The sequence below is a fragment of the Xanthomonas sp. LMC-A-07 genome (assembly GCF_030208825.1).
Taxonomy (GTDB): Bacteria; Pseudomonadota; Gammaproteobacteria; order Xanthomonadales; family Xanthomonadaceae; genus Xanthomonas; species Xanthomonas campestris.
Window position 1 is genome coordinate 57,021 of sequence record NZ_JARVTF010000014.1, and the last position, 56,828, is coordinate 113,848.

Below are 56,828 nucleotides of genomic sequence, written 5' to 3' on the forward strand. Positions count from 1 at the left end.
CCAACCGCGAGGAGCGCACCGCCGCCACCGTGGCCGCGCAGTTGCGCAAGCTAGGCCTGAAGCCGCGCACCGGCATCGCCCATCACGGCGTGGTGGCCATCATCAAGGGCGGCAAACCCGGCCCGAAGATCGCCCTGCGCGCGGACATGGACGCGCTGCCGGTCACCGAACAGACCGGCCTGCCGTTCGCCTCCAAGGCCACCTCCCAATACCGCGGCGAGACCGTGGGGGTGATGCATGCCTGCGGCCACGATGCCCACACCGCCATCCTGCTCGGCGTGGCCGAGGCCCTGGTGGGCATGCGCGAACAGTTGCCGGGCGAGGTGATGCTGATCTTCCAGCCCTCCGAGGAAGGCGCGCCGGGCAATGAAGAAGGCGGCGCCTCGTTGATGCTGAAAGAAGGCCTGTTTGCCGACTTCAAGCCGCAGGCGGTGTTTGGCCTGCACGTGTTCTCCAGCGTGCAGGCCGGCAAGATCGCGGTGCGCGGCGGCCCGCTGATGGCGGCCTCGGACCGGTTTGCGATCAAGATGATCGGCCGCCAGACCCACGGCTCGGCACCGTGGAACGGCATTGACCCGATCGTGGCCAGTGCCGACATGATCGGCACCGCGCAGACCGTGGTCAGCCGCCGCGCCAATTTGTCCAAGCAGCCGGCGGTGGTCAGCTTCGGCGCGATCAAGGGCGGTATCCGCTACAACATCATCCCCGACGACGTGGAGATGGTGGGCACCATCCGCACCTTCGACGAAGGCATGCGCCAGCAGATCTTTGCCGACCTCAAGACCGTGGCCGAACACACCGCCGCCGCGCATGGCGCCAAGGTCGAGGCGCACGTGCCCGACCAGGACGGCAACCCGGCCACCGTCAACGACCCGGCCCTGACGGCCAAGATGCTGCCCAGCCTGCAGGCCGTGGTGGGCGCAGACAACGTCTACGAACCGCCATTGCAGATGGGCGCGGAAGATTTCTCGTTCTACGCCCAGCAGGTACCGTCGATGTTCTTCTTCGTCGGTTCCACCGCCAAGGGCATCGACCCGGCCACCGCGCCCAGCAACCACTCGCCGCAGTTCCTGCTGGACGAATCGGCGCTGGATGTCGGCCTGCGTGCGCTGTTGCAGGTGTCGCTGGATTATCTGCAGCAGGGCTGAGGCTGGAGAATCGGGAATCGGCTGCGGTTGGGCGATTCCCGGTTTTCAGGGGACGTGCCGCTAGGCGACGGGCCGCGTGACGCGGCCCGATCGCCGCAGCGATCCAGGTGATTGCGCCCGCGTCGCCATACACCTCACGGCCAGCCCGGCCGCCCTAAAATGGCGGCATGAATACCCCAGAAGACTCCTCCCTCGGTCGTGAAGTCGCCTATCCCAGCGGCTACGACCCGTCACTGCTGTTTCCGATCCCGCGTGCGGCGGGGCGCGCGGCCATCGGCCTGCGCGGAGCGCTGCCGTTTGTCGGCCGCGACCGCTGGCATGCCTACGAATTGAGCTGGCTGGATGCGCACGGCAAACCGTGCGTGGCCACCGCCACCTTGCACGTGCCGTGCGAGTCGCCGGCGTTGATCGAATCCAAGTCGCTCAAGTTGTATCTGAACTCGCTCAACGCCACGCGCTTCAACAGCGCCGAAGCCGTACGTGCACGCATCGCCACCGATCTGTCCACACGTGCCGGTGCCGATGTATCGGTAGAATTCGGATTGCCGCCGATCGATGCGGTGGGCGAGGGCGAATCGATCGACGCACTGGATATCGCCATCGACGATTACGGCCCGCCCAAGGCCGACTATCTGGCCACCCATGCAGGCACGGTGGTGGAGGAAGTGCTGACCTCTGCATTGCTCAAGTCCAACTGCCCGGTCACCGGGCAACCGGATTGGGCCAGCGTCACGCTGCGCTACCGCGGCGCGCCGATCGACCGCGAAGGATTGCTGCGTTATCTGGTCAGCTTCCGCGACCACGCCGATTTCCACGAACAATGCGTGGAGCGCATTTTTCAGGACCTGCTGGTGCGTTGCGCGCCGGAGTGGTTGGTGGTGGAAGCACGCTATACCCGCCGTGGCGGGCTCGACATCAATCCGGTGCGCACCTCGCCGCAGGTGCCCACGCCGCTATCGATCTTTCGCGATCTGCGCCAGTAAGGCGCACATTGCAGGCACTCGCGCCGGCTTCACGGCGGCGCGATCAGCACTTAACGGCGCGCCGCGCACCCTGCGCATCATCGTGATGGACAGGGAGCGCGGCAATGAATGTCGACAAGAAAGCAGATTTTTCCAATGTCACGTCCACGGTCGACAGCACCGCGGAGGTCGTGCCATCGCCGGATTTTTCCAACGTCCGTTCCAGCGTGGAAAGCACCGCGCAAATCATCGGCGACGAGTCGGTGACGGTGCAGGCAGGCGACAGCCTGTCGGTGATTGCCAAGCGCCATTACGGCGACGGCAACTTGTGGCCACGCATCTTCGAAGCCAACCGCGACACGCTGAAAGATCCCGACACGATTTTTCCGGGCCAGGTGTTGCGCTTACCGCCGAAAGCGTAACCACCACGCTGCCCGCGCGTTGCCGCGGCCTGTTGCACACCCCCTTACTGTGATTCTTGGAGATCGATCCCATGCGTAGCAAATCCGCATCCAGCACCTTGGTCCTCGCACTTGCCGGCGTTCTGGCACTGTCCGGCTGTCGCAAGGAAGCCCACGACGATTCCAGCGTGTCGCAGGATCCAACCTCCGGCGCTGCAACCTCCGACATTCCAGGCCCCGCCAGCACGCCGCCGGCCGGTGACCAGGCCGCGCAGGGCACTGCCACTGGCGCCGCCAGCACCGATACGGCCGCAGCCAGTGGCGCGGCGGTCACGGTGTCCAGCGTGGCAGTGGGCAACAAGGCGGGCGCCGACAAGAGCGTGACGCCGGCCACCACACTGGGCAGCAAGGACACCATCATCGTTTCGCTGAAGACCGATGGCAGCGCCAGCAACGTGCCGGTTTCGGCCAAGCTGACCTTCCAGGACGGGCAGGTGGCGGGCGAGCAGAACGCGACACTGACCACCACCGGCGCGGAAACCACCAACCTGAGCTTCAGCAAGCCCGATGGCTGGCCGGCGGGTAGTTACACCGCGCAGGTCATGGTCGACGGCAAGCCGGCCGGCAGCCCGCAGACCTTCACCGTGAAGTAAGCCGCAGCGCGCTGCGCGGCCAGTACGCGCGCAGGTGTCAATCAAGCTCACCCATGCTGCGACTCTCTCCCGCAGCTTGGGACCTGAGGCGCGATCGCAAGGTCGCGCCTTTTTTTGTGGCTGTGTGCGTCTGCGCGGCAGCGTTCGCATTTCGTTACAGCTGCATCCATAGCGATTGGACGCGTGGCGGGATGAAGCATCCGCCTGTGGTCGCTTTACCCGGGCAAGGCCCAGACGCGACAATGCCGTGCTGATCCATCGCCGCGTCCACGCGCGTCGGCCGCTCGGCGTGCCACCAGCGACCCCCGTCGCGCACGCCCACGGCCACCGCCGTGCGGACCGGTGCTCCTCCCGACCACAAGAGCTATCGCACCTCATGTCGAAGACACCGAAGATCATCTACACGCTCACCGACGAAGCACCTTTCCTGGCCACGCAGTCGCTGCTGCCGATCATCGATGCCTACACCGATACCGCCGGGATCGTGGTCGAGACCCGCGACATTTCGCTGGCCGGACGCATCCTGGCCCTGTTCCCGGAGCAACTGACCGACGCGCAGAAAATTGCCGACGATCTGGCCGAACTGGGCGCGCTGGCCACCACGCCAGAAGCCAACATCATCAAGTTGCCCAACATCAGCGCCTCGGTGCCGCAGCTCAAGGCCGCGATCAAGGAACTGCAGAGCCAGGGCTACGCGTTGCCGGCGTATCCGGATGAACCCAAGGATGCCGCCGAGCAGGACATCAAGACGCGCTACGACAAGGTCAAGGGCAGTGCGGTGAATCCGGTGCTGCGCGAAGGCAATTCCGATCGCCGCGCACCGCTGTCGGTGAAGAACTATGCACGCAAGCATCCGCACCGCATGGGCAAGTGGAGCAGCGAGTCCAAGTCGCATGTGGCGCACATGGACAACGGCGACTTCTTCGGCAGCGAACAGTCCACCACGCTGGCGCAGGCCGGCACGCTGAAGATTGAATTCGTCGGTGCCGACGGCAGCAGCAAGGTGTTCAAGGACGCCGTTGCAGTGAAGGCCGGCGAGATCGTCGATGCCGCCGTGCTGAGCAAGCGCGCACTGGCCAGTTTCATTGATGCGCAGATCGCCGACGCGAAGGCCAAAGACGTGCTGTTCTCGGTGCATCTGAAAGCCACCATGATGAAAGTCTCCGACCCGGTGCTGTTCGGCGTGGTCGTGGGTGAGTTTTACAAGAGTGCGTTGAGCAAGCACGCCGACGTGCTGAAGTCGGTTGGCTTCGACCCCAACAACGGTATCGGTGATCTGTACGCACGCATTGGCACGCTGCCGGATGACGTGCAGGCGCAGATCAAGGCCGACGTGCAGGCCGAGTATGCGCAGCGCCCGGGGTTGGCAATGGTCAACTCGGACAAGGGCATCACCAATCTGCACGTGCCCAGCGACGTGATCGTCGACGCATCGATGCCGGCGATGATTCGCGATTCCGGCCAGATGTGGAATGCGCAAGGCAAGCTGCAGGACACCAAGGCCGTGATCCCGGATCGCTGCTACGCCGGCGTGTATCAGGCGGTGATCGACGACTGCAAGGCGCATGGTGCGTTCGATCCGTCCACGATGGGTTCGGTGCCCAACGTCGGCCTGATGGCGCAGAAGGCCGAAGAATACGGCTCGCACGACAAGACCTTCCAGATGTCCGCCGCCGGCACCGTCAAGGTCACCGATGGCAACGGCACCACCGTGTTCGAGCACGCTGTGGAAGCCGGTGATTTGTGGCGCATGTGCCAGGTCAAGGACGCGCCGATCCAGGATTGGGTGAAGCTGGCGGTCGAGCGCGCCCGCCTGAGCGACACCCCGGCCGTGTTCTGGCTGGACAAGGCACGCGCGCACGACGCGCAGGTCATCGCCAAGGTCGAAACCTACTTGAAGGATCACGACACCAACGGCCTGGACATCCGCATCCTGCCGCCGGTGGAGGCCACCACCTTCTCGCTGGAGCGCATCCGCAAGGGCCAGGACACCATCTCGGTCACCGGCAACGTGCTGCGCGACTACCTCACCGACCTGTTCCCGATCATGGAGCTGGGCACCAGCGCCAAGATGCTCTCGATCGTGCCGCTGATGGCCGGTGGCGGGCTGTTCGAGACCGGCGCCGGTGGTTCGGCGCCCAAGCACGTGCAGCAGTTCGTCGAAGAGAACTGCCTGCGCTGGGATTCGCTGGGTGAGTTCCTGGCCCTGGCCGCCTCGCTCGAGCACCTGGGCAACCGTTACGACAACCCGTCCGCCACTGTGCTGGCCAAGGCGCTGGACGTGGCCAACGGGCAGTTCCTGGACAACAACAAGTCGCCGGCGCGCAAGGTTGGCGAGCTCGACAACCGCGGCAGCCATTTCTATCTGGCGATGTACTGGGCACAGGCCCTGGCCGCACAGACCGAAGACACCGCGCTGCAGGCCAAGTTCGCACCGCTCGCCAAGGCCTTGACCGAGAACGAAGCCACCATCGTGGCCGAGCTCAACGGCGCACAGGGCAAGCCGGTGGAGATCGGTGGCTACTACCATCCGGATCTGGCCAAGGTCAGCGAGGCGATGCGTCCGAGCAAGACCTTCAACGACGTGTTGGCCACGCTCAAGGCCTGATCCCGCGCCCCGGCTATCGGTGCGTTCAATCAGTGCTAGCTCCAAGGCCCGCCTCGCCAAGAGGTGGGCCTTGTCGTTTCAGCGAAATGGCGACAACGCCGTCATCGCCCGCACCAGCCGGCGTGCACGCCGCGCCATGCGGTGTTCGGCACGCTGCTGGCGCGCAGCGTCCGGCGCGACCGAGGCAGGTTGCGCTGCCTGCGCGGCCGCATCCAGCGCCGTGTCCGGCTCTGCCAATTGCTGTGCAAGCGTCACGTCGGCAATGTGCCCGTGCTGGAACAGCAAGTCGGTAAAGATGCGCATGATCCTGCTCCCACTTGAGTGAAAGCCACAGTAGGTGCAGGCTGGGCGTGGAAGAAGCGAGGCTTTTGCAAGTCGGTGTTGAATTTCATTCAAGGGTGAGCCATGTCGCGTCCGCCGCTTCACGCATTGCAGGGGTTTGTCAGTGCCGTGCGTCTGGGTAATCTGTCGCGCGCGGCGGCGGCGATGCACCTCACCGTCAGCGCGCTCAGTCACCAGGTGCGTTCGCTCGAACAACGCTTGGGGTATCCATTGCTGCAACGGCACGCACGCGGTGTCAGTGCCACGCTGCAGGGGCAGCAGTTGCTCGATCGCATTGCACCGCATCTGGATGCCATCGCCGAAGCGTTCCAGCCGTTCGCTGCGCGCCGCGAAGACACGTTGACCCTGAGCATCACACCGTCGATGGCATCGGCCTGGCTGGTGCCGCGTCTGGGTGGATTTCTGGCGCTGCATCCCACCATCGAGATCAACCTGTTCTCGAGCGAGCGGCTGGTGGACTTCGAACGCCAGCAGCAGGTGGATGCCGGCATGCGCATCGGTGCCGGGCACTGGCCGGGCCTGATCGCCGAGCCCTTGTTCGACGAGTGGCTGGTGCCCATGGCGAGCCCCGCGCTGATCGCGCGCATGGGCGGGGTCGATGCGCAGCCACTGCATCAATGGCCCTTGCTGGGCGACCCGGATGGCGACTGGCTGCGTTGGTTTGCAACCTTCGGTGGCGAAGCACCGCGCCGCTATGCGGCGGTGCTGGACGAATCCGAAGCGCACCATCGTGCTGCGCTGGACGGCGTGGGGGTTGCACTGGGGCGGGTAACGCGCGCGCGGTTGTTGCTGGCGTCCGGCCAGCTGGTCGCCTTGTCTGCACAACGGCTCAAGACCAGCTGGTCGCATTACCTGGTGTATCCGGCGCGCTCGGCCTCGCATCGCGGTTTTCTCGCCTTCCGCGCTTGGCTGCAGGAGCAGGCGCGCGAGCATGCGGCGCACGCGCAGCAGGCGGCATCCGCAGTTCCCACGCCACGCCGTCGCAAGCGCTGAGGACAGCCATGAACCAACTATCGTTACCACCGCAATCCGAGCGCCGCGCGCTGGCGATCGGTCGTGCTGTCTATGAGGCTTTTCAGGACTACCACGCGCAGTTTTCGCAGATCACCGCGCGTGCCAGGCAGCGCTTCGAAACGCGCGACTGGAGCGGCGCACGCGAAGATGCGGTGGCGCGGATTGCGCTCTACGATCACTACATCAGCGAATGCATGTTGCGCCTGCGCGCGGTGTTGCTGGGGCAGGCGCACGATCGCGCGCTGTGGATGCGCGCCCGCACTCATTACGCGGAGCTGCTCACCGGCCTGATCGACCAGGAGCTGTACAAGACCTTCTACAACACGCTGACGCGGCGTTACTTCCGCACCCAGGGCGTGGATGCGCAGATCGAATTCATTGCGCTGGATATCGAGCCCACCGATGCCATCACCGTGCCGGTGGCGCGGCATACCTACGCGGTCTCGCCTGGCCGGTTGACCGAGATGCTGGTGCGCGTGCTCGGCGATTATCCATTTGAGGTGCCGTATGCGCACCGCACCCGCTGCGCGGCGGCAATCGCGGTGCGGCTGCTGGACGACCTTGCCCATTGGGGCGAGCACCCGGTGCGCAGCGTCGAATTGCTGGAAACGGTGTTCTATCGCGAACGTCGTGCGTATCTGGTCGGGCGGGTGTTCGGCGAACATCGCTTTTCGCCATGTGTGATTGCGCTGGTCAACGACGATGCCGGTCTACGCGCCGAAGCGGTGCTGACGCGCCGCAGCGACGTCGCGCAATTGTTCAGTAATTCCCGCAGCTATTTCCAGGCGGATCTGACCACCGTCGGTGATGCGGTCGTGTTTCTGCGCAGCCTGCTCACGCACAAGCCCATCGACGAGCTGTACACGATGCTGGGGCGTGCCAAGCAGGGCAAGACCGAGCGGTATCGCACGTTTTTCCGCCACTTCCAGGCCCATCCGGCCGAACAGCTGGTGCATGCCGACGGCACGCCGGGGATGGTCATGGTGGTGTTTACGCTGCCCAGCTATCCGTTGGTGTTCAAGTTGATCCGTGACCGCTTCGCATATCCCAAGACCATGAGCCGCGCGCAGGTCGAAGGCAAATACGAGCTGGTGTTTCAGCTCGACCGCATTGGTCGCCTGCTCGATGCGCAGCCATACCGGTTTCTGCGGTTTCCCAAGGCGCGTTTCTCGCCTGCACTGCTGCAGGATCTGCAGACCAGCTGTGCGATGAGCCTGAGCGAAGACGGCGACGATGTGCTGATCGCGCTGTGTTACGTGCAGCGCCGCCTGCGCCCGCTCAATCTGTATCTGCGCGAGCAGCAGCCCGCCGCCGCGCATGCCGCCGCGCTGGACTACGGGCAGGCGATCAAGGACATGGCGCGCAACAACATCTTCCCCGGCGACATGCTGCTTAAGAATTTCGGCATCACCCGGCACCAGCGCGCGGTGTTCTACGACTACGACGAGCTGTGCCTGATCACCGAATGCACTTTCCGCGATTGGCCCACGCCCACCAACTATGAAGAACAGATGGCAGCCGAGCCCTGGTTTCACGTCGGCCCGCGCGACGTGTTTCCCGAGCGCTTTGCGTTGTTCATGGGCCTGCCGTCCTCGCAGCTGGAAGCGGTCAAGCACATGCATCCCGAGCTGTTCGACCCGCAGTGGTGGCGCGGCCTGCAGGCACGCCTGCGCGAAGACGATTACCCGGACACGCCGCCGTATGCGGAGTCGCGCCGGCTGGCCTAGACCGTTTCGTTTACGGCCGCAGCCTGGTAAAACGTGCGATCACCAATGGAGTACGGCAATGCAGTGGAAGCAACGTGTAGGTCTGGGCATCCTTTTTTCGCTGGCGGCGATGGGCGTGGCGCACGCCAAGCCGGACGCTGCGCGTCTGCAGATCGAAGCAAGCATGAATGTCACCGGTGAGCTGACGCTGACGCCCGATGGCACCGTGACAGGGGTGGCGCTCGCCGACGAGGAGCGTTTGCCTGCCGCCGTCCGCGAGCGGATCAAACACTCGGTGGCAGCGTGGCGGTTCGATCCGGTCAAGGACGACGGCAATGGCTTGCCGGCGCGGCTGCCGATGAGTTTGCTGCTGGTCGCCAAGCCCGCCGATGACAATCAGTACCAGGTGTCGATTCGCAGTGCGCATTTTGGCGGGCAGGCCCAGCAGGGCGATAGCGCACAGGCCAAGGACATGCAGCCGCCGCCTTATCCGGTCAATGCCTTCCGGGGCGGCGCGACCGGCGTGGTCTATCTGATGCTCAAGATCGGACGCGATGGCAAGGTGGAGGATGTGGTTGCCGAACAGGTCAACCTCACCGCGCTGGTTCCCGAGTCCAAGCGTGCGCGCTGGCGCAAGGAATTTGCCGATGCCTCAATGGCCAAGGCGCGCAGTTGGACCTTCACTCCTCCAACGGCAGGGCCTGAGCGCAATGCGCCGTTCTGGGAGATGCGCGTGCCGGTGACGTTCGACATCGCAGCGTCCGAGAAGGACCTGGATGCCAAGCAGAAAAAATGGCAATCGTATCTGCCGGGCCCGCGTCAGACGGCATCGTGGCGAACGCAGAACGACACTGCCGCATCGATCGACAGCCCGGACGCATTGCCAGGCTCGGGACTGTTTTCCGTAAGCGGCGAAGGCGTGCGGCTGATGACGCCGCTGCAGGAAGGCTGAGGATCCACCCAGGACGCTATTGGTGGAGTCGGATCGCTGTGGCGTGTTGTTGCGCATCCGTCCTGCCAGGGAATCAACCATCCGATGGCCGCCGGCATGACGCGCAACCAGAGCGCAGTCGATCCGCACCGACCGCACAATCGCGATCGAGCGCGGAGAACCAAGTGCATGGCCCCACGTAAAACGCCGCCCAAAAAAAGCCCCGCAACGCGGGGCTTTTTCGTAACACACCAACCAACTGAACTCAGCGCTTCATCGAACTGAAGAACTCGTCGTTGGACTTGGTGGTCTTCATCTTGTCCAGCAGGAACTCCATCGCGGCGATTTCGTCCATCGGATGCAGCAGCTTGCGCAGGATCCAGATCTTCTGCAGCAGCTCCGGCTCGATCAACAGATCTTCGCGGCGCGTGCCCGAGCGGTTGATGTCGATCGCCGGATAGACGCGCTTTTCGGTGATACGGCGGTTCAAATGCACTTCGCTGTTGCCGGTGCCCTTGAACTCTTCGTAGATCACCTCGTCCATCTTGCTGCCGGTTTCCACCAGCGCCGTGGCAATGATGGTCAGCGAACCGCCTTCTTCCACGTTACGTGCCGCACCGAAGAAGCGCTTCGGGCGATGCAGGGCGTTGGCATCCACACCGCCGGTGAGCACCTTGCCGGAGCTCGGCACCACGTTGTTGTAGGCGCGTGCCAGGCGGGTGATGGAGTCCAGCAGGATCACCACGTCCTTCTTGTGCTCGACCAGGCGCTTGGCCCGTTCGATCACCATCTCGGCAACCTGCACGTGGCGCGCGGCCGGCTCGTCGAACGTGGAGGAGATGACCTCGCCGCGCACGGTGCGCTGCATTTCGGTCACCTCTTCCGGGCGCTCGTCGATGAGCAGCACGATCATGTGCACTTCGGGGTGGTTGGTGGTGATCGCCGTGGCCACCTGCTGCATCATCATCGTCTTACCGGCCTTGGGCGGGGAGACGATCAGCGCACGCTGACCTTTACCCTGCGGTGCCATCAGATCGAGGATGCGGCCGGTGATGTCCTCGGTGGACCCATCGCCGCGTTCCAGGCGGAAACGCCGACGCGGGAACAGCGGGGTCAGGTTCTCGAACAGTACCTTGTTCTTGCTCGCTTCCAGCGGCTCACCATTGATGGTGTCCACGATCGACAGCGCGAAATAGCGTTCGCCGTCCTTGGGGAAGCGGATGCGGCCGGACAGATGGTCGCCGGTGCGCAGGTTGAAGCGACGGATCTGGCTCGGCGAGATATACGTATCGTCCGGGCCGGCCAGGTAGCTGGCCTCGGCGGCACGCAGGAAGCCGAAACCGTCGGGCAGGATCTCCAGCACGCCGTCGGCGGCAACGCCTTCGCCATGACGGGTGAGCACCTTGAGCAGCGCAAAGATCACATCCTGCTTGCGTGCGCGGGCAACGCCTTCCTGGATGTTGAGCTGGTCGGCGATATCCAGCAGCTTCTGCGCCGGCATCCGCTTGAGGTCGCTCAGCGAGTACGCCGGGAAGCCTTCCGGCACGGCCGGATGCGGACGCGCGATGAACGGCTCGTTGCTGCCATCGGACGACGGCATGCCGCCTTCGCTCTCATTGCCGAAGCGGTCGCGGCCACGGTCGCGACGGTTGCGGAACCGGTCACGGCGGTTGCCCTGCTGGTTCTGGCCCTGGCCCTGATTCTGGCCCTGACCTTGACCCTGCTGGCCTTGGCCTTGGCCTTGGCCTTGGCTTTGGCCCTGGTTCTGACCCTGGCCTTGCTGCTGGCGCTGCTGACCCTGACCCTGGCTCTGCGCCTGGTTCTGGTTTTGCTGCTGCTGCGCCTGGTTGAAGCGCTGCTGCTGCGACTGGCCGCCCTCACGGGATTCGCCGTGCTGCTCGCCAGCATGTCCAGCCTGGGCTGCGCCACCATCGCCAGACGACTGCGCCGGCGCCGATTCGGCTGCGGGCGACGGGGTCTGCGTGGGGCGCGGAGCCTCGGGGGCGGGGCTGCTGGGCAAGGGAAGATTGGGTTGTTGCGACCCGGCGTCGTCATGGGCGACGGCGGTCTTGCTGACACGTGGCTTGCGCACACGCTTCTCGACGGGGGCGTCAACGCTCCCGGTATCGGAGGAAGGATTCTCGGACAAGTGCTTGATTCCTCGCTAAGAGTGCGAGCGCCCGGCTGGGGGGCGAACTGTGGTGATGGGAGTCTAGAAGAGGTTTCTAGAGGGGTACGGCGGCGCACGAACGTGCGCCGGATCAACTGACACTACCACCGCCGCGCAGAGCGGCGCAAGCGTCTGCCAAAGCAGGAGTTAACTGCCGGCAAAACGCAGGGCGCCCATGGCTGGACGCCCTGTCACTCAGGCGGCCGCGCCGCCCAGGGTCTTGTCGATCATCTGGGTCAGCTGGCCCTTGCCAACTGCCCCGATCTGGCTTGCCTGGACCTCACCGTCCTTGAACAGCAACAGCATCGGGATCGAGCGCACGTGGTACTTGATGGCCAGAGCGCGGTTCTGGTCCACGTTGACCTTGGCAACCTTGAGCTTGCCCTGGTATGTATCGGCCAGATCGTCCAGCACCGGGGCGATCATCTTGCACGGGCCGCACCATTCGGCCCAAAAATCCACCAGGACCGGTTCGCCGGATTGCAGTACAGCTGTATCGAAGTCGGCATCGCCGACATGTTGAACCTTGTCGCTCACGTTGGGTCTCCTGGAAACCAAAACGGCCTACCCGACCGGGCAGGCCGCCACATTGCGGTAAACTGGGGCATTGCGCGACTGAATCAAGTGTCAGTCCTGAAGCCGCGCTGTCCGCCACAAGAGCCGCAGTTTGCGACGCTGTCGGCATCGATGCAAGCCGCGCCCGGGCTGCCCAGGGCGCCTCACGAAGACGGAATAATGAGCGACAAACCGCTGACCGATTTGACTTTTTCCTCGTTCGACCTGCATCCGGCGCTGGTCGCCGGGCTGGAGAGCGCCGGGTTTACGCGCTGCACGCCGATCCAGGCGCTGACCCTGCCGGTCGCCCTGCCCGGCGGCGACGTCGCCGGCCAGGCCCAGACCGGCACCGGCAAAACGCTGGCGTTCCTGGTTGCGGTGATGAACCGCCTGCTGATCCGCCCCGCGCTGGCCGACCGCAAGCCGGAAGACCCGCGCGCCCTGATCCTGGCGCCCACCCGCGAGCTGGCCATCCAGATCCACAAGGACGCCGTGAAGTTCGGCGCCGACCTGGGGCTGCGCTTTGCGCTGGTCTACGGTGGCGTGGACTACGACAAGCAGCGCGAGCTGCTGCAGCAGGGCGTGGACGTGATCATCGCCACCCCGGGCCGGCTGATCGACTACGTCAAGCAGCACAAGGTGGTCTCGCTGCATGCCTGCGAGATCTGCGTGCTGGACGAAGCCGACCGCATGTTCGACCTGGGCTTCATCAAGGACATCCGCTTCCTGCTGCGGCGCATGCCCGAACGCGGCACCCGCCAGACGCTGTTGTTCTCGGCCACGCTCAGCCACCGCGTGCTGGAGCTGGCCTATGAGCACATGAACGAGCCGGAAAAGCTCGTCGTGGAGACCGAGACCATCACCGCCGCGCGGGTGCGTCAGCGCATCTATTTCCCCTCCGACGAAGAGAAGCAGACGCTGCTGCTGGGCCTGCTGTCGCGCAGCGAAGGCGCGCGCACCATGGTGTTCGTCAACACCAAGGCGTTCGTGGAGCGGGTGGCGCGCACCCTGGAGCGGCACGGCTACCGCGTGGGCGTGTTGTCCGGCGACGTGCCGCAGAAGAAGCGCGAGTCGTTGCTCAACCGCTTCCAGAAGGGCCAGCTGGAAATCCTGGTGGCCACCGACGTGGCCGCGCGCGGCCTGCACATCGATGGCGTCAAGTACGTCTACAACTACGACCTGCCGTTCGACGCCGAAGACTACGTGCATCGCATCGGGCGCACCGCGCGCCTGGGCGAGGAGGGCGATGCGATCAGCTTCGCCTGCGAGCGTTATGCGATGAGCCTGCCGGACATCGAGGCCTACATCGAGCAGAAGATCCCGGTCGAACCGGTGACCTCCGAGTTGCTGACCCCGTTGCCGCGCGCTGCGCGTGCGCCGGTGGAAGGCGAAGACGTTGGTGATGCCGAGGGCGAAAGCGTCGGCGCGATCTTCCGCGAGGCGCGTGAGCAGCGTGCGGCCGACGAAGCGCGTCGTGGCGGTGGCCGTAGCGGCCCCGGTGGCGCTTCGCGTAGCGGCAGTGGCGGCGGTCGTCGCGACGGCGCCGGTGCAGATGGCAAGCCGCGTCCGCCGCGTCGCAAGCCGCGCGTGGAAGGCGAGGCCGATCCGGCCGCAGCGCCCAGCGAGACGCCGGTGGTTGTCGCTGCTGCCGCAGAAACCCCTGCCGTCACCGCGGCCGAAGGCGAGCGCGCACCGCGCAAGCGCCGTCGGCGTCGCAACGGACGCCCGGTCGAAGGTGCCGAGCCGGTGGTGGCATCCACGCCCGTGCCGGCCCCCGCCGCGCCGCGCAAACCCACCCAGGTGGTGGCCAAGCCGGTACGTGCCGCAGCCAAGCCGTCGGGCAGCCCGTCGTTGCTGAGCCGCATCGGACGCAGGCTGCGTTCGTTGGTCTCCGGCAGCTGAGGTATTGCGGCATAGATCGCATCGCCGTGCACCGGCGATGCGACGCAAGCGCTGACGCTCCGGCATAATCGATAGATGACCGTTCTGCGTTTCGACAACGTCAGCAAGCACTACGCCGGTGGCCACCAGGCGCTGACCGATGTCAGCTTCGAAGTGGCCGATGGCGAGATGCTGTTCGTGACCGGCCACTCCGGCGCCGGCAAAAGCACCTTGCTCAAATTGATCCACCTCAGCGAGCGGCCCAGCCAGGGCGCGGTGCTGCTGGGAGAACGCAACCTGCTCAAGGTGCGTGGCCGGCACATTCCACTGCATCGCCGCCAGGTGGGCGCGGTGTATCAGGATCACCGCCTGCTCAACGATCGCAGCATTGCCGAAAACGTTGCCTTGCCACTGATCCTGCGCGGCACCCGCCGTGCGGAAATCGGCAAGCGCGTGCGCTCGGCGCTGGAGCGGATCGGCCTGGCCCATCGCGAGAAGGCGCTGCCTTCGCAATTGTCGGCCGGCGAACAGCAGCGCGTGGGCATTGCCCGTGCCATCGTCGGCGAACCGCGCCTGTTGGTGGCCGACGAACCCACCGGCAACCTGGATCCGGCACTGGCCGCGGAAATCATGCAGCTGTTTGCCGAGCTGCCGGCGCGCGGTACCAGCGTGCTGGTGGTCAGCCACGACCTGGCGCTGCTCAAGCAGATGCGCAAGCGCGTGCTGATCCTGGACCACGGCCGCCTGGTCGATGACATCTCGCCGCAGGACCTGGCCGAATGAGCAAGCTCGCCAATACCGAATCGGTGGCCCCCTCGCGGTTCGGCGTGTGGATCGACCACCATCTGCACAGCATAGCCTTCAGCCTGGGCCGCGCCATGCGCAAGCCCTGGGCCACCTTGCTCACCATCGTGGTGATGGCGCTGGCCCTGGCATTGCCGCTGGGGCTGTCGATCGCGCTGGATAACGTCAAGCTGCTGGCTGGCAGCGTGCAGCAGTCGCGCGAAATCAATCTGTTCCTCAAGGTGGACGTGGCCGCCGATGCGGCCGAGCGCCTGGCCGGCGAGCTGCGCGCACGTGCGGACATTGCCCAGGTGGCGGTGCGCACGCCGGCGCAGGGCCTGGCCGACCTGCGCGAGAACGCCAAGCTGGACGAAGCGATCAATGCACTCGGCGACAACCCGCTGCCTACGCTGCTGATCGTCACCCCGGCCGATGCCACTGACGATGCGCAGCTGGCCGCCGCCTTGCAGGCTTTGCCGCAGACCGACCAGGTGCAACACGACGCGCTATGGCGCAAGCGTTTGGATGGCTGGCTGCATTTCGGCGAGCGGCTGGTGCAGGTGCTCTCGGCCCTGCTCGGCATTGGCGCGGTGCTGGTGGTCGGCAATACCGTGCGGCTGGATATCCAATCGCGGCGCGAAGAGATCGGCGTGCTGCAGCTGCTGGGTGCCAGCGATGGCTTCATCCGCCGGCCGTTCCTGTATCTGGGTGCGTGGTACGGGCTGGGCGCCGGCGCGGTCGCGCTTGCTCTGATCGCCGCTTCCGGGTTTGCATTGCGTACGCCGCTGGCCACGCTGGCCGACAGCTACGGCAGTTCCTTTACCCTGCACGGACTGGATCTGCTGCATTCTGCGATGGTGTTGGTGGGTACCCTGGTGCTGGGTTGGCTGGGTGCCTGGCTGGTCACCGGCCACTTCCTCCGTCAGACCCGCCCCACCGAGACCTGAGACCTGCCATGCATCCACCAGATCTCAAACACCTGATCAGCGACGCACCGCGTGTGATGGTGGTCGATGGGTCCAAGCTGGTACGCAAGCTGATTGCCGACGTGCTCAAGCGCGACTTGCCCAATGTGCAGGTGATCGGCTGCGCCAGCATCGCCGAAGCACGCGATGCGCTGGAGGCCGGTGCGGTGGATCTGGTCACCACTTCGTTGTCGTTACCCGATGGCGACGGCCTGACGCTGGCGCGCAGCGTGCGCGAAGCGGCCGGCCAGGCGTATGTGCCGGTGATCGTGGTCTCCGGCGATGCGCAGCAGCATCTGGTGGAGCGCCGCTTCACCGAATACGTCACCGATTATTTCGACAAGGCGCTGGGCCACGAGGCGCTGGCGACCTTCATCCGCGGCTACGTGCAGCCCGAGCCGGTGGTGGGCGCCACCGTGCTGTACATCGAAGACAGCCGCGTGGTGGCCGAAGCGACCAAGCGTATGCTCGAGCGCCAGAGCCTGAAGGTGGTGCATGTGCTCACTGCCGAAGACGCGTTCGCGCTGCTCACCGCCGAATCGCTGGGCCGCACCGAGCGGCGCATCGACGTGGTGCTGACCGACGTCACCCTCAAGGGCGAGCTCAACGGGCGCGATGTGGTCGAGCGCATCCGCATCGATTTCGCCTACGGCAAGCGCCGCCTGCCGGTGCTGGTGATGACCGGCGACACCAACCCGCGCAACCAGTCGGAGCTGCTGCGGGCCGGCGCCAACGACCTGGTGCAAAAGCCCATCGAAGAACGCCTGCTGGTGACCAAGGTGCTGTTCCAGCTGCGGCTGGCGCGCCTGGAGGATCAGGCCGTCACGCTATGACCGAGGGCGAGGGGCGTATCCAGCTGGAACCGTCGTGGAAGGCGCGGGTGGGGGAGTGGTTGTTGCAGCCGCAGATGCAGGAGCTGTCCGCGTTCCTGCGCCAGCGCAAGGCCGCCAATGCGCGGGTGTTCCCGCCCGGCCCGCAGATCTTTGCCGCCTTCGATGCCACCCCGTTCGAGCAGGTCAAGGTGGTGGTGCTTGGCCAGGACCCGTACCACGGCGAAGGCCAGGCGCATGGGCTGTGCTTTTCGGTACTGCCCGGGGTGCCGGTGCCGCCGTCGCTGCTGAACATCTACAAGGAAATCCAGGACGACCTGGGCATTCCGCGCCCCGACCATGGCTACCTGATGCCGTGGGCACGCCAGGGCGTGCTGCTGCTCAATGCGGTATTGACGGTGGAGCAGGGCCGCGCCGGCGCGCACCAGAACAAGGGCTGGGAAGGCTTCACGGATCATGTGGTGGAAACCCTCAACCGCGAGCGCGAGGGCCTGGTGTTCCTGCTCTGGGGTAGCTACGCGCAGTCCAAGGGCAAGGTGATCGATCAGGCGCGCCACCGGGTGTTCAAGGCCCCGCATCCGTCGCCGTTGTCGGCGCACCGCGGCTTCCTGGGGTGCAAACATTTCTCCAAGACCAACGACCATTTGCAGCGGCGCGGGCTGAGCCCGATCGACTGGTCGTTGCCGCCGCGCGCGGCGCTGGATCTCAGCCTCGCCGGCGGCTGAACGGGCTGGGCCGTTGCGCCTGGCAAGTAAGCGCTTTGTCACGATCCGCGAGCGGTGACGGTGGTAGCGTAGGCACCTGAATCGAGGCGGCACGGATTGGAACAGCACCGGCGCCGGAAACCCGAACGTCCTATAGATGGAACGCTGGAACTTTTTCTGTACCCAGCAGTCCAATAGTTCGACTGCTAAGATGGTGCCCTATGAACCAGATCACCTCGACTGCCCTTGTGGCAAACAATCTCCCGATTCCCAGTGCGCTCGGTTCGCTGGACGCCTACATCGGTGCCGTGCACCAGATCCCGGTGCTGTCGGTCGATGAGGAACAGAATCTGGCCCGCCGCTTCCGCGACGAGCTGGATCTGGACGCAGCGCGCGAATTGGTCCACTCCCACCTGCGCTTCGTGGTGCATGTGGCCCGTGGTTACAACGGCTACGGCCTGCCGCTGGGCGACCTGATCCAGGAAGGCAATATCGGCCTGATGAAGGCGGTCAAGCGCTTCGACCCGGAAATGGGCGTGCGCCTGGTCAGCTTCGCGGTGCATTGGATCCGTGCCGAGATGCACGAGTTCATCCTGAAGAACTGGCGCATCGTCAAGGTCGCCACGACCAAGGCGCAGCGCAAGCTGTTCTTCAACCTGCGCAAGTCCAAGACGCGCCTGGGTTGGCTCAATGCGTCCGAGGTGACTGCGGTTGCCAAGGACTTGAACGTCTCCGAGCGTGAAGTGATGGAGATGGAGTCGCGCTTGTCCGGTCGCGATATCGGCTTCGATGCCTCGTCGGACGAAGACGATGACCACGGCCCGCCGTCGCCGGTAAGCTACCTCGTGGCCAACGAGGAAGACCCGTCGCAGGCCTATGAGCGGCACGACAGCGAAGACAATCAGCTGCAGTTGCTGCGCGAAGGCATGGCCGGTCTGGATACGCGCTCGCGCGACATCGTCAAGCGTCGCTGGCTGGATTCCGAATCCAAGGTGACATTGCAGGAGCTGGCCGACGAGTACGGCGTGTCCGCCGAGCGTATTCGCCAGATCGAAGCGAACGCGCTGAAGAAGATGAAGGCGCTGTTCGTCGCCTGATCCGGTGTGACATTGCCAGTGATACAAAACGGCCCGGTCTTCCGGGCCGTTTTTCGTTGCGGGCGTGGCACGGCAGGCGGTGCGTTTGTGTGTTGACGTCTCGTTGGCCCAGCAACGCCATGCACGCAGCACGGCCGCAACGACAGCCGTTACAATCGTCAGGGCACGGTTGGAACAACGCCGGTTGCGCGCAGCGCTACTCCGGCGGCCGTGCCACCGGCAGATGCCAGCCGTAGCGGATCGCCATGAAACGCAGGCCAAAGCACACGCCGGCACCGGCGGTCAGCGACCAGGATTGCGGCAGGCCGAGAACATGGCCGATCGCGACCAGGCCGCCGCCGGCCAGCGCCGCCACCGCATACAGTTCGGCCTGCAATACCACCGGGGTACGTGCGACCAGCAGGTCGCGGGCGATGCCGCCGCCGATGCCGCTGAGCATGCCGAGCAGCGTCGCACTGAGTGGGCTGAGCTGATAATCCAGCGCCTTGCTGGTGCCGTAGACCGCAAACAGCGCCAGCCCTGCCGCGTCGAATAGCTGCACCGGATTGCGCAGGCGCTCCACGGCGGTGTGCCAGTAGAAGCCGGCGATACCGGCCAGGCAAGCGGTGATCAGATAGTGCGGGTGCACCAGCGCTGCCGGCGGCGTGGCACCGATCAGCACATCGCGCACGATGCCGCCGGAAACCGCCGCTGCGCAGGACAGCACCAGCACGCCAAACAGGTCCAGGCGGTTGCGCACCGCCACGGTGGCGCCACTGAGCGCAAACACGAAGGTGCCGAGCAGATCCAGCAGGAACAAGACAGTAGCCACGGCACAACGGTCGACAGCGGGCGGCACAGCATCGCGCACCGCCCGCCGGCTGTCATCCGTCCTTGCTGGGCGGTGGCTGGTCGGTGCCGCCGAAGATGATGCGTGCGGCGCGCTGGTAGCTCCAATACGCCATGGCCCAGTTCACCAGCACCACGAAACGGTTGCGGAAGCCGATCAGGAAATAGACGTGCGCGGCCAGCCAGAACCACCAGGCCACGATGCCAGAAAGCTTGAGCTTGCCGACATGCACGATGGCCGCCATGCGCCCGATCGTGGCCAGGTTGCCGAAGTCCTGGTAACGGAAGGCCGGCGCAGCCTGGCCGCGCTGGCGTGCGCGGATCGCCTTGGCGATGTGCTTGCCCATCTGCTTGGCCGCCGGCGCCACGCCGGGCACGGGCCGCCCGTCCTGTTGTACCGAGGCCAGATCACCACCGACGAAGATCTCCGGGTGGCCGGGCACGCTGAGGTCCTGTTCCACCAGCACGCGGCCGGCGCGGTCCAGCGGCACGCCCAGGGTGCGCGCCAACGGCGAGGCGGCCACGCCAGCGGCCCAGACCACGGTGCGCGCCGGCACGAAGGTGTCGCCCAACTGATAGCCGAACGCATCGATGTTGGTCACCGGCGTGCCGGTGTGCACCTCCACGCCCAGGCGTTCGAGCTGCTTGCGCGCCTTGTCGGTGAGGTCGTCCGGGAAGGAAGGCAGCACACGCGGCCCGGCCTCGACCAGGCGCACGCGGGCCTGTTGCGGGTCGATATGGCGGAACTCGTTCTTCAGCGTGTGGCGGGCGATTTCGGCCAGCGTGCCGGCCAACTCGACCCCGGTCGGGCCGCCGCCAACCACCGCAAAACTCAACCAGGCCGCGCGCGCGGCCGGGTCGGATTCGGCTTCGGCGCGCTCGAAGGCGAGCAGCAATTTGCGGCGCAGCACCAGCGCGTCATATAGGGTCTTCAACCCGGGCGCGTGCTCGGCCCAGTGATCGTTGCCGAAATACGCGTGGGTGGCGCCGGTGGCCAGCAGCAGCATGTCGTAACTGACGGTGTTGCCGTCGGCGAGTACCACCGCGCGGCGGTCGGTGGCGATGTCGGCGACATCGCCGAGCAGCACTTCGACATTGCGCTGCTCACGCAGGATGTGGCGCAGCGGGGCGGCGATGTCAGGCGCCGAGAGGCCGGCGGTGGCCACCTGGTAGAGCAGCGGCTGGAACAGGTGGTGATTCTGGCGGTCGATCAGGGTGATGCGGATGTCCGGATCGGCGAGCGCGCGGGTTGCCCATAAACCGGCAAAACCGCCGCCGACCACGACCAGATGCAGCGGCGCTCGGGAGGGGGATGAGGTCATCGTCAGGTCCGATGGATCGCAACGTGGGCACGCAAGGATGCAACAGCGGCAATGAATGTGGCGCGTCGGGCAGGGCCCGCCTGCGGCATCATGTCGCATCTCGCTCACCTGGTCACCGTATGTCCACCTTGCCGCCGCCGTTGCCGCCGCTCGCACCACCTGCCGCCGTTGCGCCTGCGCGCGTTTCTCAGCGCAGCCCTGCGACCGTTGCGTTGCTGATCGTGCTGGGCGGTGTGATGACGTTCGGTGTGGTGGTGCTGGGCGTGATCGCCTGGATCGCGGTCGCCGGGTGGTCGATCTTTTCCGAGCAGGCCCAGGCCGCGCTGCAGGACGACGCGGTGGTGCAGCAGCACATCGGGAAAATCGACACGATGAAGGTCGATGTACTTGCGACTGGTGCGGCACCGGGCGGCGACGAATTCGTGTTCTCCGTCACTGGCGACCGCGGGCGTGGCAAGGTCAGTGCGACCTGGGTCAGCGACGGTGCCGAGCGCGAGATCCTGACCGAGGGCGTGCTGACCATGCACGACGGTAGCGAGTACACGCTGCCGGCGGAGCAGGCGTCCGACAGCGACAGCGACAGCGAGACCGAAATCGAATCCGCCGAGTCTTTCGAGGAACAGACATGATCGACAACCCCGATAAACGCATCGCACTGCTGATCGATGCCGATAACGCGCCGGCCGGCAAGATCGATGTAGTGCTGGCGGAAGTGGCGCGCTACGGCGTAGCAAATGTGCGCCGCGCATATGGCAACTGGAAAAGCCCGCACTTGAAGAGCTGGGAAGCGGCATTGCACGAATACGCGATCCGCCCGATCCAGCAATTTGCCTACAGCTCCGGCAAGAATGCCTCGGACATGGCGATGGTGATCGATGCCATGGATCTGCTGTACGCGCGCAACCTGGACGGGTTTGCGATTGTCTCCAGCGATGCGGATTTCACCCCGCTGGTGATGCGCCTGCTCACCGACGGCATGAAGGTGTATGGCTTTGGCGAGAAGAAAACGCCCGCGCCGTTCGTCAATGCGTGTTCCAAATTCACCTATGTCGAAGCACTCGGCGAGCAGGCTGCCGCGGCCAGCGACACCGCGGCAGGCCGCAAGGATGCCACCGCGCTGCGCGGCGATACACGGCTGGTGCAGATGCTGCGCAACGCGATCGACAGTGCCTGCGAAGACGACGGTTGGGCGCATCTGGGGGCCGTCGGCAAGCAGGTGGCCAATCAGGCCTCGTTCGATCCGCGCAACTACGGCTACCGCAAGCTCAGCGATCTGGTGCGCGTGATCGGTTTGTTCGAGATCAAGCAGGACGAACAGGCGTTGTGGGTGCGCGATGCGCCCAAGGGCAATCGCCCCAAACAACCCCCTGCTGCTGCGGCCCCCGCGCCGGCCGCGGCCAAACGCGGGACGCGTGGTGCACGCAGTACGCCGAAGCCGGCGGTGGAAAAATGAACGACGAACGCATGGCGACCGCACACACGCCAGCGGGCGATGGCATCACGTTGTGGGGGCGGCGCAACTCCAGCAACGTCCGCAAGGTGCTGTGGTGCCTTGAAGAGGCGGGTGTGGCGTATACCTCGATCGAGGTGGGCGGCGCATTCGGCGGAAACGACACACCTGCGTACCGCGCATTGAATCCGAACGGGCTGGTCCCAGCGCTGCAGGATGGCGCACTGGTGCTGTGGGAATCCAACGCGATCGTGCGCTATCTGGCGGCGCGTTATGCACCGGCGCTGTACCCGCACTCACCGGCCACCCGCGCGCTGGGCGACCGCTGGATGGACTGGACCACGTCGACCTTTGCCGGCGTGTTTCGTGATCTATTCTGGGGCGTGGTGCGTACCCCGCAGGCCGAACGGGATGCCACACGGATTGCCACAGCGCTTCAACGCTCCGGTGAGCTGCTCGCAGTTGCCGACGCTGCGCTGGCACAGCAGCCGTATCTGTCCGGCCACGATTTCGCGATGGGTGACATTCCGTTGGGCAGCTTTATCTACGCGTGGTTCGAGATGCCAATCGAACGGCCCGAGTTGCCGCATCTGCACGCCTGGTATCAAAGATTGCGTGCGCGGCCGGCTTACCAGCGTGGCGTGATGACGCCGCTGACTTGAGTTAGCAAGCGTACTGACCTTGAGCCCTTGAAGGTGCGAGGGGCCGAGCACCGTCGGATGCGTCGATACGAGCCGAATGCTGCGGCACATTGGGATATGCGTAGCGCCCGCGTTGGTAGGAGCGCGCTTCGCGCGATGGGGCATTACCGAGAAAGCTTCATCGCGCGCGAGCGCGCTCCTACCGGGCGGGTGTCTGCCTCGGGTTGGCGGCTCGACAATGGACGCAATAACGACCACGCGCCTGCAACGCACGGATGCTGCGACACATGGAGACGTGGAGTCGCGGCAGCTTTGGTAGGAGCGGGCTTGCGCGCGATGGGGCACTACCGGTAACGCTTCATCGCGCGCAAGCGCGCTCCTACCAAGCGCGTGTTCGTTTGCAGTCAGCCGCCTCGACACCTGCCTCAATACAGATCGATCGGGTCCACATCCAGCGACCAGCGTACTCGGCGCGCTTGCGGCAAGGCATGGATGGCGGGCATCTGCGCGTCCAGCACCCGATGCAGCGCTGAGCGTTGCGCTGCCGACAGCAGGAGTTGGGTGCGCTGGAAACCGGCGCGGCGTGGCATCGGCGCCGGCATCGGCCCGTAGCATTCCACCGGCGCGATGGCCGGCGAGGGGGCTGGTGTCTGCTCACCGACCAGCGCGCGCACCGCGATCAGGAACTGATTGGCCGCGGCCACATCCTTGGCTTCGGCACGGAACAAGGCCAGATGCGCGAAGGGCGGGAAGCCGGCCGCTTCGCGCTGCTGCAGTTCGGCATCGGCAAACGCGTGGTAGCCGCCGTTGACCAGGGTCTGCAGCAACGGATGCTCGGGGTGATGGGTCTGCAACCACACTTCGCCGGGGCGGTCGGCGCGGCCGGCGCGGCCGGCAACCTGGATCAGCTGCTGGGCCAGTTTTTCGGCGGCGCGGAAGTCGGCAGAGAACAGGCCTTCGTCGATGCCCACCACCACTACCATGGTCAGCCGGGGCAAGTCGTGGCCCTTGGCCAGGATCTGGGTGCCGACCAGGATGCCGGCGTCGGTGCCGAGGCGGGCGAGCTGGGTTTCCAGCGCGTCGCGGCGCTGGGTGGTGCTGCGGTCGATGCGCACCACTGGCGCGTCCGGGAAGGCCTCGACCAGGCGCTCCTCCAGCCGCTCAGTGCCGATGCCCTGCGGCTGCAACGCCAGGCTGGCGCAGGCCGGGCAGGCCAGCGGCGCCGGTTGGCGCGCACCGCAGTGGTGGCATTGCAGGCGGCGGCCGCCGGCGTGCACGGTCATCGGGGTCTGGTGCAGCGGCGTGCTGCAGCGCTGGCACGCGGCGGTCCAGCCACAGTCATGGCACAGCAGCACCGGCGCATAGCCGCGCCGGTTCTTGAACACCAGCACCTGTTCCCCGCGCGCCAGGGTGGCGCCGATGCCGGCCAGCACCTCCGGCGACAGGCCATCCTTGAGCGGGCGCTTGCGCACGTCGAGCACGCGCACGCGCGGCGGCCGCGCATCGCCGGCGCGGCGCGACAGCCGCAGATGCCGATAGCGGCCGCTGTAGGCGTTGTGCAGGCTTTCCAGCGACGGCGTTGCGCTGCCCAGGATCACCGGCACATCCAGCGCCTTGCCACGCACCAGGGCGAAGTCGCGTGCGTGGTAGCGGATGCCGTCCTGTTGCTTGTAGCTGCCGTCGTGTTCCTCGTCGATCACGATCAGGCCGGCGTTGGGCAGCGGCGTGAACACCGCCGAGCGCGTGCCGACGATCAGCTTGGCTTCGCCACGCCAGGCCGCGGCCCACACCCGCGCGCGCTCGCCATCGGAAAGCCCGGAATGCAGCGCATGCACCGGCACGCCCAGGCGCGCGCGGAAGCGGCCCAGCGTCTGCGGGGTCAGGCCGATTTCCGGCACCAACACCAGCGCCTGCTTGCCGGCGGCCAGGCAATCGGCGATCGCCTGCAGGTAGACCTCGGTCTTGCCGCTGCCGGTCACGCCGTCGAGCAGATAGGTGGCAAAGCCGCTGCCGGCGCGGATGGCGTCGGTGGCCGCCTGCTGTTCGTCGTTGAGCTGCGGCCCGGTCCCCGGGCGCGCCGGCAGCGTGTCGGCGGCCACCGCCACGCGCTCGGCGTAGCCACGCTTGGCCAGGTTGCGGGCAGCCTCGCGCCACTGCGGCAGCTGCTGCTCCAGCGGCTCTTCGGCGAGCGGGCCGGCCAGCAGCAGCGCGGCCAGCAGGGCCGGGCGGCTACCGGCGCGTAGGCTACCGGCACCAGTGCGGCCGGCCTCGGTGAGTTGCCAGGCCCAGGCATGGGTGTCGGCCAATGGTTCGCCCCGGCGCAGCGGGCCGGGCAGGGCGCTGGCCTGGGCCTCGCCCAGCGGTGCATGGGTGTAGCGGGCAAGCCAGTGCAACGAACGGGCCAGCTCATCGACCAGTAGCGGTGTGTCGTCGCACCAGTCCAGTGCCGCGCGCAGCCCCTCGGCCGACGGCTGCTGGCCGCGCTCGACGACTACCCCAATCAGCTCGCGCGGCCCAAACGGCACGCGCACCCGGCAGCCAACCCGGTCCGCACCGTCCACGTCGGTGTCTTGGGGGGGCAGGTAATCGAACAATTGCGGCAGCGGCACCGGCAGGGCGACGCGCAAGGTGGTGACTGGAGCGGACATCCGACCAGTCTAACGACCCTGTCCAGTGCCGGCAGCGGAGCACACCGCGCAGCCCGGAGCGGCCTGTTCAGTTGCGGCAGCTTTCTGTGACCGAAGTGATAAATCCGACGTAAACCCATGTGAGGGCTGGAGAAACCGGTTTATCCACACTGCCTGTGGATAAGCCTGTGAATTAGTCTCGTGCTCCACGCCGTGAAGGCGGATTCACTAGCCTTGGCAACCCGTTGGACATTTTTTCGCCATCTACCATAAATAGATAAGTATCAAAGACTTAGGCGTGAAACAAGAATGCAACACGGAAAAACCAACAGTTGACAGACGGCGGCGTATCGGCATGTCTGCCGCTGTGCACAACGTGCGTGGGCGGCGGCCACGGCAGGAGCAACGGTGTGTGGATCTGTCAAGCCATCGGCGGGGATGATTTGCGTCGGTATCATGCCGGCCGATGCTGGAGTTCTCATGACCGTAGTCCCCGACGCCCCCGTCACCCCCGCCGCGCTGTCAGCCTTTTTGCGCGGTGTCGAACGCCGGGGTCTGGTGCTGGCGCAGTTGCAATGCGGCGATGACGCCGCCGCCGAGCGGGCCCTGGCCGCCGCGCTGCGTGCCTTCAGTGGGCAAGCCGCCGGGCGGCCGATGGCAGGCTGGCCAATGCGCTTCTGGAGCCTGCTGGCGGCCGCGCCGCCGCTGCGGCGCGAGCCGATGCCCGGCACCTGGTTGCCACCTTTCACCGCCCTGGGCCGGATGCAGTCGGTTGACCGCCTGGCGCTGCTGCTGCGCATCGTCGGCGGGCTGCAGGAAGCCGACGCTAGCGAAGTGCAGGGCATGGAGACGGCCGCGTACCAGGCTGCGCTGGCGCGTGCCTGCCCCCGCGATGCGGCCGGCAACCCGGATGCGCAGGCCTGGCGGGCATTGGCCGAGGCCGCCCAGGCGGAATTGCGTGAATTGAGCCCCGGCCAATTGAGCCGGCTGACCCAGCTGCGGGAGTCGGCCCTGGCTGGCATGCCGTTGCAGCCGTTACAGGACGGCGCCTCCAGCCCGGCGGCATCGGCTCCCGCGCGCAGCGAACGGCCCGCCGATCGGCGCCCGCGCGCCGGTGCCGCACGCCGGCAATGGACGTGGCCACGCATCAACCGCCGCCATGCCGGTATCGCGCTGGCGCTTGTGGCGCTGGTGCTGTTGGTCGGGGCGCTCGGGTGGTGGTGGACGCATCGCCGCCCCGCCTTGCCGCCGGAGCCGGTGTCGCAGGCGCCCGCGGGCGTCCTGCACGTCACCGACGCGGCCCCGGTGCTGGTGGAGGAGTTACCGGCCGCCAACCTTCCCGATGCCGTCGCTGCGCCCGGCCTGGATGCGCGCGACCAAGCAATGCTTGCCGACCCGGATCTGGAGCTGGCGCGCTCGGCCGACCTGTACGCCTGGTACGCCGCCGGGCACCCGGTGCCACCGGACGAATCCGGCGCCCACGCCACTGCGGCCGAACGTCCGTCGAGCGAACTGGAGACGGTCGATGACCAAAACTAAGTGGTGCGGCCTGTGGCTGGCTGTCATGTCCGGTGCCGCAGGGGCGCAGTCGTTGCCTGCGGCACTGGACGAAACGCCGGCCGGGCCGGTGGCTGCCCCGGCAGCGCCCGCCGCGCCGGCCCGGAGCATCCCCAGCGCTGCGCAGCAGCGTGCTAGATGGGATGCGCTGACGCCCGCCCAGCGCACCGAGCTGCGCGCCCGCTACGCGGCCTGGAAGGCACTGACCGCCACTGACAAGGTGGTCTTGCGGCAAGCGCGTGAGCGCCTGCACGCCTTGCCCGACGATCAGCAGCGCGCGCTGCGCACGCAGTTTGGCGCCATGGACCGGCTGCATCGCGATGGCTGGCGCCTGGGCTCGCAGCTGGGCAACTTCTATCCGCAACTGCAGCCGCTGATCGGTTATGTGCCGGTCGCCCAGCGCGATGCACTGCTCGGCGTCCTGCGCAGCCTGGATGCCGGCCAGCTGGAGCAACTGGCGGTGCTGGCGCAGCGCACCCCGCCGCAGGAACGGGATGCCTTGCGCGATGCCTTGCTAGCCGAGTCGGCGGCAACGCGGTCGACCTGGCTGAAGCGTCAGTTGGCGCGCTGATTAGAGCGGGCCGCTCGTGGCGGCCGTAATCGCACTCGCGCGGGGAGCGCGTGGGCGCCAGGCAGCCCGCGTGCAGGGTCATCGTGTGTCGACCGCCGCCGCCGGTACGGCTCCGCTGCCAGTGGCCTCCGAGGCGCGCGGTCCAGGCGCCTTCCCGCGATTGATCAAACGCGCGTCTCACGCACTCCGCGCACGTTGCAGCGCCGCACCGTCACCCGCAACGCCAAGCCCTGACGACAGACGTCACAGCGCCGCTCAGCGACACGCTCGCCACGCATGGCCCGCACGGCAAGTGCAGGTAAGATAGCCGCCCCCACGCGACCCGGTGCCAGCGCCGCCAGGCACGGCCGTAGTCCGCGTGGCGATCGGTTCTGCAATGTCTGTCCCTCACTCCTCCCCGTCGGCAACGCCACGCTTTGCAGCGGAAGTGCGTACCACTGGCCTGCTCGCGCTGCCGTTGGTGCTCGGCCATGTCTCCACCGGCCTGATCGGTTTTGTCGACAACGTGATCGCCGGCCACCACGGCACCGCCACGCTGGCCGCGGTCACCATCGGTACCTCGTTGTTGTGGCTGCCGATGCTGGTGCCGATCGGCACATTGATTTCGCTCACCGCCTCGGTGTCGCAATTGCTCGGTGCCGGGCGCGAACGCGAGATCGGCCCGTTGTTCCGCCAGGCGCTGTGGCTGTCGCTGGGCCTGGGCGCACTGATGTTTGGCTTTCTCACCGCGGTGCCGCCGTTGCTGCCTACGTTCGGGATCGCGCGGGACATCGTGCCCGGCGCCACCGACTTCCTGCACGCGGTGCGCTGGGGTGGGCCGGCGCTGACGTTCTACTTCTGCATGCGCTACCTCAGCGAAGGCATGCACTGGACGCTGCCGACCATGCTGCTGGGCTTTGGCGGGCTGCTGGTGCTGGCGCCGCTGGGCTACGTGCTGACCTACGGCAAGTTCGGCTTCGCCGAGCATGGTGCGCAGGGGTTGGGCATGGCCTCGGCCATCACCATGTGGGTGCAGGCGATTGCCTTTGCGCTGTATCTGTGGCGCTCGCGGCGCTTTGCGCATCTGGAGTTGTTCACCCATCTTGAAGGCCCGCGCTGGCGGGCGATTGGCGAGCTGTTGCGCACCGGCTTGCCGATCGGTATCACCGTGTTGATGGAAGGTGGGCTGTTCATCGTCACCGCTTTGTTGATCGGGCGGCTGGGCTCCACCGAAGCGGCCGCGCACCAGATCGCGATCAACGTCTCGCAGCTGTGTTTCATGATCCCCATGGGCGTGGCCGAAGCCACCACCGTGCGCGTCGGCCACGCGGTGGGCCGTGGCGATCCGCTGGGCATGCGCCGCGCGGCCTGGGCCGGCTACGCCATCGTGCTGGGCACGCAGGCGGTGTCGGCCAGCATCCTGTTGCTCGGTCACGACGCCATCGTGGGCGTGTATACCAACGACGCCGCAGTAGCTGCGCTGGCATCGGTGCTGTTGTTGTTCGCGGCCACGTTCCAGTTTCCCGACGGCATACAGGTGTTGTCGGCCGGCGCATTGCGCGGGCTCAAGGACACGCGCGTGCCGATGTTCCTGGCGATGTTTTCGTACTGGGGCTTAGGCATGCCGCTCGGTGCCGGGCTCGGCCTGGGGCTGGGCTGGGGGCCGCAAGGGATGTGGATCGGGCTGATTCTGGGCCTGACCGCCGCCGCGATCCTGATGGGCTTGCGCTTCCGCCAGACCAGCCGCCGGCTGACTGCCGACGCGGCACCCTGACTTCCTGCGCATGCCCTGTACCGCGCGCAGCCGGTATGCTGGGCGCAACGATCGATCCATCGCGTCTTTCCGACGGAGTTTTCCATGAACCACCCCGTGCGTCGCAATCCCATCGCCACGTTTTTTGTCGGCCTGTGGGATGTGATGAATTTCACCCGACGCCTGATTTTCAACCTGGTGTTCTTCGGCTTCCTGTTCCTGTTGCTGCTGCTGTTTGTGGTGGCGATCGCCCGTGGCGATGGCACCAAACCGCTGGCTGCGCGCACCACCTTGGTGATCGCACCGGAAGGCACCTTGGTGGAGCAGTTCAGTGCGGATCCGGTGAGCCGTTCGCTGGCCAAGGCGGTCGGTGACAAGAGCGCCGAAGAAGTGCAGCTGCGTGACCTGGTGCGGGTGATCGAGGCCGCCGGCAAGGACAGCAAGATCGAGCGGGTGCTGTTGAACCTGGACAAGCTGCAGCCGTCCGGTTTCGCCTCCCAGCGCGAGGTGGCCAAGGCGTTGCAGGGGCTGCGCGCGTCCGGCAAGCAGATCGTCGCCTTCAGCGAAAGCATGAGCCAGGGCCAGTACCTGCTGGCCGCGCAGGCCAACGAGGTCTATCTCGACCCGATGGGCAGCGTGTTGCTCGAAGGTCTGGGGCGCTACCGGCAGTATTTCCGCGAGGGTCTGCAGGACAAGCTGGGCGTGGACGTGCACCTGTTCCGCGTGGGCGAATACAAGTCTGCCGCCGAGCCGTACATCCTGGATGCGGCCTCCGCCGACGCCAAGGAAGCGGACCTGTTCTGGATGAACGATGTGTGGCAGCGCTACCTGGCCGACGTGGCCACCGCACGCAAGCTGTCGCCGGCGCAGCTGGCGGCCGGCATCGATACGCTGCCGGAAGGCGTCACCGCCGCCGGTGGCGATCTGGCCAAGTTCGCGCTGCAGCAGAAGCTGGTGGACGGGCTGAAGACGCGCGAGCAGGTCGACAGCTTGCTGACCGAACGCGGCGTGGCCGACAACGATGCCGATGGCGGCTTCCGCAGCATCGATTTCGGCAGCTATCTCACCCAGTTGCAGGCCCAGCATTCGCCGATGGACAGCCGCCCGCAGGTGGCCGTGGTGGTAGCAGCGGGCGAGATCAGTGGCGGCGAGCAGCCGGCAGGCCGCATCGGTGGCGAATCCACTGCCGCGTTGCTGCGCCAGGCGCGTGACGACGAGGAAATCAAGGCGGTGGTGCTGCGCGTGGATTCGCCCGGTGGCGAGGTGTTTGCCTCCGAGCAGATCCGCCGCGAAGTGGTCGCGCTGAAGCAGGCCGGCAAGCCGGTGGTGGTGTCGATGGGCGACCTGGCCGCCTCCGGTGGGTATTGGATCAGCATGAATGCCGATCGCATCTATGCAGATCCGTCCACCATCAGTGGCTCGATCGGCATCTTCGGCATGGTGCCCAACCTCACCCGCGCGCTGGACAAGATCGGCGTGCATACCGATGGCGTGGGCACCACGCGTTTTGCCGGCGCCTTCGACATCACCCGCCCGCTGGACCCGGCTGCCGGCCAGGTCATCCAGGCGGTGATCAACAAGGGCTATGCCGACTTCACCGGCAAGGTGGCGCAGGCGCGGCACCAGTCGGCGGAGGCCATCGACAAGGTTGCCCGTGGCCGCGTCTGGAGTGGTGCGCAGGCCAAGGATCACGGTCTGGTGGACGCGTTTGGCGGCATGCAGGAAGCGGTGGCCGATGCGGCATCGCGCGCCAAGCTGAGCAAGGGCAAGTTCCGCGTGCGCTACGTGGAAAAGGCCGCCACGCCGTTCTCGCAGTTCATGAGCGGCTTTGCGGGCAGCCGCCTGGGCGCGTGGATGCTGAGTGACTCGGGCATGGCGCGTGCGCTGCTGGCACGCTCGCTGCCGGAAGTGGACACCCAGCTGCGCTTCGTCGAAGACGCCGTGCACGACAGCAAGGCGGGCGGCACGCCGGTCAAGGCGCTGGCGTATTGCTTCTGCGGGTTCTGATGCCGCCTCCCGTCGAGGGAGTCACTCACGACAACGCCGGCTTCGCGCCGGCGTTGTCGTTTTCAGCGGTTACTGCGTCGCCGCGTCGATCGTTGCACGCTGCTGTGCGGCGGTCTGATCGGTGGCGGCCTGCACGCCGCGCGCCTTGTCCAGCGGCTGCTGGATGTGGTTACGCAGGGCGGTGGCCTGCGGTTCGGGTTTCTGCTCGGTCGGCGCGGGTTGCGGCCGCTGGCAGGCGGCCAACGTCAACGTGGCACAGGCCAGTACGGCCCAGTGGATCTTCATCGTCGTGACCTCGCTCGGGGTGGCGGTATCCTACGCCCCGGCCGTATGCGTGTGCCAACCGCACCGCACCGCCCGTTTCCCGCGTATTCAAAGGACACCCCCACGTGACAGCGCACCGCTGGCGGCTGGATGGACAGACCGCCCTGATCACCGGCGCCAGTGCCGGCATTGGCCTGGCCATCGCACGCGAATTGCTCGGCTTCGGCGCCGACCTGCTGATGGTGGCGCGCGATGCCGATGCGCTGGCGCAGGCCCGCGACGAGCTGGCCGAAGAGTTTCCCGAGCGCGAGCTGCACGGCCTGGCCGCGGATGTTTCCGACGACGAGGAGCGCCGCGCGATTCTGGATTGGGTCGAAGATCACGCCGATGGCTTACACCTGCTGATCAACAATGCCGGCGGCAACATCACCCGCGCGGCCATCGACTACACCGAAGACGAATGGCGTGGCATCTTCGAAACCAACGTGTTTTCCGCGTTCGAACTCTCGCGCTATGCGCATCCATTGCTGACCCGGCACGCCGCCTCGGCGATCGTCAACGTGGGCAGCGTGTCGGGGATCACGCATGTGCGCAGCGGCGCGCCGTATGGCATGACCAAGGCGGCGCTGCAGCAGATGACGCGCAACCTGGCGGTGGAATGGGCCGAAGACGGCATCCGCGTCAACGCGGTGGCGCCGTGGTACATCCGTACCCGGCGCACCTCCGGCCCGTTGTCCGATCCGGACTACTACGAACAGGTGATCGAACGCACGCCGATGCGCCGCATCGGCGAGCCGGAAGAAGTCGCCGCCGCGGTCGGTTTCCTGTGCCTGCCGGCGGCCAGCTACATCACCGGTGAATGCATCGCGGTGGATGGCGGCTTCCTGCGTCATGGGTTCTAGCGCAACGCCGCTGGCTCGCAGCTTCTGTTCGGTGCACGCCGGAGCTGGCCGTGGCTGACGCGCACATGCCGCAGCATCCGCTCGCGCACCTGCACGACATCGTGCACGACAACAGCGACTGGATCTGGGAGGTGGATGCGCAGGCGCGCTACACCTTCTGCTCGCGCGCCTGCGAGCGGTTGCTGGGCTATACGCCCGAGCAGATTTTGGGGCGCACGCCGTTCGATCTGATGGAGCCGGCCGAAGCGGCGCGCGTGGGCGTGGCGTTTGCCGAAATCGTGGCAGCGCGTCGCCCGTTCCAGGGCCTGCTCAACCGCAACGTGCGTGCCGATGGCCGCACCGTGATGCTGGAAACCAGCGGAATTCCGCTGTTCGATGCCCAGGGCGCGCTGCGCGGTTATCGCGGCATCGACCGCGACGTCACGCCGATTGCTGGCGGCCCCGATCACAGCGCCACCAATCAGCGTCTGTTCCAGCTGGAAGCGTTGTATGCCGCCGCGCCGGTGGCGTTATGTCTGATCGACCGTGCCGGGTGCTATCTGGCGGTGAACGAGGCGATGGCAGGCATCGCCGGGCGCAGCGTGCAGGAGATGATCGGCATGCGCGTGGCCGAGGTGTTTCCGCAAGCGGCGGCCGATCAGGCTGACGCATTCGCCACGCTCGCTGCCGGGCACGACGTGCCCGACCAGGTGTTCGACTGGCAGGACCGCAGCTACCACGTGCGGGTGCGCGGCGTGCGCGATCTGGAGGGCCGGCTGATTGCGCTGACCACCGCGTTGACCGACATCAGCGAGCACCTGCGCGTGCAGTGGCGGCTGACCAAAACCACCGAGGCGCTGGCCGAGGCCAACCGTCAGCTGGAGCAGGCCAATGCGCAATTGCTCGGTGCCGCGCGCAACGATCATCTGACCGGGCTGGCCAACCGGCGCGGCTTCGATCGCGCCTTCGAGCGACTGCTGCCGGCAGTGCGCGACGGCACGCGCGGCGCGTCGGTGCTGATGCTGGATGTTGATTACTTCAAGCAATACAACGACCGCTACGGCCACCCGCAGGGCGACCAGTGCCTGCGGGACATCGCCGCCGCGCTAAGCAGCGTGGTCACGCGCGGCGAGGACGTGGTGGCCCGCTATGGCGGTGAGGAATTCGCACTGCTGCTGCCCGATACCGATCTGCCCGGCGCGGCGGAGGTTGCGCGGCGGCTGCAGGAGCGACTTGCTGCCATGCCGATCAGCCATGCGGGTAGCCCGTGCGCGCGCATCACCTTGAGCATCGGAGTCACGGCGCTGCAGCCGCAGGAGTGCCAGGTGCAGGATGCTCAAGTGCGCGAGGCGGTGATGGCGCGCGCCGATCGCGCGCTGTACCAGGCCAAGAATCAGGGCCGGAATCGGGTAGCACTGGCGCCGGCCTAGACACCTGCCGGCTGGTGTCTGCGTGGCTCAGGGCGTTGCGGGCGTGCCGGCGCAGCGGCTCTCGTCCATCACCCGCCGCGCCTGATCGTAGCGTTGCTTGCGTGCGGCCGATTGGGCTTCGTCGGAGAAGCGCCACGCGGCTTCGGCTTGCTCGGCGCGTTGCCGCCACGCCGCGCACAGACTTTGGTCCGGCACCGGCGCGCAGCGGTCGGTGACCACCTCGCAAGCGCTGCCGCCGCCCTGCGCGGGGCCGCCGGCCAGGTTGGTGACCTGCATCGGCAGGCAGCGCGTGGCCGGCTCGCTGTCTTCGGTGAAGTAGCGGCCATTGTCGTGCGCGGTGCATTCGAACAGCGGCGGCGGTGGCAGTGACGAGGTGGCGGTGGTGGCCGTCGGCACAGCGGCCGGCGCTGGCGGTGCGGGCGCTGCTGCAGGTGGCGCTTGCGTGGCCGCGCGCGCAGGCGCCGAACGGGCCGACACCGGCGCCGCTGCACTGGACGGCAATGGCATGGCGGCGGGCGCGGTCATCAGTTTCTTCTGCTGCTGCACGCCCTTCGGGCAAGGCATGTTCTGCACCGTCAGCGCGCCTTGCGCATCGGTGCAGCGGTAGATCGCCACTTCCTGCGCGCTGGCGGTGGACGCCAGCACCAGCATCACCCAGCCCCAGCGGCTCATACGCCGCCGCAGTCGCGCTGCAGGCGCGCATCGATGCCGCGCTGCTCACGGGTCAGGTCCACGCGCTCGCTCTGTAGGGCGCTGTTGTAGCGACGGATCAGCTCCCACCTGCGGTCGGCCAACCGTGCACAAACTTCCTGCTCGGGCAGGGCGTGGCATTCGTCGCGGATCTGCACATTGCCGTAGGGCACGATCACCGTGCCGCCGTAGCCATTACCGTAGCCGCCGCCACCATAGCCGCCGCGCCCACCCCGGTACCCGCCATCACCGCCGGCCTGGATCGCACCGCTGGCACCGGCTGGCCGTGGCCCCGGCGTGCGGATGCCCGGCGGCCGGCGGTACGGATCACCCGACACGTAGGCCGGGCCCCAGGTCGGCACCCAGCGCGGATTGCCCTCCGGGCTGTCGCTGGTATAGCGGGTGCCTTCCTCGGTCACGCACTCGTACATCGGCTGCGGCGGCTGCACGGTGACGATGCGCACTTCACGCGGCGGCGCAACCGTTGCGGCAACCGGCGCGGCCCGTGGCGGCTGCGGTGGCGGGTCTTGCGGGCGCTGCAGATCCAGCACCTGCTGGCGGCCGCTGCTGCACGGCGCATCCTGCAGCGCCACCGTGCCGGCGCTACTGACGCAACGGTAGATCCGCACGTTCGGATCGGGCTTGGTGGCGGTGGCAGGCGCGGCCTGCGCGGTGAGCGTGGCGGCCAGCAGCAGGAAGGTCGGGATCAGGCGCATGCACGCAGTGTGCGCGCGTTATGGGCTGTGGCAAAGAGGCGGCAGGCCCCGCGCTGAACGCGTAACCGCTCGCCCACGCGGCGGTTGCGTGCAGCGACCGGTGCGGTGTTTCGACGCCAGCGTCAGTCGCGCAGGATCTGCCCGGTGCGGGCGTCGCGGATCGGGGTGGGCTGCGCCAGACCGCCGACCTCGCCGTCCAGCACGCCGTCGATGCGGGCCAGCAGTGCCGGGTCCAGCGCTGCACGACTGCGTGCGGGCGGCTCACCGGCCAGGTTGGCGCTAGTGGACACCAGCGGCGCGCTCCAGGCCTTGCACAGGGCCGCAACCACCGGATGGGCACTAATGCGCACGGCCAGGCCGTCGTGATCGCCGGTGACCCAGCGCGGCGCCTGCGCGGTCACCGGCAAGATCCAGGTATGCGGGCCGGGCCATTGCGCCAGCACCGCGGTCAGCTGTTCGCTGCCGAGTGCGGCAACATCGATCCAGTCCTGCAACACGTCCAGCCCGGACGCGACCACGATCACGCCCTTGTCCACCGGTCGGTGCTTGATCTCCAGCAGGCGCAGCACGGCGGCCTCCTGTCGCGGATCGCAGCCCAGCCCCCACACCGCTTCGGTGGGATAGGCGATGACGCCCCCGCGGGCGAGAGTGGCAACGGCAGCGTCAAGATCCGGTGCGTGCGGCATGCGCTGACTCAGCCAGCCGCCTTGCTGACGGCTTTCTTGACCACGCGCTTGGTCGCCTTCTTGGCGGCCTTCTTCGCAGGCGCCTTCTTGGCTACGGTCTTGGTGGCGACTTTCTTCACCGCCGCCGTCTTCTTGGCCGCGTCCTTGGCTTCCTTGGCGGAATCTTTCACCGCATTCTTCTTGAGCGTGGCCTTCTTGGCGCCAAAGCCCTTGCGCACCGGCTTGCCGGTGTCGGCCAGCAGCTGCTGCACTTCCTCGAAGGTCAACGAAGCAGGCTCGCGGTCCTTGGGGATCTTGCCGTTGAGCTTGCCGTCGCTGATGTACGGGCCAAAGCGCCCGTTCAACACCTGGATGTCGCTGCCGTCGAATTCCTTGATCACCCGGTTACGCGCGATCTCTTCTTTCTCTTCGATCAGGAACACCGCCCGCGCCAGGTCGATGGTGTACGGGTCGTCCTCTTTCTTCAGCGACGCATACACGCTGCCACGGCGGGCGAACGGCCCGAAGCGGCCGATACCGACGCTGACGTCCTGGTCCTTGTCCTGGCCCAGGGCGCGCGGCATCTTGAACAGTTCCAGCGCATCCTCGATGGAGATCGAATAGATGCTCTGGCCCGGCCGCAGCGAGGCAAAGGTGGGCTTGTCTTCGTCTTCGACCGTGCCGATCTGCACCATCGGCCCGAAGCGGCCGATACGCGCGCTGACTTCCTTGCCGCTGACCGGGTCGGCGCCGAGCACGCGCACGCTGCCGGCGTCGGTCTTGTCCAGCGAATCCTTCTTGTCCTCGACCAGTTCCTTGAACGGGCCCCAGAACTTCTCCATCAACGGGATCCACTCGGCTTCGCCGCGCGAGACCGCATCCAGATCGTCTTCCAGATTGGCGGTGAAGTCGTAGTCCACGTAGCGGGTGAAATGCCCGGACAGGAACTTGGACACCGCACGACCCACATCGGTCGGGCGGAAGCTGCGGCCTTCCATTTCCACGTACTTGCGGAACTGCAGGGTCTGGATGATCGAGGCGTAGGTGGACGGACGGCCGATGCCGTATTCCTCCAGCGCCTTGACCAGCGCCGCTTCGGTGAAGCGCGGCGGCGGCTGGGTGAAATGCTGATCGGTGACGATGCGGTCCAGCGGGATGTTGTCGCCGGCCTTCATCAGCGGCAGCTTGCGACCTTCGTCCTCGTCTTCGCTGCTCTTGGTGTCCTTGCCTTCTTCGTACACGGCCAGAAAGCCCGCCACCACCACGGTGGTGCCGCTGGCGCGGAACACGTGCTCGCTGCCGGCCGACAGATCCACGCTGACGGTATTGAGCGTGGCCGGAATCATCTGGCACGCCACTGCGCGGCGCCAGATCAACTCGTACAGACGGCGCTCGTCATCGGACAAAAAACGCGCCACCTGTGCCGGCGTGCGCAGTGCCGAGGTCGGGCGCACCGCTTCGTGCGCTTCCTGCGCGTTCTTGGATTTGGTGGTGTAGGCGTTGGGCTGATCCGGCAGCGAGGCGGTGCCGAAATCGCGCGCGATCACGTCGCGGATTTCCGCCAGGGCGTCCTGCGACAGGTTCACCGAGTCGGTACGCATATAGCTGATCAGACCGACCGAGCCTTCATCGCCGAGCGCCACACCTTCATAGAGTTTCTGCGCCACCTGCATGGTCTTGCGGGTGGTGAAGCCGAGCTTGCGCGAGGCTTCCTGCTGCAGGGTGGAGGTGGTGAACGGCGGGGCAGGGCGACGCTTGCGCTCCTTGCTGGCCACATCGGTGACGTGCAGCACGCCTTGCGCGGCCTGCTGGATGCGCAGGCGCGCCGCCTCGGCGGTATCGCCGTCGGTGACGGTGAATTGTTCGAACTTCTGCCCGTCCAGCTTGATCAGGCGCGCATTGAACGGCTGCGAGGGATGCCGGCAGTGCGCATCGATGGACCAGTATTCGCGCGCGATGAAGGCTTCGATTTCTTCTTCACGCTCGACGATCATGCGCAGCGCCGGCGACTGCACACGGCCGGCCGACAGCCCGCGCTGCACCTTGCGCCACAACACCGGCGAGAGGTTGAAACCGACCAGGTAATCCAGCGCACGGCGTGCCTGCTGCGCGTCTACCAGGTCGGCGGCGATCGCACGCGGTTTGAGCATGGCTTCCTTGATCGCGCGGGGCGTGATCTCGGTGAAGACCACCCGCTGCATCGTCTTGTCCTTCAGCAGCCCGCGCTCTTTCAGGATCTCGGCGATATGCCAGCTGATCGCCTCACCCTCGCGGTCCGGGTCGGTCGCCAGATAGATGTCGTCGGCGCTCTTGGCAGCCCGGGCAATCGCCTCGACGTGCTTCTCGTTCTTTTCGATCAAGTCGTAGCGCATCGCAAACCCGTTGTCCGGATCCACGGCGCCCTCCTTGGGAACCAGGTCACGCACGTGCCCATACGAGGCCAGGACGGTGAAGTCCTTGCCGAGGTATTTATTGATCGTCTTGGCCTTGGCGGGCGATTCGACGATGAGCAGGTGCTTGGGCATGGTGGCAAATTCTTGGGGCGGAGCCCGGGGGGCAGGTAGCGTGGCCTAATTGGCCGGTCGAGGGAAGCAGATCGGCTGTTTCGCACACGTCGACGCCCGGGAAGGTGCCCGGGCGTTCAGTTCTCTTATTAGAAAGATCACGGCGAGCGCCGCCGTGTCAAGCGGCCAGCGCCGCGATTGTCAACTCTGGTTGATGGCGATCACCGCAAACAGGACGCCGAACACAATGGAGATCAGCAGCATCACTGCGTAGATCGCCAGCACCACGATGGTGACTGTGTCAAGGCCCACCTGCTGGCGTTCCGGCGTGTCGGTGTAGGCCCAGCGGTCCACCACCAGGGTGTCGCAGACCTTGTCGTGGATCGCCTGTTTGCGTGCGCTCATGCCGGCCATGAAGGCCGAGACGATCGCCCCGATGCCCAGCGTCAGCACCGTGATCAGCATGTAGGCCAGGTAGCGCAGCATGTTGCGCCAGAAGCTGACCCGGCCACCGTTGCCGTTCACCAGCTTGATGCCGCAGGCGAGCTTGCCCAGGCTGGCCTGGTGTCGGCTGGACTGCATCCACGCAAAGTAAATCGTTGGGATCAGCAGGCCGATGCCATAGGCCAGGATCATGATCGCCACGGTGCCGCCCGCGCCCTCCAGGCTCGATGCCGAGCTGGAGGCGCCCAGGCCGATCGACAGCACCAGGACCACCGGGATGACGATCAGATAGACCGCAAACGTGGTGATGAAGCTGTCCAGCACGCTGGCGGCCACCCGGCGCCACAGGCCCGCGTAGACGATCGGTGCGTCCGCGACCGGCGCAACCCCGAGCGAGGTCGCCGGCATGTCCCAGGCGGCCGGCAACGGTGCCGCCTGGGCCGGTGTGGCTGGGGACGCGTTGGTGGCTGGCTGGTGCTCGGTGGGCTCGGCTGCAGTAGTCGCCGACCAGGCGCCAGGAGACGGCGCGGAGCTGGTGACGCTACCGGCGTCCACGGGAGTCAAAATGTGTGCGGCCGGCACGTGATCTGGCTGCGTGGTCTGGGGCGTGACCGGCGTGAACCCGGCCTCTGGCATCGGTTCGGCACTGGTCGCGGCGCCAGGCGAAGGGTCTGCAGTGATCGGCGCAGGCGTGAACGCGGATGCCGTCTCGGGCGTTGCGGCGGGTGTCTCCAGCCCCAGTTCGGCAGCCACCTCCGCCAGCGTCACCCATTGCGCCAGGCCTTCGCGCCAGACCAGGCTGGAACGATCAATGACGCCCTGTTCCAGGCGCGCACGGAGCGTGTCCGTGTCCACCGGTCCCTGGCGTTGCCGCTGCGCGTCGGCGTAATACCACTGCGTCATACTGTCCCCTTGGTCAAAACCGTTGCCTAGCCGCGGCAATCCTGCGGCAGAAATTTGTCGTCGATCTCGGAACTGCAGTCCCAGCTGCCGGCGTCCTGATCCAGATCCAGCCACAGCGGTTTGCCGTCGAGCTTGGCGTTGTCCGGCATGTGCAGCAAGGCCTCCACGCCGCACTGGGCCGTGTCGAAGTGGCCGATGCGCACGATGCCCAGCGTCCCCGATGCATAGTGTTCCGGCGGATGGAAGCCGGCGTCGTCATTGGTCGGGCAGCGGCCTTCGCGTTCCAGAAATTCGGCGATCTGCGGCTTTAATGGTGCCAACGCGCCAATGGCTTGGCTGACCTTGGCGCGCGCGGTGTAGTCCTGGTAGGCCGGCAGTGCGATCGCAGCGACGATGCCGAGCACAAACGCCAGTCCAACCACGCCAATCACTGACCCGACCGCAATCCCGATGGCCCAGCCGGCACCATTGCGCGAGGCAGCGACGGGTGTCGAATGAGGGGGGGGCGGAAAAGTGGGGCGTGCTGAAACCGTGCCCACAGCGGTGGGCGGCAACGGCGGTGGCAGCGGGGATGACGCCACGTCGGTGGCGATCGGTGGGCCCAATTCTGCGGCGCAGGCAGCCAACGGCGCCCAGTGAGGCATGCCTTCGCGCCAGACCAGCGAATCCAGCACAATCACGCCGTCGCGGTACAAGCCCCGCAGCGCCTCCACGTCCACCGGGCCACGCCGCTGGCGGCTGCCATCGGCGTAATACCAACTGCTCATCCCCGTCCCCTCGCTCGCGCGTCCGTCGCGGCTTCTACCTTCAGTGTACGGGTTCAGGCTCGTCGAGGAACATCTGCGTTTCCATCCAGGCGTAGGCCGCTTCGGCGCCCGGTTGGTTGAACAGCACCATCAATACGACCCATTTGAGGTCGTCCAGATCCAGTTCGTCCTGGTCCAACGCCATGGCGCGGTCCAGCACCAGCTCGCGCTGGTCGGCGTCCAGGATGCGGTGCTGCTCCAGGAACAGCAGAAAGCCACGGCAATCGACGTCGAGCTTGTCCAGCTCCGGGCCGTGGTAGATCCGCACCGGGCCGTCGACATGCGGACGCGCGACACTTGGCCGCTGCTCGGCGAGCGCGTCCAGCCAATCGAAGGCTTTGCTGATTTCGGCAGGGCTGAAGCCGGCCTGGATCAGGCCGTTCTGAAGCGAATCACGGTCGCGGACCAGGTCCGCATCTTCGCTGAAGTAATGTTCGAACAGGTACAGCAGTACATCGAGAATGCTCTCTTTCATTGCCCCTCGGCCTGCGTCGCGCGACGCTGTGGAGGTGAAGAAACTAGGGATTGCGGGTATAGCGACCGTGCTCGGTGACCACGTCTCCCTCCAGTTCCATGATCAGCAGCATGGAGGACAGCGCGGCGGCCGTCAATCCGGTGCGTTCGAGTAATGAATCCATAGGGGTTGGGTCGTGGCCCAGGGCGTGCCACAAGCGCTGGTAGTCGGGATCGCAGCGCCGCGGGGTGGGCTGCGGGACCGTCCTGGCCAGTTCAGTGGGGGCGGTCAGGCGTTGGCGCAAGGCATCGGCCAGCTCGCCGGACAGCAGGCGTAGCCCCTCGACGAGTTGCGCCGGCTCCTGCACCAACGTGGCGCCTTGCCGGATCAGGTGGTGGCAGCCGCGGGCAAGCGGGTTATGCAGCGAGCCCGGCAGGGCGAAGACCTCACGGCCAGCCTCGGCCGCCAGCCGGGCGGTGATCAGGGCGCCGGAGCGCATTGCCGCCTCCACCACCAGCGTGCCCAGCGCCAGCCCGGCAATGATGCGATTGCGTGCCGGAAAGTGCGCCGCCACCGCGCACGTGCCTGGCAGGTATTCGCTGACCACCGCGCCGCGCGCGGCAATCCGGTCGCGCAAGGAATGATGCTGCACCGGATACGCCACGTCCGGGCCGGTGCCGACCACCGCCACGGTGATGCCGTCGGCACGGGCGAGCGCGGCCTCGTGTGCGATCGCATCCACTCCGGCCGCCATGCCGCTGACGATGCCGAGCCCGGCGTTGGCCAGGCTGGCGGCGAAGTGACGCGTATGGTCGCGGCCACCGGCACTCGCTGCCCGGCTACCGACCACCGCCACGCAGGGGTGCCACAACGCGGCGGGGTCGCCGTCCACGAACAGCATCAAGGGAGGATTGGCGATATGCCGCAACAGTGCAGGGTAGTCCGCGTCCCGCCAGCCGATCAGGTGATGGCCTGGTTGCGTGCACCAGCGCAAGGCGGCGTCCAATATCGGGGTGTCAGGCGTTTGCAGCTTGGCGATCTGGAGCGCATCGCAGCCGGCAGCCCGCCAGGTTGCCGGGCCGGCAGCCAGGATCTGGGAGGGGGCGTCGAAGGCGTCCAGCAGCGCGCGGCGTGGCGGGCTGCGTCCACCAGCCAGCAGTAAGGTGAGCAGGGCGCGGCGGTCGGGTTCGGTCAGGTCCATGCCGGCAGCGTAGGCCGCAAACGACGACGGCGCCCTCGGGCGCCGTCGCGTTGGTGCGTCGGATTTTTCCCGTTACTTCGCGTCGGGATGCTTCACGAAATACCCCAGGCCGGTCGGCTTGACGCTTTCCATCACCAGCGCATAGCTGACCCGGTCGTAGGTGCGGAACACCATCGCATGCGCGGCATATTCGTCCGGCAGGCCAACCGTGGAGCTGGACGGACCGCTGAACCCATCATCTGCACGCGAGAAGCGCGAATGCTTCACGCGGTCGCTGACCGTGCGGCCCTTGCGCCAGATCGAGAACACCGTGCCGTTGTCGATGCCCTCGCGGGCGCCGCCGGAAATGGCGATCACGTCGCGGGTGCCGCCTGCGGTGAACGCATCGGCGATGGCCAGCACGCGCAGTTCGGTCTGCACCGCCTGTTCGGACGGCGGATGTGGAATGAACTGCAGGTCGTAGGGCTGTGCTTCGACCGCGATGATGCGATCGCCCGCCCGTACTTCGCGGCCACTGTCCTGCAACAACAGGGTGGCGGCCTTGGAATTGCCGGCGGCGGCGCTGCGGGTGATCGTGCCGATGTTGACCTGGGTCAACTCATAGCCGAGGAACTCGCGGCGGGTGCTGGGTGCGATGTAGCTCTTCCAGATGTTGCCCGCGCCCTGCGTGATGTTGCCAGCCGCATCCAACTCTTCGTTGTGCTTGGGCAGGCTGAACTTCACGGTGGGGCGCACCACTGCGTAGCGCTGACCGGGCTGAGCCTCGTCCAGGCCGACCACGTAGGCCAGCTGGCCCTTGGTGGCACGCGAGCGGCTGTCCTCCAGACCCACCACATACGGCAGCTCGTCGAAGTCTTCGACCACGCGCAGGTTCTTCAGGAACGGCTCGACGTCGGCCAGCGGAATGGCGTTGATCGGTGCTTCCTGGCGCGGGCCGGGCTGTACGGTGCCCTTGGCGACGCGGTCCAGGTAGGCCAGGCTGATCACGTCACCCGGGTAGATCAGATGCGGATTCTGGATTTGCGGATTGGCCTGCCAGATTTCCGGCCACAGCCACGGTTTTTCCAGAAAGCGGCCAGCGATATCCCAAAGGGTATCCCCCTTGCGGACCACATAGGTATCTGGATGTTCGCCCACCGCTTGCGCGGCAGCGTAGGTCGCGACGGTCAGCATCGCCGCAGCGACGACCGTACGAAGTCGGTTCAACATGAGTGCCTTCTTGCCTGATTCCCCAACAGGTCCGCGCACTATAGTCCAGAAACCGGGGCGCCACGCAAGCATTGCGCTAGAATGACGCCGTCTTGCCGGCGCCGCGCCGGTGTTCCCTGACGGGTAATCCCATGGCTTTGCTCCCTATTCTCGAATTTCCCGATCCGCGGCTGCGCACCAAGGCCGTGCCGGTCGATGCGGCCGAGGTCGTCAGCCCGGCGTTCCAGACCCTGCTCGATGACATGTTCCAGACCATGTACGAGGCGCCCGGCATCGGCCTGGCTGCCAGTCAGGTGGACGTGCACAAGCGTTTCATGGTGATCGACGTCAGCGAGGGGAAGGATGCCCCGCAGGTGTTCATCAACCCCGAGATCGTCACCAGGCAGGGCGAGCAGGTGTACCAGGAAGGCTGCCTGTCGGTGCCCGGCATCTTTGCCGATGTCAGCCGCGCCGATGCGATCACCGTGCGCTATCTGGACCGCCAGGGGCAGGCCCAGGAACTGAGCACCGATGGCCTGCTGGCGGTGTGCATCCAGCACGAAATGGACCATCTGGACGGCAAGCTGTTCGTGGACTATCTGTCGCCGCTCAAGCGCGAGATGGTCCGCAAGAAACTGGCCAAACTGCGCAAGCATGTGGCTTGAGGGCCGGGATTGGGGATTTGTGATCCGGGATTGGCAAAAGCGGGTTCTTGCTGGTCTTTGAGTCCGCTGTTTCAAATCTTCGGGCGCGGATCCTGGTGTGATCTGTTTCTTGGCGTGAGTCGTCGAATCGCCATTGCCCCAGTCCGCGTGTGCAGAGCCTTGAGACTCGGGATTCGGGATTGGATAAGCCGCTGCCCGTCGCGGTTATCGAATTGCTGTTCGCAATTCCCGCTTCTCACCGCGCCTATCGATGCCGGGCAATGCCGCTTTCGGCGCCAGTCGCCAAACCTGCCCGCGCAACTGTCTACCCTATCTATCAGTTCCATGCCGCCACCGTCCCGGCTAGCACATCTGCCGTTGCGAATCCCCAATCCCGACTCCCAAATCCCAGCCCTATGAGAATTGTCTTCGCCGGTACGCCGGACTTCGCTGTCGCCTCCTTGCGCGCAGCCGCGCAGCGGCATGAAGTGGTCGCGGTGTATACGCAGCCGGATCGCCCTGCAGGCCGCGGCCGTGGGCTGACGCCATCGCCGGTCAAACTGGACGCGATTGCACGCGGTATCCCGGTCTTTCAGCCGCAGACGCTGCGCTCGCCCGAGGCCCTGGCCACCTTGCGCGCACTGCAGCCGGACCTGATGGTGGTGGTGGCGTATGGCTTGATCCTGCCCAAGGCCGTGCTGGCCGCGCCCACGCATGGCTGCTGGAACGTGCATGCCTCGTTGCTGCCGCGCTGGCGTGGCGCTGCGCCGATCCAACGTGCGATCGAGGCTGGCGACACCGAAACCGGTGTCTGTCTGATGCAGATGGAAGCCGGCTTGGATACCGGCCCGGTGTTGTTGTCGCAGCGCATCGAAATTGGCGAGCAGGAAACCGGCGGGCAATTGCATGATCGCCTGGCCGCGTTGGGTGCGCAGGTGCTGTCCGATGGCCTGGGCCTGTTACGTGCCGGCATCCGCCCGGTCGCACAGCCGCAACCGGCTGAGGGCGTGACCTACGCGCACAAGCTGGACAAGGCGCAGGCGCGCCTGGACTGGGTACAGCCGGCCGAGGAATTGGCGCGGCGCGTGCGGGCGTTTAATCCGTGGCCGGTGGCTGAAGCGATCCTGGCTGGCGAGCGCGTGCGCCTGCATGGCGCGGTGGCGCTGGACCTGGCGCATCAGCAGGCGCCGGGCACGCTGCTGGCGGCCAGCAAGCAAGGCATCGACATCGCCTGCGGCCAGGGCGCGCTGCGGGTGCGGGTGCTGCAGCGCGAAGGCGGCAAGGCGATCACCGCCGCCGATTACCTCAACGCGCGGCGCGACCTGCCGGCGCTGCGCTGATGGCCGCTGAAACGGCGGCAGCCGGTGTCGCCTCGCGCCTGGCCGCTGCCCGCATCCTGGCGGCGGTGTTCGACCAGGGGCGTTCGCTGAAAGCCGAGCTGACCGCCGCGCTGCCGGGCGTCAGTGATCCGCGCGACCGTGCCCTGGTTGAAGCGATCTGTTTTGCGGTGCTGCGCCGCCGCCCGGCCTATGACGTGGCATTGCGGCAATGGCTGGAGCGTCCGCTGCCGCCGCGCGACGCCGAGCTCAAGGCGCTGCTGATGGCCGGTTTCGCGCAATTGGATGTCTTGCAGTTGCCCGCCCACGCCGCCTTGTCGGCCACTGTGGAGGCCTGCCGCGCGCTGGGCCGCCCGCGTCAGGCCGGCATGGTCAACGCGGTGCTGCGGCGCGCGCAACGCGAGGGCTTTCCCGCTGTTGCCGACGATGCCGGCTGGCCGTCGTGGCTGCGCAAGCAATTGCGCGCGGACTGGGGCGACCAGGCCGAAGCGATCTTTGTGGAAAGTGCGCGCATGGCACCGATGTGGCTGCGTGTACAGCGCGCCCGTGTGAGCCCTGCCGAGTATGTTGCGCGGCTGGCCGAGCAGGGCATCACCGCGCACACCGACCCGGTGCTCGCCGATGCCGTGCGCCTGGACACTGCAGTGCCGGTGAGCCAGCTGCCCGGTTTTGCGCAAGGCGATGTGTCGGTGCAGGACGGCTCGGCCCAGCAGGTGGCCGATGCGCTGGCCCTGGCACCCGCAGCGCGGGTGCTCGATGCCTGCGCAGCGCCCGGTGGCAAGGCGGCGCACTTGCTCGAGCGTCACCCCCAGCTGCAGCTCACTGCGCTGGATGTGGATGCGCGCCGTCTGGAACGTGTGCGGCAGACCGTGCAGCGGACCGCTCCTGATCGCATGGTGCGCCTGCACGCCGCCGATGCGGCCGACACCGCCGCCTGGTGGGATGGGCAGCCGTTCGATGCGGTGCTGCTGGATGCGCCGTGTTCGGCCACCGGCGTGGTGCGCCGCCAGCCCGACGTGCTATTGCATCGGCGGGCAGACGACATCGATGCGCTGTGCGCCCTGCAGGCCCGTCTGCTGGATGCCTGCTGGCACACCCTGCGGCCTGGCGGGCAGTTGCTTTACACCACCTGCTCGCTGCTCAAGCGCGAAAACCAGACGCAGATTGAGGCCTTCCTCCAGCGCACCGCCGATGCGCAGGCGCATCCGCTGGGCGCGCAATTCGGCCATGCCGCCGGTGCGGGACGGCAGCGCTTTCCTGGCGAACAGCAGTGCGACGGTTTTTTCTACGCGCTTTTGCTAAAAGCTTCCTGATCCGCGTTCGCAGACATCGCCATGCTCAAGACCCGCGCTTCCAAGGATGTCTGGCTGCTCGCCATCACCGCGGTGCTGGTGATCGGCGCCGGACTGGGCCTGCGTGACCCCTGGCCATCGGACGAGCCGCGCTTTGCGCTGGTCGCCAAGCAGATGGTGCTGAGCGGCGACTGGTTGTTCCCGCATCGCGGCAACGAGCTGTATTCGGACAAGCCGCCGATGCTGATGTGGCTGCAGGCCGCGTTCTACACGCTGCTGGGCAATTGGCGGGTGGCGTTCCTGCTGCCGTCGTTGCTGGCGGCGCTGGGCACGCTGGCTTGTGTGTACGACCTGGGCCGGCGGCTGTGGACGCGGCGCGTCGGCGCCTATGCGGCGTGGATGCTGTTGTTCACGCTGCACTTCACGTTTCAGGCCAAGAAGGCGCAGATCGATCCGCTGGTGGTGTTCTGGATCACCCTGGCCAATTACGGGCTACTGCGGCACCTGCTGCTGGGGCCCGCGTGGCGCTGGTGGACGCTGGGCTGGTTCGCTGCAGGACTGGGCGTCATCACCAAGGGCGTGGGCGTGATTGCGCTACTGATGCTGATTCCGGCCGGTATCGCGGCGTTGCGTGGCTGGCCCGGCGTGCAGGTCCGGGTGCGCGACAAGCGGTTCTGGCTTGGGCCGGTGTTTTTCTTCGTCGCGATCCTGCTGTGGTTCGTGCCGATGGTGGTCACCGCGTTGACGGCCGGCGAGCCCGAGTACCGCGTCTACCTCAACGACATCCTGCTGCGGCAAACCGCCAAGCGCTACGCCAACTCGTGGGATCACGCGCAACCGGTGTGGTACCACCTCAAGGGCATGGCCACGATGTGGCTGCCGGTGATCCTGTTGCTGCCCTGGGCGCTGCCGGCCTGGCGGCGTCGGCTGCGGCGACGCGATCCGCGCTACCTGTTGCCGCTGGCCTGGTGGCTGCTGGTGCTGGTGTTCTTCACCATTCCCAATGGCAAGCGCGACGTCTACATCCTGCCGGCGTTGCCGATGTTCTGTCTGGCGCTGGCGCCGTTGGCACCGGGGCTGTTGCGCCGCGTTGGCGTGCAGCGGGTGCTGTTCGGATTTGCGCTGCTGTTGACGGTGGCCTTTGGCGCGGGCGGGTTGGCGATGCTGATCGGCCACCCGGGCTTCGAGCAGAAGATCATGGACAGCCGCGGCGTGGGCAGCGAAGCCACCGACCCGCTGGGCTGGGTGCTGCTGGCAGTGTCACTGTGGGGCGCTGCCAGCCTGCTGTTGCTGCGCGTGCGACGCTCCGCGCTGGCGGTGGCGTCCTTGCTCGGCGCGTGGTGGGTGGCGTTCGGGCTCATCTGCTACCCGATCTTCAACGACTCCAGCTCGGCCGGCGCGGTGATGCGTGAGGCCGGGCGCCGGATCGGGCCGCAAGCGCAGCTCGGGCTGGTGGCATGGAAAGAGCAGAACCTGCTGATGGCCGACCGGCCGGCGCAGACCTTCGGCTTCAAGGTGCCCTGGGAGACGCAGCTGCAGCAGGGCGTGGCCTGGCAGGCGCAGCAGCCGGCCCAGCGCTGGTTGCTGGTGCAGGAGACCGCGCTGCTGGGCTGCGTCGACCGCACTGCCAGCCAGGTGGTGGGCGTGGCCAACCGGCGCAAATGGTGGCTGGTGCCGGGCAGTGCCGTGCATGGGCCGTGCGTGGCCAATGCGACCGAGAAGGTGGTCGAAGCGAAGGAGCAGGGCAACCTGGACACCGAGTGAGGGTGTCCATACCGCAATTGCGCAGTCGTGATGCGGTCAATGACGCAGTGCATTGTCGTCTAGCCTCGATTCATGCGCCGCATCGTTAGCTTGGCCTGCCTTTTTGCCGCCGCTTTGCGACTGCACCCCTCCTTCGCCACCCACACCTGATGAATTCCTTGCCCTCACCGCACCCGCCCCTGTCGCCCGCCGTTCCTGTCGCATCGCGCGCCGCGCTGGGATTGGCCGAGCTGGGTGTGTTCGTGCTGACGGCGCTGGTTGTGAACATGCCCAGCGGCTTGCTGCCGTTCGGCGTGTGCCTGCTGGGCGGCACGCTGCTGGGGTGGCGCAGCCTGCGCGCGGGCCTGGCCACGCAGGGCTGGTCGTTGCGGGTGCTGACCGGCCTGACCGCAGTGGTGATCGCGATGTCGGTGCTGTCGATCGTGTTGTTCGAGCCTTCCGTACGCGATGTGGAAAACCGTTCGCGCTTTCTGGTGCTGCCGTGGGCAGCGCTGTGGGCGTATGCACTGCAACCGCGGCAGGTCTGGCTGTGGCGCGGCGCACTGGTCGGCGTGTTCGCGGCGATGCTGGTGGCGATGTTGCAGGTGATGAACGGTGCCGAGCGCGCAGAGGGCTGGACCAACGCGATTGTCTTTGCCGACGTTGCACTGATGTTGCTGGTGGTGGCCATCTTCTGCCGCCCAAATGGCCAGGTGCGCTGGTTGCTGGGCGCGGCGGTGGCGGCGGTGGCGGTGATCGTGCTGAGCGGTAGCCGTGGCGTGTGGTTGTCGTTGCTGGTGACCCTGGGCGTGTTGGTCTGGGGCGCGCCCTGGCAGAGCGCACGCATGCGGTTGCTGGCGTTCGTCGGCGGCGCGGTGGTATGCGTTGGCCTGGTGCTCAGCGTGCCGGGGCTCACCGAACAGCTGCGCATCGGCGAGCTGCAAAGTGATTTTCAGCGCTACGAAGTCGGCGATGCCGATTCGTCTGCCGGTGCGCGTATCGAGCGCTTGCATGTGGCCTGGGACACCTTGCAGGCGCATCCGTTGACGGGTGTTGGCGTCGGGCGCTTCGATGATGCAATGCGCGAGCTGCCACTGTGCGCGGGCGACACCTGGTTGCTGCGCTGCCATCTGGGCCACGCGCATAACGATCTGGCCGAGTGGGGCGCCACCCAGGGCATTCCCGGGTTGCTGTTGCTGATTGCCGTGTACGGCGTGCCGCTATGGATGTTCGTGCGCCTGCACCGTCGCAGCGGGCAGCGCCAGTTTCGTGGGCCGGCCGCGGCAGGCGTGATGATCGTGATCAGCTACGCGCTGTGCGGGCTGACCCAATCGATGTTCGCCCATCAGGTCTCGGCCAGCTTTTATGCGGCGATGGTGGGCATCCTGGCGGGGCTTGCCGCGCGTCAGGCGCAGCAGCATGCCGCTACCGCATCGCCAGTGGCTCAGTCCGCGCGCTGATCCGGGGCGCGCGGCGGGTCCTGCACCGGCTGGCCCTGCTGCAACAGCCACAACATGATGGTCTTCTGGCGCACATAGTTGGCACGTACGTAGGCGTAAATCAGCCCGTGCCAGCCATCGCGAAAACCACCCCGTAGCAGATAGCCGCGCCAGAAGCGCCACGCCGGCGCGAGCACCAGCTTGCTCCAGGTCGCGCGTTTGCCACGGGCGTAGTCGTACTCGGCCATCATCTGCGCATAGCGCTGGGTCTTGCCGAGCTGCTGCATCAGCGAGCGGTAGGGGTGGTGGATCAGGTCACCGCGCAAGGTGGCCACGGTGCCATCCACGCTGGCGGCTTCGTGGATCTCGCGCTTGCCGCGCCAGCCGCCGCGGCGCCGATCGAACAACCGCAGCACGCGGTCCGGATACGCATTGCCGTGGCGCAGGAACCGCCCGAAATACTCGGAGAGGCGTGCAAAGCGATAGCCGGCCGCCGCGTTGAATCCGGCATCGCGCGCGGCGAGGATCGAGGCGCGCAACCCATCGCTCACGCGCTCGTCCGCGTCCAGGCACAGCACCCAGTCGTGACTGGCCTGCGCCACGCAAAATGCCTTCTGGCTACGGTAGCCGTCGAACGCGCGGTGCAGCACGCGCGCACCGTGTGCGCTGGCAATGGCGGCAGTGGCATCGGTGGAGCCGGAGTCGACCACCACGATCTCATCGCAGAACGCCAGCGAGGTCAGGCAGTCGCGTAGGCGATCGGCTTCGTTGAACGCGATAATGCAGGCGGAAATGCGAGGCCGTTCGTCTGGGGCGGTCGATGAGGACATGTGATGGCCGAATACCTGCTGTTCGCAACGGAGCGTTACGCGTTGCCTATTCTGGCGCCATTGGCGCAGGCATTACAGGCCTCCGGCCAGTCGGTGTCGGCCTGGTTCGAAGATGGCGCGCGCGGGCTGCAGGTGCCGGGCGTGCGCGAGATTGGCCTGCGGCAAGCGCTGGCGTTGCGCCCACGTGCGGTGTTCAGTGCCGCCAACTGGGTGCCGCCGTTCGTGTCCGGCGCCAAGGTGCAGCTGTTTCACGGTTTCAACGTGCAAAAACGCGAAGACAACCGCGGGCATTTCCGCGTGCGTGGGCTGTTCGATCTGTATTGCACGCAGGGCCCGGCCACCACAGCGCCGTTTCGTGCATTGGCGCAGCGCGAAGGGCATTTCGCGGTGGCCGAGACCGGCTGGCCCAAACTGGACCCGGTGTTTCGCGATGACGGCGGACGCAGCGCCGCATTGCGCGCGCCGGCTAATGGGTGCCCGGTCATCCTGTTCGGCTCCACTTTTACCGAGCGGCTGAGCGCGGCGCCGGTGTTGTACGACCAGATTGCCGCGGACATCGCACGCGGCACGCATTACTGGCTGCTCACCCTGCATCCCAAATGTGCACCGGCGCTGTTCGAGCGTTATCGCGCGCTGGCCGGGCCCAATGCGCGTTTTGTCGAGCCTGAAGAGGTCATGGCCGCGCAGCGCGCTGCCGATGTGTTGGTCTCGGACACCTCTTCGATCGTGTCCGAGTTCGTGGTGCAGCACAAACCGGTGGTGACCTTCCGCAACCGTGTGCCACAGCCGCACATGCTGGATTTCCAGCAGCCCGAGGAATTGCCGCAGTGGCTGGCGCGCGCGCTGCAGCCAGAGGACGGTCTACGTGCGGCGCTGGCCGCGTACGCCGATGCGATCCATCCGTTTCGCGATGGGCTGTCGTCCGAGCGCGTGATCGCCGCCACCGAAGACTTCATCGCCGGCGAGATGGGCCGCTTGCGCCGTAAACCGCTGGGCGCGCAATGGCGGGCTCTGCAGATCCGTCGCGCGCTTGGCTATTGGGGCCCGTCGCGGCGCTGATCACCGGCGCGTCCATCGCAAGCCGCCATTACCAGCGGAGTTTGCGACGCGCCAACGCGGCGCCGAGCTGGGTCTGCAAGGCCTGCGCGTGGGCCAGCGGCACGAAGCGCAGCCGCAAGGCCGGGCCGGTGGCACTGGCACCGGCGGTATCCAGCAACAAGGTTGCGGTGCCGGAGAGCCGGTCCAGCGGCGAGCGCTGCAGTTGCAGCGCTTGCAACTTGTCCAGTTCGGCCAGCCGCCACCAGCGCTTCCACCAGCCGCCACGCACCGCCACGTAGCGCGCATCCAGCGCGTAACCCATGCGCTGCACCTGGCGGTAGGCCTTGAAGGCGCTCCAGGGTAGCCACAGCAGCAGCCAGCTCGCCTGCGCACCGAAACGCCAGGCCAGCACGGCGGTCAGTGGCAGCACCAGCAGCACGGTGGGCAGGCTCAGCCGCCACCAGCAATGCGTGGCCACCGGCTGCCATGCCGCAGGCGGCCAGGCCACGTCGGGCAACAGCTGCTGCAGCAGGGCGTCGCAGCGCTGCGGCTCGGCGATTGGCGCCAGTTCCTTCAGCGCAGCCCCGTCGTTGTCACCGGTGGCCACGGCGGTATCCACGCGCAGCTGGCGGCGGCCGAACAGGGCATGCAGGCGGCTTTCGTACAGCGTCCAGGACTGGATGCGGCGCAGCGCCACGCTGCTACGGATGCGGGTCAGCAGACCGCGTTCCACGGTCAGGCGGCGCTCGGATTCGCTCAGGTGAAAGCCGTGGTACTGCGCCACGGCCAGCGCCACCGACAAGGCCCGCATCGCGACCAGCACCACCAGCATGCCGAGCACCACCAGCGTCGCAGTCACGGCGGTGCCGGGATGGATTTGCGCCACATAGCGATAAGCCAGTTCGCCGTTGTGTTCGACGAAGTTGGACACCGTGCGGCGCGGAATCATCTGGTACAGCACACCAAAACCGGCGGCGACCACCACCATGCCGCGGTTGGAGATCAGCCCCAGACGGATCACCTCGCTGGTGGGCAGGCGCAGCAAGGTGCCGACGTCGGGCGCCTGGTGTGCAGTGGCCGGCTCGGCGGTGTGCGCGCGGCGGCGGATCAGGTCTTCCAGCGCCAGCGCTTGATCCAGCCGCAACACGCGCATTTCCGCTTCCGGCTTGTGCCCGCCGGCCGATTCGAGACGTACCTCGGCCACGCCGGCCAGCCGGTGCAGCAGCGATTGGTGCACCACCACGTTGTGGATGCGGGCGAACGGGATGTCGCGCCGGCTGCGCTCCAGCAAGCCGCTGCGGATCGCCACGCCGTCACTGCCGATGCGGTAGCGGTAGGTGAAGTAGCGCAGCACCGAGATGGCGACGAGGACTGCGATCACGATGCCGGTAGCCAGGTGATCGGCCGAGTCGCGGCTCCCATCGCGGCTGCCGAATAAAATCAACGCCGCCAGCGGGATCAGGAACTGGCGGATCTGCTGCAGCAACACGAACAGCCACGACAACGGGTGCAGCCGCTGCTCGTCATCGGTTGACGCATCAATCGCGCTCACAGGGCGTCGTCGTCGTGGTCGAGCTGGTGGGCGAGGCGGTCGCGCAGCCGTTCGGCATCGCGCTGGTCCAGGCCGGAGAGTCCCACGGCGTTGAGCCGGCTACCCGCGGTATGCACCACCAGCGTGGTGAGGCCGGTGGCGCGCTCGATCGGGCCGCGGCGTAGGTCCAGATGCTGCACGCGGGTGATCGGGATCCGCGTTTCGCTCTGCCACAGGTGGCCGCGCTGCAAGGCCAGGCCGTGGTTGTCGAGCTTCCAGCGCGTCAGCCGGTGGCGTTTGAGGGCCAGCCACGCACCCAGCCCGGCCGCCAGGAGTACGGCCACCACCATTGCCGGCCAGTACTGCCAGGCCTGCAGCGCGACGCCGAACACGCCCAGTGCGAACAGGCAGGCCACGCTCATGCCCAGCGCACCCTTGACCCCGGCTACATAGGCGCCGCGGCGTGGCAGCGGCTGCCATTGGGCATGGTCCACCGTGTCGGGCTCGGCCGGCGCGGGCGTGGCGTGGAGGTCGTCGGGAAGCGGGGGTGGGGCGTCGTGCACACAGCGGGCCTGCGGGAAGCGGTCCGCCAGCATAGCCGGGCGCCGCGCGGGCGCGCACCCGGTAGCCGGCTTACTGGGCCGCCAGGATCAGCGCGTCGACATCCAGCGCATGGCCGGCGCGGGCCGCCTTGGTGCGCAGGTACTGCTCGTTCTCCGGCGTGATGTCGCCGGTGACCGGGATGCGGTCTTCCACCACGATGCCGGCGGCGCGCAGCCGCTCGGCCTTGGTCGGGTTGTTGGTCAGCAGGCGGATCCGGCTGATGCCCAGGCCGCGCAACATCGCCACCGCACTGCCGTAGCGGCGCTCATCCGGGCCAAAGCCCAGCTGCGCATCGGCATCGATGGTGTCCAGCCCGGCGTGCTGATAGCCGTACGCGCGCATCTTCGAGGCGATGCCCGTCCCGCGGCCCTCCTGGTCCAGATACAGCAACACGCCGCCGCCGAGCTCCTTGAGCTTGGCCAGCCCGTGCCGCAGCTGGTCGCCGCAGTCGCACTTGAGCGAGCCGAACAGGTCGCCGGTGAGGCAGGACGAATGCACGCGCACCGGCACCGCACTGCCCAGATCCGGCTGGCCCACCACAATCGCCACCTGATCGCGCTGCGCCACGCCACCGCGGAACACCACGAACTCGCTCATGCCCAGGCCGCGCAACGGCACCGGGCTGCGGGTAACCAGTTCGTAGCCAGCCGCCGCCGAGGTGGCGCAGCCGCTGTCCAGGTCGTCCAGCGCCAGTGACTGGCAGCCGGCGAAGGCGGCGCGGTCTTGCTCGCCGGGCAGCTCCACCGCCAGCATCGCCGGCAGCAGCAGCCCAAGCCGTGCGATCTCCACCGCGCCGGCGTCCAGCGCATCGCCCGGGGTCCACTGCGACGGCACCGGGGTATCGCGCAGATAGGAGAGTGCGGCGAGCTGGTCGTAATCGTGGCTGGCCAGCGCCACACGCGCACCCTGCGGGGCCACCAGGCCCAGCACCTGTGCGCGGGTGGGGGTCACGAACAGGTAATGCCGGCCCTGCGCGGCGCGCGCGAAGGCCGTGTACGACTGCGCCGTGCTGCTGTCCAGCCCGAGCACGGCGCGGGTGTGTCCCTGCGCATCGGTGATGAGTACCGGGCGGCCCGCACGCAGTTCGGAGGCGGCGCGCTCGCAACGGATCGCGGCCGGGTCACCGAAGGGTTGCGCGCTGGGGGAGGGAGAGGGACTGCTCATGCACGACTCCAAATGGGGACTGCCACGACCGCTTCAAGGCAGGCACCAGCGCAACCACACGCTGCGTGCCTGCGCCATTGTCGCGTGCCCGGCAAGCGTCGGTAGCCACGGGCGGATGGAACGCTGCGTCTGTGGCGGACCTGGACTGTGTGGCAGGCGGGGCCACCATTGGTTGCACCACTGCCGCGTTGTTCATCGCCCGGCAATGCTTTTTAATCCGTCCAACCCTTGCCTCTGCCTGGATGCCATGCACATCGTCGACTGCAGCCATGCGCGCCACGCCGGCGCGATCCTGGACATCTTCAACGATGCCATCGCCCATTCCACGGCGCTGTACGACTACCGGCCACGCCCCGCGGAGAGCATGGTGGGCTGGTTCGCCACCAAGCAGGCCGGCGGCTTTCCGGTGATTGGCGTGGAAGACGCCGATGGCACCTTGATGGGCTTTGCCAGCTACGGCACGTTTCGCGCCTGGCCGGCGTTCAAGTACAGCGTGGAGCATTCGATCTACGTGCACCGCGACCATCGCGGCAAAGGCCTGGGGCGCACCTTGCTGCAATTGCTGATCGACGCGGCGCAGGCGCGTGGCGTGCATGTGCTGGTCGGCGGCATCGACGCCAGCAATGCGGCCAGCATCGCGCTGCACGAACAGTTTGGCTTCACCCATGCCGGCACCGTGCGCGAAGCCGGCTTCAAGTTCGGTCGCTGGCTCGACCTGGCGTTCTATCAACGCATCCTCAGCACGCCGAGCGACCCGCACGACGATTGAGCTGGGAGCGATGACTTAGGCCGAGAGCACTCGGAAGCGCTGTCGCGGCGCCTGATCTGTTTTGAAATGGACGCTCGCGGCTAAGCGCTGGCTCAGCACGCGCAAGGCAGAGCGTTTCTCGCAAGCGCGCGCCGCACTTCAATGCGGATGCCGCTCGGTCGCATACGGATTGGGCTCGCCGCTGCCCGGCGGACGCAGCGTGTAGCGCTTGTAGGTCCACTGGTACTGGGCGGGGTCACGGCGGGCGATCCGTTCGATGCCGGCATTGAGCGCGGTGGCCGCACGCACCGGGTCGGGGTCGGCCACCGCCGGCTCGGCCGGCTGCACATGCAGGGCGAATTGCAGATCGTCGCCGGCGCGCTCGCACCAGCCGTACAGCACGGTGGCGCCGGTGCGCTCGGCCAGCCGGTTGACCAGGGTCATGGTCAGGGCCGGGATGCCGAAGAACGGCGCAAACACGCCATCGCCCATCTTCGGCTGCTGGTCGGGCAGGATGCCGACCGCGCCACCGTCCTTGAGCACCTTGAACAGCTGGCGCACCGCCGGGCCTTCCGCGCGCACCTGGCGCACGTTGTCGCCGCCACGGGCCAATTGCAGGAAGCCATCCACGGCATCGGAATCCGGCGGGCGGTACACGATGGCGATCGGGCCGCGTTCGGACAGCCACTGATTGAGCAATTCCCAATTGCCGAAGTGCGGCGCCGCCACGATCACCCCGCGGCCCGACGCCAGCGCCGCGTCGTACAGCTCCTGCCCATTGCGCTGCAGCCGCGCCAGGTTCTCGGCCGGCGGGCGGGTCCAGGTACG

The 56,828-nt window shown here is 66.9% G+C and carries 51 protein-coding genes (2 of these 51 cut by a window edge); 30 read left to right on the forward strand and 21 right to left on the reverse strand.

Features of this window, described 5'->3' with window-relative positions; translation table 11 throughout:
* The 5 genes from QRM89_RS15375 to QRM89_RS15395 all read left to right on the forward strand — a co-directional run.
* Nucleotides 1-1,148: the 3' portion of a M20 family metallopeptidase gene (locus QRM89_RS15375; protein ID WP_050912478.1), read on the forward strand. The gene continues 157 nt to the left of window position 1, outside the view; only the last 1,148 of its 1,305 coding nucleotides appear in the window; the start codon falls outside the window, past its left edge; the stop codon is at nt 1,146-1,148.
* A 167-nt stretch (nt 1,149-1,315) separates the two neighbouring features.
* The gene (gene queF / locus QRM89_RS15380) at nt 1,316-2,131 is read left to right on the forward strand and encodes an NADPH-dependent 7-cyano-7-deazaguanine reductase QueF (protein ID WP_057673459.1); all 816 of its coding nucleotides are present in this window, start codon (nt 1,316-1,318) and stop codon (nt 2,129-2,131) included.
* Between the two features lie 104 nt (nt 2,132-2,235).
* Entirely contained in the window at nt 2,236-2,532 is a 297-nt protein-coding gene (locus tag QRM89_RS15385; protein WP_040941941.1) for a LysM peptidoglycan-binding domain-containing protein, read from the forward strand.
* A gap of 71 nt (nt 2,533-2,603) precedes the next feature.
* Nucleotides 2,604-3,164, forward strand: a complete 561-nt coding sequence (locus QRM89_RS15390; RefSeq protein ID WP_285448402.1) for a hypothetical protein — start codon at nt 2,604-2,606, stop codon at nt 3,162-3,164.
* Between the two features lie 376 nt (nt 3,165-3,540).
* The gene (locus tag QRM89_RS15395; RefSeq protein WP_285448403.1) at nt 3,541-5,772 is read left to right on the forward strand and encodes an NADP-dependent isocitrate dehydrogenase; all 2,232 of its coding nucleotides are present in this window, start codon (nt 3,541-3,543) and stop codon (nt 5,770-5,772) included.
* A gap of 78 nt (nt 5,773-5,850) precedes the next feature.
* Here QRM89_RS15395 and QRM89_RS15400 read toward each other — a convergent pair whose 3' ends face one another.
* On the reverse strand, nt 5,851-6,075 hold the full coding sequence (locus tag QRM89_RS15400) for a hypothetical protein (protein WP_115555206.1): 225 nt from the start codon (nt 6,073-6,075) through the stop codon (nt 5,851-5,853).
* Nucleotides 6,076-6,177: 102 nt separating this feature from the next.
* On the opposite strand from QRM89_RS15400, the gene QRM89_RS15405 reads away from it, so the two are divergent.
* Genes QRM89_RS15405 through QRM89_RS15415 form a run of 3 tightly spaced genes read left to right on the forward strand, consistent with a single transcriptional unit; the run spans nt 6,178 to nt 9,786 of the window.
* Complete coding sequence (locus QRM89_RS15405) at nt 6,178-7,107, forward strand: LysR substrate-binding domain-containing protein (RefSeq protein ID WP_042595264.1); 930 nt, start codon at nt 6,178-6,180, stop codon at nt 7,105-7,107.
* Nucleotides 7,108-7,115: 8 nt separating this feature from the next.
* The gene (aceK, locus tag QRM89_RS15410) at nt 7,116-8,855 is read left to right on the forward strand and encodes a bifunctional isocitrate dehydrogenase kinase/phosphatase (protein WP_285448404.1); all 1,740 of its coding nucleotides are present in this window, start codon (nt 7,116-7,118) and stop codon (nt 8,853-8,855) included.
* Nucleotides 8,856-8,913: 58 nt separating this feature from the next.
* Entirely contained in the window at nt 8,914-9,786 is an 873-nt protein-coding gene (locus QRM89_RS15415) for a hypothetical protein (RefSeq protein WP_285448405.1), read from the forward strand.
* A 244-nt stretch (nt 9,787-10,030) separates the two neighbouring features.
* Here the strand turns inward: QRM89_RS15415 and rho are convergent, their stop codons facing one another.
* Together rho and trxA are read right to left on the reverse strand one after the other, a co-directional pair.
* A complete protein-coding gene (gene rho / locus QRM89_RS15420; RefSeq protein ID WP_285448406.1) occupies nt 10,031-11,914 on the reverse strand; it encodes a transcription termination factor Rho in 1,884 nt (627 codons plus the stop codon).
* A gap of 216 nt (nt 11,915-12,130) precedes the next feature.
* The gene (gene trxA / locus QRM89_RS15425; RefSeq protein WP_011038858.1) at nt 12,131-12,472 is read right to left on the reverse strand and encodes a thioredoxin TrxA; all 342 of its coding nucleotides are present in this window, start codon (nt 12,470-12,472) and stop codon (nt 12,131-12,133) included.
* A 198-nt stretch (nt 12,473-12,670) separates the two neighbouring features.
* Between trxA and rhlB the strand changes: the two genes are divergently transcribed.
* The 6 genes from rhlB (at nt 12,671) to rpoH (ending at nt 18,750) form a co-directional block, all read left to right on the forward strand.
* Nucleotides 12,671-14,392: an ATP-dependent RNA helicase RhlB gene (rhlB, locus tag QRM89_RS15430; RefSeq protein ID WP_076056927.1), complete on the forward strand. Its 1,722-nt coding sequence runs from the start codon at nt 12,671-12,673 to the stop codon at nt 14,390-14,392.
* Nucleotides 14,393-14,467: 75 nt separating this feature from the next.
* Complete coding sequence (gene ftsE, locus QRM89_RS15435) at nt 14,468-15,154, forward strand: cell division ATP-binding protein FtsE (RefSeq protein WP_115531148.1); 687 nt, start codon at nt 14,468-14,470, stop codon at nt 15,152-15,154.
* Entirely contained in the window at nt 15,151-16,101 is a 951-nt protein-coding gene (ftsX, locus tag QRM89_RS15440; protein ID WP_285448407.1) for a permease-like cell division protein FtsX, read from the forward strand. The genes ftsE and ftsX overlap by 4 nt, the downstream gene beginning before the upstream one ends.
* 8 nt (nt 16,102-16,109) lie before the next feature.
* Nucleotides 16,110-16,952, forward strand: a complete 843-nt coding sequence (locus QRM89_RS15445) for a response regulator (RefSeq protein WP_014506371.1) — start codon at nt 16,110-16,112, stop codon at nt 16,950-16,952.
* A complete protein-coding gene (ung, locus tag QRM89_RS15450) occupies nt 16,949-17,674 on the forward strand; it encodes a uracil-DNA glycosylase (protein ID WP_040941936.1) in 726 nt (241 codons plus the stop codon). The genes QRM89_RS15445 and ung overlap by 4 nt, the downstream gene beginning before the upstream one ends.
* 200 nt (nt 17,675-17,874) lie before the next feature.
* Nucleotides 17,875-18,750 (forward strand): RNA polymerase sigma factor RpoH, encoded by an 876-nt coding sequence (rpoH, locus tag QRM89_RS15455; protein ID WP_011038853.1) that lies wholly within the window; start codon nt 17,875-17,877, stop codon nt 18,748-18,750.
* Between the two features lie 196 nt (nt 18,751-18,946).
* Here the strand turns inward: rpoH and QRM89_RS15460 are convergent, their stop codons facing one another.
* Nucleotides 18,947-19,561 carry a trimeric intracellular cation channel family protein gene (locus QRM89_RS15460; protein WP_285448408.1) on the reverse strand — a complete coding sequence of 205 codons (615 nt, stop codon included), beginning with the start codon at nt 19,559-19,561 and terminating at the stop codon, nt 18,947-18,949.
* Nucleotides 19,562-19,613: 52 nt separating this feature from the next.
* Nucleotides 19,614-20,900, reverse strand: coding sequence for an NAD(P)/FAD-dependent oxidoreductase (locus tag QRM89_RS15465; RefSeq protein WP_115576340.1), 1,287 nt, complete (start codon nt 20,898-20,900; stop codon nt 19,614-19,616).
* Between the two features lie 119 nt (nt 20,901-21,019).
* Here QRM89_RS15465 and QRM89_RS15470 point away from each other — a divergent pair, with 119 nt between their 5' ends.
* The 3 genes from QRM89_RS15470 to QRM89_RS15480 are packed head-to-tail and all read left to right on the forward strand — an operon-like array spanning nt 21,020 to nt 23,012.
* Nucleotides 21,020-21,529, forward strand: a complete 510-nt coding sequence (locus QRM89_RS15470; RefSeq protein WP_285448409.1) for a hypothetical protein — start codon at nt 21,020-21,022, stop codon at nt 21,527-21,529.
* The gene (locus QRM89_RS15475; RefSeq protein ID WP_285448410.1) at nt 21,526-22,353 is read left to right on the forward strand and encodes an NYN domain-containing protein; all 828 of its coding nucleotides are present in this window, start codon (nt 21,526-21,528) and stop codon (nt 22,351-22,353) included. The genes QRM89_RS15470 and QRM89_RS15475 overlap by 4 nt, the downstream gene beginning before the upstream one ends.
* Nucleotides 22,350-23,012 (forward strand): glutathione S-transferase, encoded by a 663-nt coding sequence (locus QRM89_RS15480; protein ID WP_285448411.1) that lies wholly within the window; start codon nt 22,350-22,352, stop codon nt 23,010-23,012. Before QRM89_RS15475 ends, QRM89_RS15480 begins: the two co-directional genes overlap by 4 nt.
* Before the next feature lie 404 nt (nt 23,013-23,416).
* Here QRM89_RS15480 and QRM89_RS15485 read toward each other — a convergent pair whose 3' ends face one another.
* Nucleotides 23,417-25,639: a primosomal protein N' gene (locus tag QRM89_RS15485; protein WP_285448412.1), complete on the reverse strand. Its 2,223-nt coding sequence runs from the start codon at nt 25,637-25,639 to the stop codon at nt 23,417-23,419.
* A 459-nt stretch (nt 25,640-26,098) separates the two neighbouring features.
* Between QRM89_RS15485 and QRM89_RS15490 the strand changes: the two genes are divergently transcribed.
* The 4 genes from QRM89_RS15490 to sppA all read left to right on the forward strand — a co-directional run bounded on the left by QRM89_RS15490 (nt 26,099) and on the right by sppA (nt 31,485).
* Nucleotides 26,099-27,157 carry a hypothetical protein gene (locus tag QRM89_RS15490; protein WP_285448413.1) on the forward strand — a complete coding sequence of 353 codons (1,059 nt, stop codon included), beginning with the start codon at nt 26,099-26,101 and terminating at the stop codon, nt 27,155-27,157.
* Nucleotides 27,144-27,746, forward strand: a complete 603-nt coding sequence (locus tag QRM89_RS15495) for a DUF3106 domain-containing protein (RefSeq protein WP_161960452.1) — start codon at nt 27,144-27,146, stop codon at nt 27,744-27,746. The genes QRM89_RS15490 and QRM89_RS15495 overlap by 14 nt, the downstream gene beginning before the upstream one ends.
* Nucleotides 27,747-28,122: 376 nt before the next feature.
* Nucleotides 28,123-29,499, forward strand: coding sequence for an MATE family efflux transporter (locus QRM89_RS15500; RefSeq protein WP_285448414.1), 1,377 nt, complete (start codon nt 28,123-28,125; stop codon nt 29,497-29,499).
* A gap of 84 nt (nt 29,500-29,583) precedes the next feature.
* On the forward strand, nt 29,584-31,485 hold the full coding sequence (gene sppA / locus QRM89_RS15505; RefSeq protein WP_285448415.1) for a signal peptide peptidase SppA: 1,902 nt from the start codon (nt 29,584-29,586) through the stop codon (nt 31,483-31,485).
* A 69-nt stretch (nt 31,486-31,554) separates the two neighbouring features.
* Here sppA and QRM89_RS15510 read toward each other — a convergent pair whose 3' ends face one another.
* A complete protein-coding gene (locus tag QRM89_RS15510; RefSeq protein WP_285448416.1) occupies nt 31,555-31,770 on the reverse strand; it encodes a hypothetical protein in 216 nt (71 codons plus the stop codon).
* 104 nt (nt 31,771-31,874) lie between these two features.
* On the opposite strand from QRM89_RS15510, the gene QRM89_RS15515 reads away from it, so the two are divergent.
* Entirely contained in the window at nt 31,875-32,651 is a 777-nt protein-coding gene (locus QRM89_RS15515; protein ID WP_040941929.1) for an SDR family oxidoreductase, read from the forward strand.
* Between the two features lie 50 nt (nt 32,652-32,701).
* The gene (locus tag QRM89_RS15520; RefSeq protein ID WP_285448417.1) at nt 32,702-34,060 is read left to right on the forward strand and encodes a diguanylate cyclase; all 1,359 of its coding nucleotides are present in this window, start codon (nt 32,702-32,704) and stop codon (nt 34,058-34,060) included.
* A 27-nt stretch (nt 34,061-34,087) separates the two neighbouring features.
* On the opposite strand, the gene QRM89_RS15525 is transcribed toward QRM89_RS15520, so the two are convergent.
* The 9 genes from QRM89_RS15525 to QRM89_RS15565 all read right to left on the reverse strand — a co-directional run bounded on the left by QRM89_RS15525 (nt 34,088) and on the right by QRM89_RS15565 (nt 43,652).
* Complete coding sequence (locus QRM89_RS15525) at nt 34,088-34,732, reverse strand: DUF4124 domain-containing protein (RefSeq protein WP_115576348.1); 645 nt, start codon at nt 34,730-34,732, stop codon at nt 34,088-34,090.
* Nucleotides 34,729-35,466 (reverse strand): DUF4124 domain-containing protein, encoded by a 738-nt coding sequence (locus QRM89_RS15530; RefSeq protein WP_259173896.1) that lies wholly within the window; start codon nt 35,464-35,466, stop codon nt 34,729-34,731. The genes QRM89_RS15525 and QRM89_RS15530 overlap by 4 nt, the downstream gene beginning before the upstream one ends.
* A 122-nt stretch (nt 35,467-35,588) precedes the next feature.
* Nucleotides 35,589-36,152, reverse strand: coding sequence for a Sua5/YciO/YrdC/YwlC family protein (locus tag QRM89_RS15535; protein WP_285448418.1), 564 nt, complete (start codon nt 36,150-36,152; stop codon nt 35,589-35,591).
* Nucleotides 36,153-36,160: 8 nt separating this feature from the next.
* Nucleotides 36,161-38,656, reverse strand: a complete 2,496-nt coding sequence (locus tag QRM89_RS15540) for a DNA topoisomerase I (RefSeq protein WP_228437679.1) — start codon at nt 38,654-38,656, stop codon at nt 36,161-36,163.
* Nucleotides 38,657-38,836: 180 nt separating this feature from the next.
* Entirely contained in the window at nt 38,837-39,982 is a 1,146-nt protein-coding gene (locus QRM89_RS15545; protein ID WP_285448419.1) for an RDD family protein, read from the reverse strand.
* Between the two features lie 26 nt (nt 39,983-40,008).
* Complete coding sequence (locus QRM89_RS15550) at nt 40,009-40,749, reverse strand: pilin (RefSeq protein WP_285448420.1); 741 nt, start codon at nt 40,747-40,749, stop codon at nt 40,009-40,011.
* 40 nt (nt 40,750-40,789) lie between these two features.
* Nucleotides 40,790-41,263: a DUF494 family protein gene (locus QRM89_RS15555; RefSeq protein WP_011038834.1), complete on the reverse strand. Its 474-nt coding sequence runs from the start codon at nt 41,261-41,263 to the stop codon at nt 40,790-40,792.
* A gap of 43 nt (nt 41,264-41,306) precedes the next feature.
* A complete protein-coding gene (gene dprA, locus QRM89_RS15560; RefSeq protein ID WP_115531140.1) occupies nt 41,307-42,443 on the reverse strand; it encodes a DNA-processing protein DprA in 1,137 nt (378 codons plus the stop codon).
* Nucleotides 42,444-42,515: 72 nt separating this feature from the next.
* A complete protein-coding gene (locus tag QRM89_RS15565) occupies nt 42,516-43,652 on the reverse strand; it encodes a LysM peptidoglycan-binding domain-containing protein (protein ID WP_011038832.1) in 1,137 nt (378 codons plus the stop codon).
* Between the two features lie 131 nt (nt 43,653-43,783).
* On the opposite strand from QRM89_RS15565, the gene def reads away from it, so the two are divergent.
* The 5 genes from def (at nt 43,784) to QRM89_RS15590 (ending at nt 50,107) form a co-directional block, all read left to right on the forward strand.
* Nucleotides 43,784-44,296 (forward strand): peptide deformylase, encoded by a 513-nt coding sequence (gene def / locus QRM89_RS15570; RefSeq protein WP_285448421.1) that lies wholly within the window; start codon nt 43,784-43,786, stop codon nt 44,294-44,296.
* Nucleotides 44,297-44,691: 395 nt separating this feature from the next.
* Complete coding sequence (gene fmt / locus QRM89_RS15575; protein WP_285448422.1) at nt 44,692-45,615, forward strand: methionyl-tRNA formyltransferase; 924 nt, start codon at nt 44,692-44,694, stop codon at nt 45,613-45,615.
* The gene (rsmB, locus tag QRM89_RS15580) at nt 45,615-46,925 is read left to right on the forward strand and encodes a 16S rRNA (cytosine(967)-C(5))-methyltransferase RsmB (protein ID WP_285448423.1); all 1,311 of its coding nucleotides are present in this window, start codon (nt 45,615-45,617) and stop codon (nt 46,923-46,925) included. Before fmt ends, rsmB begins: the two co-directional genes overlap by 1 nt.
* A 21-nt stretch (nt 46,926-46,946) precedes the next feature.
* On the forward strand, nt 46,947-48,668 hold the full coding sequence (locus QRM89_RS15585) for a glycosyltransferase family 39 protein (protein ID WP_285448424.1): 1,722 nt from the start codon (nt 46,947-46,949) through the stop codon (nt 48,666-48,668).
* Between the two features lie 149 nt (nt 48,669-48,817).
* A complete protein-coding gene (locus tag QRM89_RS15590; protein WP_285448425.1) occupies nt 48,818-50,107 on the forward strand; it encodes an O-antigen ligase in 1,290 nt (429 codons plus the stop codon).
* On the opposite strand, the gene QRM89_RS15595 is transcribed toward QRM89_RS15590, so the two are convergent.
* Nucleotides 50,092-50,916 carry a glycosyltransferase family 2 protein gene (locus QRM89_RS15595; RefSeq protein ID WP_075287777.1) on the reverse strand — a complete coding sequence of 275 codons (825 nt, stop codon included), beginning with the start codon at nt 50,914-50,916 and terminating at the stop codon, nt 50,092-50,094. The two genes, QRM89_RS15590 and QRM89_RS15595, sit on opposite strands and share 16 nt — an antisense overlap.
* Between QRM89_RS15595 and QRM89_RS15600 the strand changes: the two genes are divergently transcribed.
* Complete coding sequence (locus QRM89_RS15600; protein ID WP_285448426.1) at nt 50,917-51,975, forward strand: CDP-glycerol glycerophosphotransferase family protein; 1,059 nt, start codon at nt 50,917-50,919, stop codon at nt 51,973-51,975.
* 28 nt (nt 51,976-52,003) lie between these two features.
* Here the strand turns inward: QRM89_RS15600 and QRM89_RS15605 are convergent, their stop codons facing one another.
* The 3 genes from QRM89_RS15605 to ribA are packed head-to-tail and all read right to left on the reverse strand — an operon-like array spanning nt 52,004 to nt 55,252.
* Complete coding sequence (locus QRM89_RS15605) at nt 52,004-53,506, reverse strand: PH domain-containing protein (protein WP_070693431.1); 1,503 nt, start codon at nt 53,504-53,506, stop codon at nt 52,004-52,006.
* The gene (locus tag QRM89_RS15610; RefSeq protein ID WP_285448427.1) at nt 53,503-54,081 is read right to left on the reverse strand and encodes a PH domain-containing protein; all 579 of its coding nucleotides are present in this window, start codon (nt 54,079-54,081) and stop codon (nt 53,503-53,505) included. The genes QRM89_RS15605 and QRM89_RS15610 overlap by 4 nt, the downstream gene beginning before the upstream one ends.
* A gap of 37 nt (nt 54,082-54,118) precedes the next feature.
* Nucleotides 54,119-55,252 carry a GTP cyclohydrolase II RibA gene (ribA, locus tag QRM89_RS15615; protein ID WP_115003783.1) on the reverse strand — a complete coding sequence of 378 codons (1,134 nt, stop codon included), beginning with the start codon at nt 55,250-55,252 and terminating at the stop codon, nt 54,119-54,121.
* A 247-nt stretch (nt 55,253-55,499) separates the two neighbouring features.
* Here ribA and QRM89_RS15620 point away from each other — a divergent pair, with 247 nt between their 5' ends.
* Complete coding sequence (locus QRM89_RS15620) at nt 55,500-56,021, forward strand: GNAT family N-acetyltransferase (protein ID WP_014506404.1); 522 nt, start codon at nt 55,500-55,502, stop codon at nt 56,019-56,021.
* 138 nt (nt 56,022-56,159) lie between these two features.
* Here the strand turns inward: QRM89_RS15620 and QRM89_RS15625 are convergent, their stop codons facing one another.
* Nucleotides 56,160-56,828, reverse strand: the 3' portion of a protein-coding gene (locus tag QRM89_RS15625) for a lauroyl acyltransferase (RefSeq protein ID WP_100666294.1). 246 nt of this gene lie beyond the right edge of the window; the window shows 669 of its 915 coding nt (coding positions 247-915); its start codon lies off the right edge, out of view; the stop codon is at nt 56,160-56,162.

Coding starts and splice junctions, on each gene's coding strand:
- queF (WP_057673459.1), top strand. CDS start 1,316: ATGAATACCCCAGAAGACTCCTCCCTCGGTCGTGAAGTCGCCTATCCC.
- QRM89_RS15385 (WP_040941941.1), top strand. CDS start 2,236: ATGAATGTCGACAAGAAAGCAGATTTTTCCAATGTCACGTCCACGGTC.
- QRM89_RS15390 (WP_285448402.1), top strand. CDS start 2,604: ATGCGTAGCAAATCCGCATCCAGCACCTTGGTCCTCGCACTTGCCGGC.
- QRM89_RS15395 (WP_285448403.1), top strand. CDS start 3,541: ATGTCGAAGACACCGAAGATCATCTACACGCTCACCGACGAAGCACCT.
- QRM89_RS15400 (WP_115555206.1), bottom strand. CDS start 6,075: ATGCGCATCTTTACCGACTTGCTGTTCCAGCACGGGCACATTGCCGAC.
- QRM89_RS15405 (WP_042595264.1), top strand. CDS start 6,178: ATGTCGCGTCCGCCGCTTCACGCATTGCAGGGGTTTGTCAGTGCCGTG.
- aceK (WP_285448404.1), top strand. CDS start 7,116: ATGAACCAACTATCGTTACCACCGCAATCCGAGCGCCGCGCGCTGGCG.
- QRM89_RS15415 (WP_285448405.1), top strand. CDS start 8,914: ATGCAGTGGAAGCAACGTGTAGGTCTGGGCATCCTTTTTTCGCTGGCG.
- rhlB (WP_076056927.1), top strand. CDS start 12,671: ATGAGCGACAAACCGCTGACCGATTTGACTTTTTCCTCGTTCGACCTG.
- ftsE (WP_115531148.1), top strand. CDS start 14,468: ATGACCGTTCTGCGTTTCGACAACGTCAGCAAGCACTACGCCGGTGGC.
- ftsX (WP_285448407.1), top strand. CDS start 15,151: ATGAGCAAGCTCGCCAATACCGAATCGGTGGCCCCCTCGCGGTTCGGC.
- QRM89_RS15445 (WP_014506371.1), top strand. CDS start 16,110: ATGCATCCACCAGATCTCAAACACCTGATCAGCGACGCACCGCGTGTG.
- ung (WP_040941936.1), top strand. CDS start 16,949: ATGACCGAGGGCGAGGGGCGTATCCAGCTGGAACCGTCGTGGAAGGCG.
- rpoH (WP_011038853.1), top strand. CDS start 17,875: ATGAACCAGATCACCTCGACTGCCCTTGTGGCAAACAATCTCCCGATT.
- QRM89_RS15465 (WP_115576340.1), bottom strand. CDS start 20,900: ATGACCTCATCCCCCTCCCGAGCGCCGCTGCATCTGGTCGTGGTCGGC.
- QRM89_RS15470 (WP_285448409.1), top strand. CDS start 21,020: ATGTCCACCTTGCCGCCGCCGTTGCCGCCGCTCGCACCACCTGCCGCC.
- QRM89_RS15475 (WP_285448410.1), top strand. CDS start 21,526: ATGATCGACAACCCCGATAAACGCATCGCACTGCTGATCGATGCCGAT.
- QRM89_RS15480 (WP_285448411.1), top strand. CDS start 22,350: ATGAACGACGAACGCATGGCGACCGCACACACGCCAGCGGGCGATGGC.
- QRM89_RS15485 (WP_285448412.1), bottom strand. CDS start 25,639: ATGTCCGCTCCAGTCACCACCTTGCGCGTCGCCCTGCCGGTGCCGCTG.
- QRM89_RS15490 (WP_285448413.1), top strand. CDS start 26,099: ATGACCGTAGTCCCCGACGCCCCCGTCACCCCCGCCGCGCTGTCAGCC.
- QRM89_RS15495 (WP_161960452.1), top strand. CDS start 27,144: ATGACCAAAACTAAGTGGTGCGGCCTGTGGCTGGCTGTCATGTCCGGT.
- QRM89_RS15500 (WP_285448414.1), top strand. CDS start 28,123: ATGTCTGTCCCTCACTCCTCCCCGTCGGCAACGCCACGCTTTGCAGCG.
- sppA (WP_285448415.1), top strand. CDS start 29,584: ATGAACCACCCCGTGCGTCGCAATCCCATCGCCACGTTTTTTGTCGGC.
- QRM89_RS15510 (WP_285448416.1), bottom strand. CDS start 31,770: ATGAAGATCCACTGGGCCGTACTGGCCTGTGCCACGTTGACGTTGGCC.
- QRM89_RS15525 (WP_115576348.1), bottom strand. CDS start 34,732: ATGAGCCGCTGGGGCTGGGTGATGCTGGTGCTGGCGTCCACCGCCAGC.
- QRM89_RS15530 (WP_259173896.1), bottom strand. CDS start 35,466: ATGCGCCTGATCCCGACCTTCCTGCTGCTGGCCGCCACGCTCACCGCG.
- QRM89_RS15535 (WP_285448418.1), bottom strand. CDS start 36,152: ATGCCGCACGCACCGGATCTTGACGCTGCCGTTGCCACTCTCGCCCGC.
- QRM89_RS15540 (WP_228437679.1), bottom strand. CDS start 38,656: ATGCCCAAGCACCTGCTCATCGTCGAATCGCCCGCCAAGGCCAAGACG.
- QRM89_RS15545 (WP_285448419.1), bottom strand. CDS start 39,982: ATGACGCAGTGGTATTACGCCGACGCGCAGCGGCAACGCCAGGGACCG.
- QRM89_RS15550 (WP_285448420.1), bottom strand. CDS start 40,749: ATGAGCAGTTGGTATTACGCCGATGGCAGCCGCCAGCGGCGTGGCCCG.
- QRM89_RS15555 (WP_011038834.1), bottom strand. CDS start 41,263: ATGAAAGAGAGCATTCTCGATGTACTGCTGTACCTGTTCGAACATTAC.
- dprA (WP_115531140.1), bottom strand. CDS start 42,443: ATGGACCTGACCGAACCCGACCGCCGCGCCCTGCTCACCTTACTGCTG.
- QRM89_RS15565 (WP_011038832.1), bottom strand. CDS start 43,652: ATGTTGAACCGACTTCGTACGGTCGTCGCTGCGGCGATGCTGACCGTC.
- def (WP_285448421.1), top strand. CDS start 43,784: ATGGCTTTGCTCCCTATTCTCGAATTTCCCGATCCGCGGCTGCGCACC.
- fmt (WP_285448422.1), top strand. CDS start 44,692: ATGAGAATTGTCTTCGCCGGTACGCCGGACTTCGCTGTCGCCTCCTTG.
- rsmB (WP_285448423.1), top strand. CDS start 45,615: ATGGCCGCTGAAACGGCGGCAGCCGGTGTCGCCTCGCGCCTGGCCGCT.
- QRM89_RS15585 (WP_285448424.1), top strand. CDS start 46,947: ATGCTCAAGACCCGCGCTTCCAAGGATGTCTGGCTGCTCGCCATCACC.
- QRM89_RS15590 (WP_285448425.1), top strand. CDS start 48,818: ATGAATTCCTTGCCCTCACCGCACCCGCCCCTGTCGCCCGCCGTTCCT.
- QRM89_RS15595 (WP_075287777.1), bottom strand. CDS start 50,916: ATGTCCTCATCGACCGCCCCAGACGAACGGCCTCGCATTTCCGCCTGC.
- QRM89_RS15610 (WP_285448427.1), bottom strand. CDS start 54,081: ATGCTGGCGGACCGCTTCCCGCAGGCCCGCTGTGTGCACGACGCCCCA.
- ribA (WP_115003783.1), bottom strand. CDS start 55,252: ATGAGCAGTCCCTCTCCCTCCCCCAGCGCGCAACCCTTCGGTGACCCG.
- QRM89_RS15620 (WP_014506404.1), top strand. CDS start 55,500: ATGCACATCGTCGACTGCAGCCATGCGCGCCACGCCGGCGCGATCCTG.